Raw genomic sequence first — 57,671 nt, forward strand, 5'->3', positions numbered from 1 at the left:
TCCTTACTCTAAAAGAATATCAGCTTATGCTTCTTTATATTAGCCCCTTTCAAACATAATACCTTTGCGCTCTTTGTGGTTGATTTTTTAACCACGGAGGCCACGAAGTACACAAAGGTTTCTTTCTGTTAAGGTTTTTAGGAAGCTCTCTGTGTCCTTTGCGCTCTTTGTGGTTGATTTTTTAACCACGGAGGCCACGAAGTACACAAAGGTTTCTTTCTGTTAAGGTTTTTAGGAAGCTCTCTGTGCCCTTTGCGTTCTTTGTGGTTGATTTTTTAACCACGGAGGCCACGAAGTACACAAAGGTTTCTTTCTGTTAAGGTTTTTAGGAAGTTCTCTGCGTTCTTTGCGCGCTTTGTGGTTGATCCTTCAACGATCTGATTTAAGATATGGGGTTGTATCTCAGGTTTGAATAAAATTTGCGGTACAGGATTTATCTGTGAATTCGTGGTTCCCCTTTTCCGCTGCAGCCGGCATGACGTGTACCCGGTCGGGATGACGGCACTCCGGTAGGGTTGACGGGTCAGTTCACAAGGATACCCGCAAACGTAGCCGATAAATAAGAGGCGAGCGTTCCGCAGAGCAGTGCCCTGAAACCCAATTTTGCCAGGTCTGACCTCCTGGAGGGCGCCAGCTCGCCGATACCGCCGACTTGTATGGCGATGGAACTGAAATTTGCGAAACCGCAAAGTGCGAAGCTGGTGATCACCATCGTCTTGGGCGCCAGGGTGTCCTTGATATGGACGAGGTCCAGGTAGGCCACAAATTCATTGATCACCATTTTGGTGCCCATCAGCGCGCCGGCAGTCTGAACATCCTGCGACGGTACGCCCATCGCCCAGGCGAATACCGAGAATATTTTGCCGAGGAGATAGTTGAAGCTCAGCGACGGGAAATTGAAAACTGACCCGATACGCCCCAAAAGAAAGTCGAAGAGCGCTACCAAAGCGATAAACCCGATCAGCATAGCTACGACATTGAGCCCTACTTTCAGCCCCTCGCTTGCCCCGGCGGCAATAGCGTCGAGCAGGTTCGCATGGTTCTTTTTGATTTCCATTTTTACGATTCCCTTCGTTTCCGAATGCTCGGTTTCGGGGTAAATGATTTTGGATATGACAAGCGCTCCCGGTGCAGCCATCAGGCTGGCAGCGATGAGGTACGGCGCAGGAACGCCCAATGAAATGTAAACCGCCATGACGCCGCCGGCTATACAGGCGAAACTCCCCGACATGGAAGCCATGAGCTCGGACCGGGTCATTTTGTTCAGGTAAGGCTTGATCATGATTTGCGCTTCTACCTGGCCCACAAACGCGCTGGCCACATTGGAGAGCGCCTCGGCGCCGCTAACGCCCATCAGTTTGAAAACCAGCCGGGCAACCAGCGAAACAACGCGCTGCATGATGCCGAGATGGTAGAGCATATTCACCAGAACGGCTACAAAGATCATGGTGGGAATCACCTTGAAGAAGAAAATAAAATCATTTCCCACCCCGAACGCCTGGACCATGAGCGGCCCTTTGACAAGCGACCCGAAAACGAACTCAGCCCCCTTGTCGGCAAACGAGAGAAGTTTCTGAACTTTATCACCCAGCCATTGGAAAATGTTCTTTCCTATATCGGTCCGGAGAATAAAGACGGCAAGACCAAACTGGAGGAGCAGGCCGACGCCTACCGTTCTATAATTGATCGCTTTGCGATTATTGGAGAGTGAAAATGCAATACCCAAGATGAGAACAATACCCAGTAATCCGGTAAACCTTTCCATTCAAATAGTCCCTGTGAATTTTACAAAAGACTAAAGTAAAAAATTAAGTGAAACAGGTACCTGGTTTTGCTCCGATAACAAGAAAAAAGCTGTCATGAGCCTGGTGAGGTTTCGGATGTAATGCCCGGAACGTGTTTCCTGAAAAGGGCAGCTTTTTTGACATCTTCCATCGTAATTTTGTAGAATTCTTCATGGATATTGAAGCGCTCGGACGCGTCTGCGGGCTCTACTTTCGTATAGGAGCCGTCTTCGTTCAGTACGTAGGCATTGACATTGTCCCTCAGGTTGTATTCCAGCATGGCAATGGTTTCCCGTTTGACGTCCTCATCCACAAATGCAAACAGTGATTCGATCCGCCGGTCGAAACTCCTTACCATGACGTCAGCACTGCCGCCGTACACCACCGGCTGGTTGTTGTTATGGAAATAATACAATCGTGAATGTTCCAGCAAGTCGCCTACGATGGAGCGTACCTCGATGTTGTCGCTCAGGCCTTTGCGGCGGGGGCGTAAACAACAGATTCCGCGAACAATCAGGTCAATGGGTACTCCGGCCTGAGAGGCTTCGTACAGTTTCATAATGACCTCACGGTCTTCAAGGGAGTTGATCTTGATGCATATGCCCGACGGAAGGCCTTTCTGCGCGTTTTCAGCCTCTTTCATAATCAGCTGTATGAGACCGTCGCGCATATGCCGGGGCGCAGTGATCAGGTTGGCATACTTATTAGGCTGAGAATGCCCGGTAATAACGTTGAAAAACTCGGAGATGTCCCTGGTGTACGCTTCCCGCGAGGTAAGCAACCCGATATCCGTGTAAAGCCGGGCAGTTTCCTCGTTGTAGTTTCCGCTGGACATGTGCGCATAGCGGGTTACATTTTCGCCTTCGTTCCGGATGATAAGCAGGAGCTTGGTATGCGTTTTCAGGAGTCCGATCCCGTAAATGATAAAGCAGCCTGCTTTTTGCAGTCTCTGTGCTTCCCTGATATTATTCTCTTCGTCGAACCGGGCCTTTACCTCAAAAAGAACGGCTACGTGCTTGCCGTTTTCGGCCGCTTTCAACAGGGCGTTGGTAACCCTCGATTTTTTGGCCAGCCGGTATATCGTGAGCTTGATTGAAAGTACCTTGGGATCTTCAGCCGCCTGTTCCAGCAATTGGAGGACAGGCTCAAAATTGTTGTAAGGATGATGCAGCAGGATGTCTTTTTCTTGAATGACCTCGAAGATGCTGCTGGATCGCTCCCTGCCTATTCCGAGCGGCGGAACCGGCGGATGCGTAGGCGGAATCAGGTCTTTGAATTCCGGGAATTTAACGATTTGCCACAGGCCGGTATAATCAATCAGCCCGCGATTGAAGAAAATATTGTTTTCGTCGATTTCCCATCGTTTTCTCAATAGCTTCAGCAGCTGATGACCGGCGTTTTCTTCTACTTCTACCCGCACTACCCGTCCGAGCCGCCGGTTTTTTATTTTCTGCTTCAGTTCATCTACCAGGTCGGCCTCGATATCGTCGCTGTCTTCCAGGGAGAAGTCTTCGTTGCGCATCACCCGGAAAATCGTTGTGCTGCAAATATCTACGTTGCGGTAGAGCTTCTTGATATGCGTGCGGACGATGCTTTCGATCGGTACGAAAAGCACCTCTTCCGGCCGGTCAACCACGAAGAAGCGCGGCAGGTTGGCCGGGAGCTGCACGAACGACAGCTTTTCTTCTTCCTGCTCATTTCCTTTGTGCTCTTTGGTAGTCACGGCTAATATCAGCACCTTGGCGAGTAGCACCGGGAACGCATGCGTATAATCATACAGCATGGGGGTGAGCATGGGGTAAATGGTGCGGTCGAAAAAGCTGGTGGCTTTTTCCCTTTCTTCGCTGACCAGTTCTTCAATCTGGACGATCCTGAACTTGTGCGCTTCAAACAAAGGCAAAAGTTCATTGATATAGCAGTTGTTCTGTTCTTCCACAAACTGCTGTGCCGTTGTCATCAGCAATTTCTTGAACGGAATTTCCCGCAGTCCCGAATAGTCAATTCTTTGTTTGCCGTAGTCCAGGTAGTTGTAAAGGTTCCCGACGCGGATGGTGAAAAATTCGTCGAGGTTAGAGCTGGTAATGGCGAGGAATTTCAACCGGTCAAACAGGTTCCGCTTCGGGTTTTTTGCCTGGTCCAGTACCCGTTCGTTAAACCTGAGCCAGCTCAGGTCCCTGCTGATCAGATCGCTCTGCTCAACAGTTTGGGCAACTTTCTCCGGATTTTTCCTGAACGGGCTCTCTTCCTCCTCTCCCGCTGAAGGGTTGAGAAAGGAGAACAGGTTCGAAAAAGAAGGTTTCCTTTTGTCGTTTGGGAAAAAACCGGTGGTATCTGAAGGCATATTGTCGAACGATGAAGATGAATTTGCGTAATGTTTTGCGATTTTTCAGGCCATTGATCAAAATTACAAATATGGCGGGTTCGTTGGGAATTAAATTGAAAACAAGTGTTATGGAATTGTTAACGCGGAGCCATAAACCCGTTTTTTTAATTCTGAAAGGTGCCGGTAGGAGAGTTCCACGGCACGCCGCTGTCACGGTCCGCTTTCATTTCCCCCCTTTTTATACCCGTCATAAAACGCAGGGACAACCCGAAGTTCCAGCCCGTGCCGTTTGACCGGATATAACCCGTATCCAGTATCTTTTTGTTGTCGGCATAGGTAAGCTCTGTAGTAATGGCGGTACCATAGCCCCAATGCCTGCGTACAAAAAATGCGAGATCAGCCGATTCGGCTACTTTAAAGGTGTACTCCACCGAGGCTTCCAATCCGTAGGTCCAGTTATTGGACAAAGTAGTTTTGCTGCTGATATAAGTGGTGTCGGTATTGCCGCGTTGGTCGTAGCGGTAAATGATATAAGCCTTTTTTTCGCGTTCTCCTCCGGTGTTGGGGACCGCCCAGGCGCCCGCCCCGATCCATAACCCCGGCCGCCTAAGCCCTGTCTTCTGGAATTCGATCAGGAATTTCGTTCTTAAAAAGAAGGCGTTCCCCTCATTTTTGAATTTAAACCCGCCTTTGTTAGTCGTATTCAGGTAGGCCACGTTGTGGATCGCGCTCCGGGCGTATCCGCCCTCGACAGCAAGTTGTTCGCGGAATATCCAGCCTACCTGGCCGCTAAAAGAAAAATCAATAGTGCTGGCGGCGTTGGATTTGAAAAGATACTGATAGTTGTTTTCAAGTGCGCTTTCATCGGAACGTCCAAAAAGATCGGCGCCGATGTACCACCGGCTTTTTACTTTGGTAAGGTCTTTTTGTTTCAGGGCTTCTCTCCGCAGGATCGTTTTCCGGATGGTCGGCGTTGTGGTATCCGGTCGTTGGCGGTAGTAATCCTCCTGCTCGACAGGGGTTTCCTGTCCGGCTGCCTGCAGGAAGGCAAGCGTCAAAAAAACAAAAACAAGGGAGAAGTGCTTCATAGTTACCTGTTATGATTTCAACCAGAATTTACCGCCCGACGTTTCAGTCTGTTGCAAAAGACAAAAAAACGGATGGTCATTTTGTTGAAGACCACCCGTTTTTCCATATCGTTGCAACGCCTGTTAAATATCTATGCGCGCATATTTTGCATTTTTTTCGATGAATTCCCTGCGGGGGGCTACTTCGTCGCCCATGAGCATGGAGAACAGGTGGTCGGCTTCGGCTGCGGATTCTATGGTTACCTGCTTCAGGCTGCGCTGGTCAGGGTCCATGGTAGTGTGCCAAAGCTGCTCCGCATTCATCTCGCCCAAACCTTTGTAGCGCTGCACGTTGACGGATTCGTCTTTACCGCCGCCAATCTCCCTTATTGCGGTCTCGCGCTGCGCTTCAGTCCAGCAGTAACGCTCTTCTTTCCCTTTTTTTACGAGGTAAAGCGGCGGCTGGGCAATATAGATGTAGCCGTTTTCTATCAGGACCTTCATGTAGCGGAAGAAGAACGTCAGAATGAGGGTCCGGATGTGGCTACCGTCAACGTCAGCATCGGTCATGATGATGATTTTGTGGTAACGGAGCTTGTCGATGTTCAACGCCCTCTCATCGCCTTCACGACCGATCTGAACACCCATCGCGGTGAACATGTTCTTGATTTCGTCGTTCTCGTAAATTTTGTATTCCTGTGCTTTCTCTACGTTGAGGATTTTACCCCGCAACGGTAAAATGGCCTGGAATAAACGGTTACGGCCCTGTTTTGCGGTACCGCCCGCCGAATCTCCCTCCACCAGGTACAGTTCGCACACTTCAGGGTCTGTTTCCGAGCAGTCGGCGAGCTTGCCGGGCAGGCCAGTGCCGGTCAGGATATTTTTCCTTTGAACCATTTCCCGCGCTTTCCGGGCGGCGATACGCGCCTTGGCGGCCAACACGACCTTGTCAATGATCATGCGGGCCTCTTTCGGATGCTCTTCCAGGAAAGTTTCCAGCATATCGGAAACCACCTGGCTTACCGCCCCAGCCACGTCGCTGTTTCCCAGTTTGGTTTTGGTTTGCCCTTCAAACTGGGGTTCGGCAACTTTAACCGAAATAACAGCTGTCAATCCTTCGCGGAAATCGTCGCCGCTGATTTCTATTTTTTCCTTGGCAAGAATCCCGGATTTGTCCGCGTAGTTTTTCAGGGTGCGGGTAAGCGCCATACGGAAGCCGGACACGTGCGTACCGCCTTCAATCGTATTGATATTGTTCACATAGGAAAACACGTTTTCCGTATACGAGGTATTGTAAACCATGGCCACTTCCACGGGAACCGACGATTTGGCGTTCTCCATGTAAATAGGATCGGGAATGAGCGCCGGCCGGGTAGCGTCCAGGTAGGTCACGAATTCAACGAGCCCTCCCTGGGAGAAAAACTCTTCATAACGGGGTTGACCTGCGTCGTCCAGCTCCCGCATGTCGGTAAGTGTAAGCCTGATTCCCCGATTCAGGAACGACAATTCCCTCAGACGGGTGGCTACCGTATCATACTTGTATTCGGTAACCGTGAAAATAGTTTCATCGGGCCTGAAATGAATAGTTGTTCCGGTAGCGTCGGATTCGCCTATGATCCGGACGGGGTAAAGCGGCTTTCCCTGAGAGTATTCCTGCTCGAAAATCTGCCCTTCACGGTGAACTTCGGCTCTGAATTCAATAGAAAGCGCGTTAACGCAGGATACCCCCACGCCGTGCAACCCGCCTGATACCTTGTAAGTGTCTTTATCAAACTTTCCTCCCGCGTGCAGCACCGTCATCACCACCTCCAGCGCCGAGCGCTTTTCCTTCGGGTGCATCCCGGTCGGGATACCCCGGCCGTTGTCTCTTACCGTAATGGAATTGTCTGTTTCGATGGTAACGAAAATCGAATCGCAATAACCGGCTAGCGCCTCGTCGATCGAGTTGTCGACTACTTCCCAAATAAGGTGGTGAAGCCCCTTTGAACCAGTGTCGCCTATATACATCGAGGGTCTCTTACGTACCGCTTCCAGCCCCTCTAATACCTGAATATTTTCTGCTGAATAGTTACTGGGTGTCAATATTGTCTCGTTTGCCATATAAATGGAGTACTTTCGCTATTCTGATATGGTTGTAGAATATAAAGTGTAAAGATACGGAATTTTCCCGTCTTTTCCGAGCAATTTTCGGGAGTATCCGGAAGGTCGCCGGTGTCTCTTTTTAAACCGGTTACCGGGCGCCGGACGGATCAGGAAGCCTGGTTATTTGAACCCAGGTAACGGGAGTAAATTTTAAGAACTTCGGCGGGCGCTTTGATAAAATCGGTCCATTTAAGCCGCGACTCACCTACCTCGCACCATTCGTTCAGCGGAACTTCTATAATTTTGCGTGCATATTCAGGCTCACCGATCAGCTTTTTGGCCCTCAGGAACAGCTCCAGGTCAAAAAGCCAGCGCGAAACAAAGGGTGTAGCAAACAATTGCCCGGCAAAACCGGATGTGAAGAGCTTCAAACCACACTGGGTGTCGTAGTTATGGACCCGCAGGAGTTGGGAGTAATAGGTGGCGAATATCCGGCTGATGTAATGCCGCATGGGCGTCCGCCGGATGTTTCTCCCCGCCATTTTGACCCTTGACCCGGCTACAATGAGATGTTTGTCTTCCAGGATCAGCGCATTCAAAGGCAGCACTTCCTCGAGCGGGGCCGAAAGATCGGCGTCGATATAACCCAGGTAATCGTAGTTCTCATTCTCCAGTACCATGCCGACGCCGGCCCTGATGGCTTCCGCCTTGCCGCGATTTTCGCTTAAGCCGCGCGCAAAAATACGCCCGGGGGCACTTTCCGATAGCTGATCGATAATCCGTTGCGTACCGTCGCTGCTGCCGTCATTGACAAACCAGATATCAATGTTTTCTGTTTCAGCTAAAAATTGAAGAAAGGCCTGACCTTTCAAGCGCTGTTCTTCGTTATAGCAAGGGACAATTAGCGCAGTCCTTTTGGGCATCAGCATTCAATCTGTGTAGAGTTGGCCAAATATACAATCATTCTTTCAGAAGCTAACCCGGTCTTCCCGGTTGGCATACAGATAGTCCCGGGAACGGCACCACTTGCTGCGTCATTCACGGCGAACCTCAAGGTGCTGGTCGGACCATAGCAGCCGGTTGTTTGTGAATAAACCGAGCTGGTACCGGCCGGGCGGCAGGTTGTTCAGAATAACATTTCCTTCAAATTTCTCGCCCAAAAGCGCGCCGGAGCCAAGCATTGAGCGGTAGGCTGCCCTTTCTACATAGGCCGGTACCCAATAGGGTTTTTCTCCGTCAAGTCGAAGAACAATGAAAAAAGAGCTTCCTGGCGAGTAAACACCGGTAATACGGGCACTACGCACACTTACCGACCGGTTGGCATCTTCAAGTCGCATCGAGTCGCTGGCGACCGCCAGCTGCGGCCCTCCATAGCGTTCCTGCGTGGCTATTTTGTCCGAAATCTTGTCGGTCATCTGAATAACCCCGCTTTTCACGGCGTTGGCATATGGTTCACGTATGTTGTCGTTGAAAGAAGGGAAGTATTGCAAAAACACACCGTGAGCCAGGTAATTAGCCTCGTCAGCCACCAACTGGTCGCGCAAAAACCGGACTTTCGGAGTGAAATTCAGATAGCTCACCAGGCACAGCAGGACAGCGGCAGGCGTCGCGATCAACGGTATAAGTTTTCTTCCTTGCGGGCCTGTCAGCCTGAGAATGTCGTCCGGAGGGTCATCCTGAACGGAGCGCAGCGAAGCTGAAGGATCTCCAGTGGTTAGAAAAATGTCCTTTGAAAGGGGTTGTGTGCCGGGAGCGGGAGATCCCTCCGCTACGGTCGGGATGACCTTCCGGCGGAGTGGTCCCCCCGTTAGAGCGCCTATCCCTGTTGTTGTCAAGGATAGCAGGCACAGATAAATAACGGCACAAACAAAAGAAGTATAGTGAAGGTAGCGCGGAGCCGCAATGCTCTCAACGCCCGTCCAGCTGCGGGTAGCCACAACCAGGCTCCCGGTAATCACCAGGAAGGCTGTAATCCCCCATACCATCCGGTCGAACATCAGTGCGTTGACGGGGGCATGAAACGATTTCTTCAGGCTGATTACCGAGCGGCCAATCAAAAAACCTATGCCTGCGAGGCCTACCGCGGCCGCCAATGTATAATTGCGGGCGATGATGAGCGTGATGCCACCAAAAAATACGCCAAATGACCTAACCAGGTTAGCCGGGTCGGAGAGGCTTTTCGAGATGCTGGCATTCTGCCCGGCCCTGAAATCGATAAAATAGAAGGCAGCCACGAGGACCATGACTATGATTAGCCGGATAGCGCTTTTCCAATCTTTATCGAGTGCTGCAAATATAATGGCGATGGGGAAAGCGAAGATTCCGTTGCCGTGGGTAAAAGTGGCAACTACCGCCACGATAATTGCCGGATTATACCGCCTGCGCGCGCACAGGTAGGCGAGCAGGGTGAAAAGGAAAACTACATCCGATTGCTGCAGGATACTGATGGCCCAGTTGACGTTTTCGTAGTACTGCGGGTGCAGCAGCAGCCACGGAACCGGTAGAAAGTACCACCTGTTAAGGTTCAGGGAGGCGAATGCCTTCCAAAGCAGGAAAATAGTGCTGCACCATAGAATATTGGCGATCAGGATGAGTGTTTTCCAGTTGATATGTCCCTCGGCGAAATAGTCCAGGAGCGTCAGCAGCCGCGGAATAATAATGCGGTGCTCCTGGTGCTGTTGGTACAGCAGCCGGATTTTTTCCGTAAGGTCATCGGCTTCTTTTCCCCATTGTACCGATTTTAACAGGTGAAAGTCATCTGCATAAAACAGGGTACCCGAGAAATGCCAGGCATATGCCAGGTAAAATACTACCGGCGAAAGCGCAGCAACCGCGAAAAGCAAAGTGTGTTTGGTCGTACCGCCCATCAGTCCTCCGGGAAGGGGATATAAATAAACCCAGCGAAGTCGTTGTTAATGGCGAAGACACAACAATACTCTTCTGAATCGCGATAGTTTTCTTTAAAATATTCGATAGAATCTTCACCAATCAGGCCTCTTTCCACAAACTCCTCCAGGAAAGAAGCCTTGTAGGTCCATTCATTTTCCAGTTCTCCTGCGCCAAAGAGCAGCGTGCCGATTTCTGTCGGCGTTTTGGAGACAATGAACAAGGGATAGGCGGAAAACCCTCTCTTTTTGATCTGGTAGGCAGCCTCTTTCAGATGGTCGGCTACCTTGACAAAATCCTGCGAAATAAGCCCCAACAGTTTCCTGTTCAAATCGGGTGAGTTCGCATCATCCAAAAGGTAATTTTCGTTACTGTGATGAATCATAGTCGGTTTGTCTTTTCGCCGTTTATCAAAGCCTGGCCATCATTAAAAGCGAAAGGTCTTTGTAAGGCATATTAAATTTCTGGGCAATGTGTGCGTTGGTAAGCGAGCCTTTGTAGGTGTACACTCCTTTCATGACCCACCGGCTGGTGTAGAGCATTTCTTCCATGCCGCCTATAGTGCCCACTTCGAGCAAAAAGGGCAGGAAAACATTGCTCAGCGCAATGCTGGCCGTCCGGGCGACTCTTGACGCGATATTCGGAACGCAGTAATGGATGATGTCGTGCTTCAGAAAGACCGGGTTGTCGTGGCTGGTCATCCGCGATGTCTCAAAACAGCCGCCCTGGTCGATACTTACATCAATTACGATGGAGTTGGGGTTCATGCCGGCTACCATTTCTTCCGTAACGACGCATGGGCTCTGGCCATTTTCGCCGCGCATCGCGCCGATGACCACGTCGGCACGGCTGATCGCCTCCTTCAGGGTATCGGAATCGATAATGGAAGTGTAGACGCTCTGGCCCACTGCGTATTTCAGTCTTTGCAAGCGGTAAATATGCCGGTCGAATACCTTGATATCGACACCCAGACCTATGGCGGTACGCGCGGCATATTCGGCTACAGTGCCGGCGCCCAGGATCACTACTTTCGTCGGCGGGATGCCGGTAATGCCGCCCAGTACCAGGCCTTTGCCGTTGCCGGGGCTGCTCAGGTATTCGGCAGCGATCAGCATGGCAGTGCTTCCTGCGATTTCGCTCATGGTACGGACAATGGGTAACCCGCCCGCACGGTCTTCTATGAATTCGTAGCCGATACCGGTGATTTTCTTTTGATTCAGCTTCTCGAAATAGGATTTTTCGTGGGCGGGCAAATTGAGCGCGGAAATTACCGTAGCGCCCGGCTTTACCCACTCGAACTCGTCGGCTACGAGGGGTTCAACTTTCAGGATGAGATCGGTTTGAAAAACATCGCGCGGATTGTCTACAATCCTGGCCCCTGCCTGGCTGTACTCGTGGTCGGTAAAATGCGCTCCTGCGCCGGCGCCTTTTTCTACCCAGACCCGGTGCCCGTTCCGCGCCAGAATGGCTACACTCTCCGGTGTAAGCGCAACCCGGTTTTCCTGCAGCGACACTTCTTTCGGTACGCCGATCAAAAGTGAGCGGCCATTCTGTACCAATGGGTCGAGCGATTCCTGAGGATAAAGCGCGGTTTGCTTGGCAAGTTCACTAAAGCCTGTGGGTGAGATGGATGGGGTTGCCATTTGATTACGTGATAGTAGAACGCTCTATTTTGGCAGGCAGCAACGTGATAACCCTTTTGCCGAGGTGATCCAGGTGCAGCCGCAATCGGAAAACATCGTCAGGCCAGATGGGATCGGCAACGCCCGGCCATTCGATAAAACAAAAATGACCGGAATCCAGGTATTCCTCTATCCCGATTTCATAGGCTTCGCGGGCGCTTTTCAAACGGTACAGGTCAAAATGATACACCGTCTCGCCTTGCAGGGCGGCATATTCATTGACCAGCGAGAACGTCGGGCTCTGGACCGCTTCCTGCACGCCCAACCGGTCGCAGAGGTGTTTAATCAGTGTGGTTTTGCCAGCCCCGAGGCCGCCTTCAAATAGCCAGATTTTTCGGCCTTCACTGGCCTCAAAAAGCGTTCCCGCAAGCTCATCAAGCTTGTCGATTGGCTCCATGGATATGTCCTGACCGGCTGTTAGCATAACTGCAAAAGTACTTCTTTTTTTGAAGTGGTGCATAACGATCCGGCAGGGCAACCGATCGGAATGAAAAGACTGCGGGCGATATGCACGCATAATGTACGGATTTGGCTAATTTTGAAGACTATCTCGTAACGACTGAACCGGGTACTACACAAAGCGGCCGCTAAAATGGGAATTCAATATACGTTGGAAATCATCGGAACATTTGCCTTTGCTATTTCCGGCGCTTTAACTGTGAAAGACAGAGAATACGGAGATTGGTTTGCAGCGTGTTTTACCGCTTTTTTGTCGTCAATAGGCGGTGGTACGCTGCGTGATGTATTGCTGGGGAGTTACCCGTTGGCCTGGATCAAAGACATCAATCTTATTTATGCCATCATGGCCGGGATTGGCGCAACATTTTTGTCTTACCGCTACCTGATTCGCCTGAAGCGGACGCTCTTTTTGTTTGATACCTGCGGTATTGCCCTTTTTACAATTGTAGGAACCGAAAAAGCGCTGGGTATGGGGGTACGCCCGGAAATTGCGGCGTTAATGGGGGTTTTTACAGCCGTAATGGGAGGTGTTATCCGTGACGTGATGACCAATGAAATGCCTATTATCTACCGAAAAGAGGTATATGCCACGGCATGTTTTGCGGGAGCAGTGCTCTACCTGGTACTCGATTATGCAGGCGCCGGAAGAAACTTTTCTTTTCTGGCGGCCGCCATCCTGATTATTGCGATCCGGGTCGCCGCAGTCCGGTACCGATGGGCCGTGCCGGGTTTTTTCCGTTAATTGATTAATCAAGCCAGGTTGAAATGGGGCCGCTTCTCACGATTATCACCATAACGTACAATGCCGGCAGGTTACTGCAGAATACGCTGGAGAGCGTCGAAAAAGCGGCTTCGAAGGCGCCCGGTCTGGTGTTTGAGCACCTTATCGTGGATGGCGCCTCCGCTGACCATACGCTGGAAATAGCCGAAAGCTTTACAGGCCGGCTTCCCCTCCGGATCCGTTCCGAACCGGACAAAGGCCTCTATGATGCCATGAACAAGGGGCTGCAACAGGCATCCGGAAGTTATGTCTGGTTTTTGAATGCCGGAGACGAGGTCGGTGACGACCAGGTGTTCGCAAAACTGGGCCCGGCGCTCCGTTCCGACGCAGATATTTACTACAGCGACGCCGTGTTCTTTACTTCTGACGGGACCATATTGGGGCTGCGGAGCCAGGTTACCCCGCATGAGCTGCCTTCCGAAATCTCGTGGCGCGACATGGCAATGGGAATGAAGATCTGCCACCAGGCATTTATTGTTAAACGTTCGCTGGCGCCGGTATTCGAAACTGACAACCTCAGCGCCGATCTCGACTGGGAAATTGTTGCCATGAAAAACGCAGGAAGTATCCGTTTCCTCGACTTTGCACTATGCAGGTACCTCTTGGGCGGGGTGTCTACGCAAAAACACCGTAAATCGCTGACGGACCGATGGCGGGTCCTGCAACGCCATTTCGGTTTTTTTACCACCGTGCTGAATCATATCCGGATGACGATAAGGGGAGGAGCTTTCCTGCTTAGAAAAGGGAAATACTGGTAACGTCGTCACGTTATATTTATATTTCCCAGGCCGATTTTAAAGGCAGTTGATTAGGGAAAAAGAAGCAGCCGGTGGTTTTTTGTATGGTCATTTCCTGTTTCTGTAAAACTTTTAGCTGAAATTCGTTTTTCTGGTATTATCTTAAACCCGAATTAATTTAAACCTTTGCGGAAACGGAGTTCTTTGCCGCCTGTCCTGTATGCAAGGGGTCAACCGACCGCAACACTTTTCAGGCAGAATACGTAACAGGAAAAGAAAGCCGATTTCTGATTTCCGAAAGCCGATTTCCGTAACCGTGAACCACATGGCCCTTATACAGGAATGAATAGATACTTTACGCTTTTCCTTGGGGTACTTTCCCTGCTTCTTTTCTTTTCTTCCGGGCTGATGGCGCAAGTACGGCCTATAGCCGGAAAGGTTACGCTGGCAACCGACGGCAGTGCCGTGCCGGGGGTTACGGTAGTTGTGAAAGGCTCAACTGCCGGGACAACGACCGATGCAAACGGGAATTATACATTGAATGTTCCCCGCGGACAGCAGGTCATTGTCTATACTTTCGTGGGTTTGGAACCACAGGAGATTACTGTCGGTTCCGGCCGCTCTACCGTCAACGTGGTAATGGAAGAAAGTAAAACCGAGCTTTCGCAGGTAATTGTGACCGGTTACAGCGAGCTTCAGCGACGGGACGTGATCGGCTCGATCGCCTCGGTAAAGAATGACCGGTTCAAAGATCTTCCCATTACAGGCTTCGACCAGGCCCTGCAGGGTCAGGCGGCGGGAGTTCAGGTGAGCCAGTCGTCAGGCACGCCGGGCGGGGGGATTGCCATCCGGATCCGGGGGAACACTTCAATCTCGGCCTCCAACCGGCCGCTTTTTATTGTTGACGGCACCCCCGTATTTGACGGAAGCGTCACCTCGCGCGATTTCGGCGGACAGAATGATAATTCGCTTGCCGTGGTAAATCCCAATGACATCGCGTCGATCGAAGTGTTGAAAGACGCTTCCGCGAAAGCGATTTATGGCTCCAGGGGAGCCAATGGTGTTGTTATCATCACCACAAAAAGGGGTAGAAATAACAAAACGTCGGTGACGGCTGACATACAACGGGGAGTTGTGCAATTGATCGGGAAGCCGAAATTGCTGAATTCAACTCAATTGGTCGAGCTTCAGCGCGATGCCGCTACCGCCGCCGGCCAGAACCCGGATGAACTCGGGTTGATCCCCGGGGTAACCGACCTGGTTAATACGGACTGGGTGTCGGAGATACTCCGGCGCGGAATTTTGCAGCAGTACCAGCTGACGGCTTCCGGCGGAACCGAAAAAACAAGGTTTTATTTCAGCGGGGGCGTCAGGGATGAAGAAGGCGTGCAGCTCAACAACCGGTTTACCCGCTATACCGGAGCGCTGAACCTTGACCACATGGTCAACCACCGACTGAAATTTGCAGCCAATGTGAATGTTTCCATGACCCAGAATGACCGCATCAAAGGTGACAACTTCCTGGATGGCGTATATTCAGGCGCAATAAAAAGCCTTCCGTATTACAGCCCGTACGACGAAATGGGGCGGCTCTATGTGCCCAATGACCCCAATTACCCTGATTTTCCCAATTTTAACCCGGTGGGACAGGCCCTGCTGCCGCGCTTTCGTACTTATGGCCTTAAGATGATTGCCGGGGTGAGCATGGATGCCAATCTTACCAAAGAGCTTGTTTTCCGTTCCAAGGTAAGTATGGACTACAACAATGGCGAGGAGGATCAGTATGAGCCGTCGACTACGGCTATCGGGGGGGCATTGCCTTCGGCCGGTGGGAAAGGATACGGGGTGTACAGCACCTCCACGCAATACACACTGGTGAACTCCAACGTTTTCAGCTATAGTAAAAGCATTGATGACCGGCACAGCCTGAATGCGCTGCTGGGCAATGAAATTATCCATACTCAGGCACGCTCGTCGTCAGTATCCGGCCGGATGTTCCCCAGCAACCAGTTCACCTATATTAATTCTGCCGGGGTGGTAGACCAGGGCGGATCCTTTTATGCGCAGTCCGGGTTGGTCTCCTTTTTCGGCGAAGTCAAATACGACTTCAAGGACAAATACCTCGTGGGAGCTACGTTAAGAACCGACGGATCGTCGCGCTTCGGGCAGAATCGCCGGTTTGGGTATTTCCCGTCGGTGTCTGCCGCCTGGCGGTTGTCGGAAGAGGCATTCCTGGACAAAGTCAAGTTCCTGGATGATCTGAAGCTGCGCGCCAGCTACGGGTTCACCGGAAATGAGCGTATCGGGAATTTCCAATACCTCGGGACCTGGGCGGCTGCGGTTTATAACGGCAATACCGGAGTAGGGCCTAACCGTTTGCCCAACAACAACCTGCAATGGGAACGAACCAATGAAATTAACCTGGGCCTGGACGCGTCGATGTTTGAAAACCGGCTGCGTCTCGTAGCGGAGGTATACCGCAACCTGACCGACAAGCTTCTTTATTCGGAACCCATCCCCCTCACAACCGGCTACGGAAGCATCCAGGGGAATATCGGAACGGTAGTCAACAAGGGGATTGAATTTTCAGTCTCCAGCGATAATCTTACCGGCGAGCTGAAGTGGTCGACCGATTTTAACATTACGCGCAACCTGAATAACGTCAAAATGCTGGCGAAGGGCGACACGCTCTACCGTGGTTATACGGCGTCAGGTGTCGGGGCCACCAATGCCATCCTGGCCGGACAGCCATTAGGGACTTTCTGGGGACTCAAATTCCTCGGTGTGGACCCCGCCACTGGAAACGCCTTGTATGAGGATATCAACGGAGACGGAAAGATTTCATCCGAAGACGGCCAGGTGATCGGGAATGCCCAGCCGGATTTTTATGGCGGGTTGACCAACCGCATCTCCTATAAAGGGTTTGATCTAAGTATCCTGCTCCATTTTATGTACGGCAATAAGGTACTTAACCTGACCAAGCAGTCTTTGCTGAATGCAGGCGAAGATATTGAAACCAACCAGGAGATCGCCGCGCTAAGGCGCTGGCGGAAAGAGGGCGATGTGACCGATGTTCCCCGGTATGAGCTCGGGAATACCTACAACAACTACCAGAGCAGCCGTTTCGTGGAGGATGCTTCTTTTCTTCGGCTGAAAAACGTGGTTGTCGGCTACACGTTGCCCGCCAGGTGGGTGCAACGTGTGTGGCTGCAGAATGCCAGGGTATTTGTAACCGGGACCAACCTCTGGACACTGAAGCGCTACTCCGGGGTTGATCCGGAGGTTTCAACGCTGGACGGCAGTACATCCGCCCAGGGAATAGACTTGTATACGTTGCCGCAGGTAAAAACCATACAAGGGGGGATCACTTTGAGTTTTTGAAAATTATGTTGAACAGGAAAGTCAGCTTTTTATACAAAGTCCTGTCGTTTACGGCGGTGCTGGTTTCTTTCGGAAGTTGCCGGGAAATCCTGGAGCCTCCACCGGTAGACCTGTTAGTGGATGACCTGGTGTTGCGCGGTCCTGACGATATGGACCCGGTTCGGATCGGGTTGTACAATGCGGTGCGCAGTTTTGGGTCGGCCACTATTTTTGCCGGCGACTTTACCCCGGATTATATACAAAACAACGGCACTTTTACGGATTACAACGAACTGGGTACCAAGCAGATTACCGCCGCCAATACCCTCGCGTCAACGCTTTGGGGAAATATTTATTCGACGATTTATATCGCCAATTTCATCGATGAGAATATCGGCAAGGTATCGCGGGTATCACAGGACGAAAAGGATGCTTTGGTTGCACAGGCCAATTTCTGCAGGGCCTATGCCTATTTTATCGCGGCCTACAGTTTCGGAGATGTCCCCAAGGTAACCACTACCGATGTGCAGACCAACCGTGCCATAGCGCGTGCACCGCAGAGTGAAATTCTGGCCCTTGTCAGGGAACAGTACGAGGCGGCGCTCGAAAAATTGCCCGAGCGCTGGGACGCCGACAATGCAACACTGAACAAACAGTTTGCTACCAAAAACGCGGCGCGGGCCGGCCTGGCCCGGTATTACCTGTACCAGGGGGAGTGGGCGAATGCCGAAAAAATGGCCACGGATGTGATCAACAACAAGTTGCAGGCGCTTGATTCCAGTTATGTAGCCGTGATCAGCACCGAATTTGACGCGGAATCTATCTTTGAGGTGGCTTACGGGAATACTTCAAGTGACGATCCGGGCACTTCCTCAACCGGCCTCAACAACATCCTGGTAGGGCGCAGGGAAGTAATTCCGTCTAACAGCTACGTGGCGCAGCTTATTAATGTCCATGCGGGTACGCGTACCGCTACCATCAGTTTTAGCAGCGCCAACCAGCAGGGCCGGGACAACGGCTGGACCGTTACCAAATACGGTACGCCCGATCAGGGAAATAACAATATTACAATTTTCAGACTCGCAGAAATGTACCTGATCAGGGCCGAAGCCAGGGCGCAGCAGGGAAAAATTTCGGGCAGCAGCGGCGCCCTGGCAGACGTTAACGTGCTCAGGAAGCGGGCGAAAGCGCCCCTTGCCAGCTTTACCAACCAGGCGCTGGCGTTGAGCACAATCGAGACGGAGCGACTGTACGAGCTTTCATTTGAGGGACACAGGTGGTACGACTTGAAACGAACCGGCCGCCTTAACGCAGTTATGACCGCATTTTCCCAAAACTGGAATGAAAAATATAAGGTCTGGCCCATTCCGGTTACGGAAATGCAAACCAACCGAAACCTGAAACAAAACGATGGTTACTAGAGCTTTGAGGTATGAGGCCTGAGGTGTGGGCCGCAAATTTGGCAGACTCAAGGCTTGGAGCTCACTCCTCAAACCTGTTAAACACATGAAAAGTTATTTTTCCTATTTGGTCCTGGCGCTGTGTATGGCCCTGGTTGCCTGCGAAGAAAAGCAGGTCATTTATTCCGGGCCGGACTACGTGCGCTTTACCGACACGACATTGGTCTATAAAGAGAGCATCGGGCAAACCGTTGCGGTAAAGGTGCACCTGGTAGGCAAGCCGAATGATTCGCCGGTTACGGTCACTTATTCGGTAACCGGTACCGCCGTCGCCGGGCGGGACTACCAGATCGAAGGGACAAAAGGGGTAGTTACCATACCCGCCGGACAACATTTTGGAACGATCGATTTCAAATTGCTGAATAACGCAAATAACATTCTGCGTTCCTCCGAGATCCTGCTCACCCTGAATTCGGCAAGCCAGGGGGAGCAGCGGGTGCAGATCGGTACCGGGAAAAATTTTTCACTGGGTAATTCACTCCGGCTTACTATCGAAGATGATTGCCTTTTTGGCGGTTTTTACAATGCCAAAAGGGTCGGAAGTAACATTTTGGTGAAAGATGTCGCCATTACGAGCACCAATTGTACCGAATACCTGCTGGCTAACTGGAATGTAGGATTAATGAGCTTCAACGCCGATAAGCTGAGCCTGCGCTTTGTGGACAACGGCGACAATTCGCTTTCGGTTCCCAACCAGTATAACCTCACACTGGGAGATACCGTGCTGGGAAAAGGAGCCTGGGATCCCAGGACCAGGCAGATTGTCCTGAACCTGGTTATAAAAACTACAGGAAATTCTGGTGCAGATACGCTTATTACCATCCCCCAGTTGACTTATGTACCTCGATAGTTTCTTTCATCGACTAAGGATCGCGGTTCTTTGGGCCGCCGCCGGTTTTCTTTTTCACGGTTGTGTGGAAAAATGGGAGCCCAAGCCGCTTACGGTTACACAGCTTATCGCGGGGAAGGAGCAGAAGAAATGGAAATTTTCGTCCATTGAAGTGATTGATGAAGGTACGGTAGAAGGCCCTATTTCCGCCGGCGAGATTTATCTCCCCTGCGAGCGGGACAACGAATATATATTCAAAAACAACGAAGAAAAGACTTTTGAATTCACCAGCGGCAGTGTGAAATGTACCAACACGGAACCCGAAGTGTTACTGGAGCACAACTGGAGCTATACAACAGTCAACAGCACATTGGAATTTCCCCTTCCGTTGGCGCTGTTCGGCGGGGTTTACATTCTGCCCTGTAACGTAAAGAAGCTTACTGAAACCGAAATGGTATTGGAAATATACTTTTCGAAGGTTTTTGTAGAAGAGATAGATGCAAGTTACCGGATAACACTTAGATCGGACACTAGCCAATGAAACGACTGCTGTATGTATTGATTTTTGTATTTGCCGCCTTGAAGGGTGTGGGGCAACGCGTGGAAGAGCAGTGCGCAACCATGGCGATGGATAGCGTTTTACGGCTCAGGCATCCCGAGTTGGGCTCGCTTGAAGAGTTCGAGCTCTTTATGAAGCGAAAGATACGGGAGCGGGGTGAGCTGGCGCTTACGGGCCGCGTGATGGATGAAGTGATCAGGATTCCGGTGGTGGTTCATGTCGTGCACAACGGTGAAAACGTAGGAGCGGGTACCAATATCAGCGCTGCGCAGGTGGCATCCCAGATAGAAACCCTCAATGAAGACTTCAGAAAACGGGCCGGTACGCCGGGTTTTAATACCCATTCAAGGGGAGCCGACGTAGAGATTGAATTTGCTTTGGCCGTGCTGAATCCGCAGGGACAGATCATGGCCGAGCCGGGGATAGACCGTGTAGCAGGTGGGCGTTCTACCTGGACCCGCGACCAGATAGAAAACCTGAAAACTTATACCATATGGGACCCCACGCTCTATTATAATGTATGGGTGCTGGACATCGCAGCAACCGGGAGCACCCAGCTGCTGGGCTACGCACAATTCCCGGTGCAGTCAGGGCTTCAGGGGCTTTCAGAAGGCGGAGGAAGTACAACCGACGGCGTAGTAGTGCACGTGAGGTCGTTTGGTAACACCAAAAAAGGCAATTTTTCGAATCTCTTTCCGAACAACAACCAGGGCCGGACACTAACCCATGAAACAGGGCACTGGCTCGGTCTCCGGCATATCTGGGGAGATACAAATTGCGGAAGCGACTATTGTGACGACACCCCCACCCAGGCTTCGGCAAGCAGCGGCTGCCAGGTGGGGAGGCAGAGCTGCGGTAGCACCAATATGGTAGAAAACTATATGGACTACTCGCAGGACGCCTGTATGAATATTTTTACAATAGACCAGAAAGCCCGTATCCGCGCGGTCATCGCCAACAGCCCGAGACGAAGGGAGCTGGCTACGTCAAACGTACTTGGAAATACCCAGGGCGGTGTACCGGTAGCGCGGTTTATTTCTGACCGGCAGCAGGTGATGCTGGCCGGGGAGGTACAGTTTACGGATCGTTCGTTAAACAACCCCGCGTCCTGGGCATGGAAATTTGACGGCGGCTCCCCGGCAACCTCTACCGAGCGGAATCCGAAAGTTACCTACGCCAAAGCAGGTACCTACGCCGTGGAGCTTACGGTTACCAACTCGAAAGGGACGAATGTACTGCGTTCGCCCGGTTTCATCGAGGTGCTGAATGCCGGTCAGTGCGCGACTGTAACGAATTTTAAGGGGCCGCAGAATTTGCTCCGCGAACCGGGCGGAGGGTACGTAGCCGGACAGAATGCGGCTAAGATAACTGCGGTTTCGGAGTTTTTTGAAAATCCGCTGGGATATACCACCGTCAGCGGCGCTAAACTGAAATTCGGGAAAGTTTTTATGAAAGACGGGGCGGCTTCGGAAGGCGTAGTGAATGTTACGGTCTGGAATGCCCGCGGATTTCAGGGTGGCCCCGGATCGGTACTGGAGTATAAGTCGGTCCCCTTGCGGGAAATAGCATTGGACGTAGCGGCGAACAAGGCCACTATGGTTACTTTCAACCGGGAGGTACCCGTAGGCGGCCGGCCGTTTCATGTGGGTATGGAGCTGGTTTACGAAGGCGATACCGTAGCTTTATTTACCACGCGCGACGGTGAAGTACTCACCGGAACCTCCTGGCGGCAGAAAAGTAATGGTGACTGGGATCTCAATTTGCAGGCCAACGGTTTAAACATAGCCCACCACATCGAGGCGGTATTCGGTATGAAGCCCTCCGTCCAGATTTCAGGCTCCGATCTTTTTGTGAACCCGGGTGAGGCGGTAACGCTGCAGGCCAGCGGCGCCGGTATTTACCAGTGGGCCGCAAATGAGAACATGAATACCGGCATCGGTCCGATGGTTGTGGTAAGACCGACAAAAACTCAGACGTATGAAGTTACGGGCTCCGGAACCGATGTTTGCGTGGATTCGGCTTCCATTACGATTTATGTTCGGGAAGGAAAAATTACCGGTAATGAGCCCCTGACGGATGTGTTTGAAAAGAGTGTGAAGATCCATCCGAACCCGTCCTCCGGTAAGGTAACGGTTTCCATGAACAACGCATCAAGGGGAAAGGGCAGTGTCGGGGTTTTTGCCGTGAGCGGCGTCAGGATGAAAAGCCTGGAGATCGAAAAGAGTACGGATGAGCTGACTGTCCCGCTGGACCTGTCAAACTTTTCGGCAGGGTTGTATATAATTGAAATCCGCGTAGGGGCTGATCGGGCCGTACGACGAATTCTGAAACATTGACCGGATAAAGGCGCCGGCGGTCAAACGATTTTGTCGGCCAGCGCCTTCATTTTTTGCAGGCCGGTTTTAGCTACCTGTAAAGCATCCTGGGCGTAGTAAGTTTTATTGAACAGCTCCAGTGACAATACGACGGTTTCCCCCGGTTTTTTTATCGCTTCCAGCACCTTGGTGATCGGCGCAATGCCGTCGCCCGTAAACACGCGGTCGGCATCCACAATTTTGGCCCGCTCTGGAGATGCCGGGTAGTCGTTCATGTGGAATATTTCGATCAAAGGTTTTCCTACAAAAGAAAGGAGCTCATGCCCAGAGCCTCCCTTGTAGAGGTGGTAAACATCGAGCAACAGGCGCGCATCCGGGTCGCCGGAGGCTATTGCTACGTACATCACGTCGCTCAGCGTGGATAGATTCCTGGAAAAACCCCAGAGTTCCAGCTGAGGGTGAACGCCTGTTTTTTTGCCCATTTCCAACAGGCGGGCGTAACGTTCTGCCGCCGCTTTCAGGTCCAGCTCACCTTCTGTTGCACCTATGGGCGGGCATGCCACCCTTCTGCAGCCGACCTCCCTGAGGAGATCCATTTCCTCCTGCATTTGACTCATGCTGGCCTTGCGTTTGGCGTCGTCGTTAACCACCCATTGGGCAAAGCCGATCGCGTTTTCCACGGTGAGCCCCAGGTCGGCGATCATCCGTGCGGTTTGCTGCGCCGTATTTCCGGCTTTGAGGTAAGTCTGAAGGCTGCTGATCCAGATTTCAACAGCGGAAAACCCGGCCTTGGCTGCTATTTCGAGCTCTTTCCGAAAACCCAGCTTCTGGCCCGCAATCGTGCTCATGTTAAGGGAGTAGCGAAACAGTGGCTTTTTAGACTGATCTTTCATATCGGTACGGATAATGGAGCTGCTTCCTAATCCCGCTGCAAGAGCGGTGATTGCGTTTCGACGGTTCATTCTTTTGGAAAGCTTAGTTCTAAAGGTAGTAAAGCAATGAGAGGAAAGAAACTAATCGTGTGGATGGGACAGCGGGAAACCAGGATATTAAAAAAAAACCGAACGCACTGCATCCGGCCTTTTCGTTCTGACACCAATTACAGGGTTGTTAAGCCCCATTTGTTATCTTAAAGCGCTTAGGGAATCCTCCAGGAAATTTCCTGCCCACATACGCCGGTTTTTATCATATTTTATCTGCCCGTCAGGGAATTCGATAAACTCCTCTTCGGAATTTGCCGTTTCGTAGGGCGAAAGATCTTCATGGTTCAAAAAGCTGTCGAACAGCTTTTTTGTTCTCCTGGCGAGCGTTTCCTCATCCATTTTCCAGGTGCGGTACACCTCCTCGTAGGCGTGTATTTTCCCGTTTTTATCACGTTTCAGCCGTCCTGCTGTGGCTACCCTCTTCACCTGGAAGCTGGGCGCCATCCGGCTGACTTCAAAATAAATGTAACCGTCGGCAGAGGGGTAGTATTTGTCCAGCCGGAAAAGCCCGGTCTGCTTTTGATAATGTTGGTCAAAGACCGGTTCAAATTTTGTTGAGTGATTCCCTTTCTTCGGCAGGGGCGCTATATACCTGATAATGCTTGCTTTAAATTCATTTTGTTCCGATGCCGAAAGATGAGCTGACGGCTGATAGTTGTTGTCGGTGCAGGCAGCCAGAGAAAAGAGCCAGCACAGGAGCAACAGATTTCTGAAGTTCATGTCTTATGTCAATGGTGTCAGTTGGTGCCGGTTTCACACACCGCCCGCCCCGAGGGCAGACGATGTGTGGTCCGGTCTTATGAAATCTTAATATTCGATCTTGATCGGATCGAAGTTGGTCCATCCTTTGGTCCAGTCGGTAGCACCGAAAGCTCCGCGGAACTTCACAGTTTTGTCGAATTGATTCGCACGGTTTTCTTCACTGAAACGAGCATAGTCAAATTTTGCTCCGGCTGCCAGCGTACCGGTTGTCAGAGAAAAATCAGGGTGAGCCGGGTAGTCGGTATTCAGGCGTTTGCCGAAGAACTGATCGGTTTTAAGCCCCAATGCCTGGTAAGCAGCAGCAGTCTGGAAATCGGTGGAAGCCTCGACCACATTGTCGTTGTCTTTCAGGTACTTCGCTATTTCTTCGGCAGTTACGTTTGATCCGGAAGCGATTGTGGCCGTTTTTGCGTAGTAAACGTTGTTGGCGAACTGACCGGTACCCGCTTTGTAGTTCGGGAAAACCGAGCTCTGGTTGAGACGGATAGCAGTCGGGAAACCTACTACTACCGAATTGTAAAGCGAGGCTGCTACGTTTCTTCTCAGGTCGGTACCGTATTTGAAGTTGCCGGAGAAAGAATTCCCGTCAAGTGAAGGCCCGAGAATCGTAAAGTTCGAAACCGTAACCGTTGTCTTGGCGCGCTCAAGGTTGTTCTGGCCGTCTGTATCCCACTCAAAGCCGTTGGAGTCCGACTGGTCGGCGTAGCTCGGATAGCTGATGCCGAGACCGAACTGCAGGTTCCCGGAGAAGCCGTTGTCTATGTCAAAGCAGTCGTCCCACGTGCCGAAAACCACCAGGTATTTTCCATTTACGCTGCCACCGAACCATTCGATTCCGTCGTCACCGCCATAGCTTACCTGTATGTTCTCGAATTTTGTGCCGCGGCCTACACCGCCCAGTGTAATCCCGTTGGTTTCGTTGTTGGGCGTCAGCTCAATCCCTGCGAATTCAACGCGCACAAACTGCAGCTCGCCTGATGAATCGTTGTCGTCGTTACCGCCGTAAGTTACGTTGCTGGAGAGACCTTCTATAGTAGGAGATTCGATGTTGACTTTTGCGTTTCCAAGAAGTATCAATCCACCCCAGTCGCCACGATCGCGATCACCGACTGCCTGGTTGGAAGTAAACACGATAGGCTTATCGCTTGTACCTTTTGCGACGATTTTTCCGCCGCGGTCAACTACGAGCGTGCCTTTGGATTTTTTCTCGCCGGCAATGACCGTGCCCGGTTGAATGGTCAGCGTCTGACCGGTCCGTACGTAAACAATTCCTTCGAGCAAGTATTTCTTGTCAGCGCTGAGTGTCTGCGACGAAAGGTCTCCTTTCAGTACAACATAAGAACTGCCGGGTTCCGGAGTAGGTTCCGGATCGTCCTTTTTACAGCCGGAGAAAAATACCAAGCCAGCTAACATCCAGGCACTCAATAGATTCGTCTTCATAAGAAGTGGTCTTGATTAACTAAATGAATTATGTTTATTTGATGGTATACGTAAGAGAGATATTGACAAGCGATCCCCGCCGGTAATTGAAAATCGGGTGATCACGGCCGCTTTCAATTTTGGCGTTGCGGTCGGTGTCCTGGTAAAATTTGTATCGCATGTTCAGCAAATCCTGGATCCCTGCTTTCAGGCTCAGGTTGTTGCGGAAATTTTTGGAGACGGTGAGGTCGACTGAATGCCGGGGCAATTCGTAGATCGTCGGGAACATGCTGCTTCCTACAGCAAAGATTCTTTTCCCGAATATGTTGTAGGACGCACCGATTTGCCAGCCGGTGTCTTCATCAAGGTAGTTGACAATTGCATTTACAATGTAGGGTGATTGTCCCTGAAGCGCCCTTTTTTGCTCCTGGCCCGCACTCGCATTTTTTCCGTAGTCAACCCTCGAATAGATCAGCGACGCATTGAGGTTTGCACTCAGCCTGTTCAGAAATGCGCTTCCGGTTATTCCTTCCAGGGATTTTCTTACTTCGAGCTCTGCTCCGTAGTTGTAGGCTTTACCAGCGTTTTGGTAAGAGAACCCGGGAGATTCTGACCTGATCAGGATCAGGGTTTCGATAGGGTTGGTAAAGTGTTTGTAAAATCCTCCCAGGCTGATGACTTCGCCTTCCCGCGGGTAGAATTCATACCTCAGGTCAAAATTGTCAATGCTGGCAACTTTCAGGTTGGGATTCCCGATGCGCTCCGAATCAAATTCGTAGTCGTAGAAAAGGAACGGCGCAATTTCACGGAACTCCGGCCGGTTGAGCGTGCGGTTGTAGGCAAACCGTACCTTGTGGCTTTTATTGAGCTCATAGTCGGCATTGAGGAAGCCGAGCGGGGAAAATTTCGTATTGTCCACATTGACCGGGCTTCCGGTTTCGCTGGATGATTTTAGCTGCAATGCGTTGTATTCGCCACGCACACCAGCCGAGAGATTGAGCGCATTGAGGGGCAATGTGATGCCGGCATAGGCTGCGCCCATGAAGTTGGAGGCGGTATAGCTGTCGCTCGCGCGGGTACCTTCCTCAATCCGGAACCCATTCTGGTCGGTAACATTCGCGTTTGAGAAAATCTGGTTCAACGGGAGGTTTACCAATTTTTCCTGTTGCTCAACGGGAACAGTCCCCGGAATAAGGTAGCTGAAGTAGCGGGTGCTGAAATCGCGTGAACGGTAATCAACCAGGTAGCCGGCTTTCAGCTTAATTGCTTTTGCTTCGGTTCCGCCGATTTTTTTCTCGTAGTTCAGGCCGTGGCTTCCGCCGATCTCGCTTAGTTTTCCGAAATAGCGGCCGGTATCATAAAGATTGGAGCTGGGCGGCGTCACCATGCGGTACTCGTTGCCGTCTACCTCCATACCTGCCGGGGCATTCCTGATGGTACGGAACCGGCGCAGATCGGGCTGGTTTTCGGCGAGGTAGTTCAGGCCCAATACCCAGTTAATACTGCTGGAACCGGCCGGGAAAAGGTGCGTACCTTCGAGCTGACCGCTATAGATAGACCTGCTGCGGTATTCGTAAAGGTAATTCTTACGTGGAAGACCGGCCTGCTGAATAAAATCTTCTCCTGCCCTGATGATGGTGAGGTTTTCGCCGATCTGGTTGAACAGGTTTTTGAAAGCTATTTTGTTATAGGCGTTCAGGTTGAGGTTCCAGTTGCTCAGAATGCCTAATTTGTTCTCTTTCTCATAGTAGCTGTCGATGTAGGCAAACCGTTTTTCCACCGGGACCGAGAGGTCGCTTTGTTCCAGGTAGCGGTAAAACTCTCTTTGAGAAGTCTGGAAGGACTGCGACAGGTTAACAGAAGTAAGCGTGCTCAGGCGGGCACTGCCGAGCTGCCAGAAACGGCCAAATGAAAGTCCTACGCCAAGGTCGGGACTCGCGTTGGTTTGGTTGGCAACGAAGTTGTTCCGGAGCGAATGCGCCGCCTGCGTTCTGACAGGCGAGCTGTTCGGCAGATCGCGGAGGTTGGTGGAGGGGAATGCAGACGGCAGTTTGCGGAAGCCGTTGTCAAAGCCCAGGAAATCTGTTTTTGACCCTTTCGATTGAAGGAAGGGGTGCATGGTGGTTCCCGCGCGGTATCCGCCGGAAACGGTTACCGAGAGGAAGTTGTCTTCGGCGGCATTATTGGTAAATACCTTGATCAGTCCGCCTGCAAAGTCACCCGGGTTTTCCGCGGCTCCTGATTTGTAAACCAGCATCCTGTCCAGGACGCTGCTCGGGATCAGGTCGAAAGAAAACGTGCGCCGGTCGATTTCGGTGCTCGGCGCGATGGCATTGTTCAGCATTACCTGGTTGTAACGCTCCGGAATTCCCCGGACCATCACAAAACGGCCGTCAACTACCGTTACTCCCGGGATCCGGCTCATGACCTGGGCGGCATCCCGGTCCTGGGAGATTTTTATTTGTTGCTGCGATACCCCGCTGACTACCTGTGCGGCGTTGCGGATTTCGGAAACAACGGCATTCTGGGTGTTGGTGGTACGGGCTGCCCTTACCACAACGGCCTCCATCATTTCAACGGTTTCCTTCAGCTTGATTTCAAGTGTAACCGCCTGGTCGCTCTGAACCTTTACGTCGAGGACCTTTTGAGACTGGTAGCCTACCGACGAAACGATCAGCGTATAATTACCCGGCAAAACATTTGCCAATTGAAAACCGCCCTCCAGATCGGTGGCGATACCGTGACTCGTTCCTTCGATTAAAACACTCGCGCCGATGACGCCCTCGGACGAACCTTCGTCAAGGACTTTTCCTCTGATGGCACTGTATTGGGCAGAAACAGCGCCTGCGGACAGCAGAATTGCCAGGAGTAAAAATAATGGGAATCTCATGTTTTGGTGTCAGTATTATTATTGCTGACACAAAACTAGAGTTCGAATATTACCTGTTTGTTAAGTGAAAATTACGTTTGTATGCGTAAAAGACCCCAGTGTTACCGGAGTATGTTCAGGCTGATTTCTCGAGGGCGCGCGGGTTTTTCCGGAATAGTCCCTCCAGGACTTCCACCGCATATTCTACCTCTTCGGTGGTAGAATATTTGCCAAAAGAGAAGCGCACGCTCGGCCTTTCCGAAGTGGCTTGTATTGCCTGCAGCACGTGCGAGCCAATGTCTGTTCCGCTGGCGCAGGCGCTGCCGCCGGAGGCGCATATACCGGCAATGTCCAGGTTGAACAGCAGCATATCGCTTATTTCCGACATAGGTAGCGAAACGTTCAACACAGTGTACAGGCTTCTGTCGGGGTCGGCCGACCGCCCGTTGAAAAGCACGCCTTCTATCCGTTCTTCCAGCATGGATTTCATGTGCATTTTCAGGGAGCGTATGGCATGTTCATGGGTGGCCATATCGCGATAGGCGATTTCAAGCGCTTTGGCAAGCCCGACAATACCGTAAACGTTTTCCGTTCCCCCGCGCATGTTGCGCTCCTGGGCCCCGCCGTGGATAAAGGGCTGGATCCTGGTACCCGCTTTCTGGTAAAAGAAGCCGATTCCCTTGGGGCCGTGAAATTTATGGGCGGCGCCTACCATGAAATTGACGTCCAGGTTTTGAACATTGTGCCGGAAGTGGCCCATGGTCTGAACGGTGTCGGAATGGAAGAGGGCACCATGTGCAGCGCAAAGACTGCCGATAGCCTGGATATCGTTCAGATTCCCGATTTCGTTGTTGCCGTGCATGAGTGAAACCAGGGTACGATCATTACCGGCCAGAAGGGCTTCCAGCTCATCTTGCGAAATGTCTCCGGATTCGTTTACCGTCAGGTAAGAAAGACGGATTTTGCCGTTATTTCGGAGGTTTTCGAGGGTGTGGAGCACCGCATGGTGTTCCAGTGGCGAGGTGATTACGTGCCTGAGATTATAGGACTCGATGGCGCCGCAGAGAATGGTGTTATTGGATTCCGTTCCGCCCGAGGTAAAGAAAATTTCTGCGGGTGAGGCGCCGAGCAGCTCGGCTACTGTTTTTCTCGCGCGTTCTACGAGCGATCGGGCCTGCCGGCCACTGGCGTGTATGGAAGACGGGTTTCCGTAAACATCACGCAATACGGGCAGCATCGCCTCCAGCACTTCAGGGTCGAGTGGAGTCGTCGCTGCATTGTCCAGGTAAGCTTTCATGATGAAGTTATTCTTTTGGGGCGGACAAAATTTCTTTTATGTCCATAATTAGTTTGTTGGCAAGATTATTAGCTGTTGATATTAAGTCAGATTCGGAATAAATGCGGATGATCGGCTCGGTATTGGATTTGCGGAGGTGCACCCAATCTTTGTCAAAGTCAATCCTGACGCCGTCGACAGTATTGACCGGCTGTTTGGCGTACTTTCGCACGATGGCCGCGAGCACCAGGTCTACGTCGATATCAGGCGTAAGCTCTATTTTATTTTTGGAAATATAGTAGTTAGGATAAGTACTGCGGAGCGCGTTGACCGACTTGCCGAACCTGGCAAGGTGGGTAAGAAACAGCGCGATTCCGGCCAGCGCATCCCGCCCGTAATGAAGCGCAGGATAGATGACGCCGCCATTTCCTTCGCCGCCGATTACGGCATGATGGGCCTTCATGGCTTCCACCACATTTACTTCGCCAACCGCAGAAGCATGATAGGTATGTCCGGCCTTTTGGGTGATATCGCGAAGCGCGCCGGTTGACGACAGGTTGGATACCGTGTTGCCGGGCGTATGTTTCAGTACGTAGTCGGCTACGGCCACGAGGGTGTATTCTTCTCCGAAAGGTGTGCCATCTTCACCGATAAGCGCCAGTCGGTCCACATCAGGGTCTACTACAATCCCGAGATGGAAATTCCCCTGTTCTATGGTTTTCGAAATTTCATGCAGATGTTCCGGAAGCGGTTCCGGGTTGTGGGCGAAATAGCCGGTAGGCTCGCAATTGATTTTAGTGATGTTTTCAGGTGCGACCCCAAGCGCTTCGAGCAGTTTAGGCACGGCTATCCCTCCGGTAGAATTGACGGCATCTACGGCTATTCTGAAATCGGCCCCGCGGATGGCCTCCGCGTCTACCAGTTCAAGAGCCAGTATTGCTTCAATATGCTGATCAAGGAAAGTATCATCGAGGCGGTAAGTGCCGATTTTCTTTACGTCGGCAAAAACGAAGTTTTCCTGGTCGGCAAATTCAAGTACTTGTTCGCCGGCTTCGGCCGACAAGAACTCTCCACGGCTATTGAGCAATTTCAGCGCGTTCCATTGAATAGGGTTATGACTGGCGGTCAGGATGATCCCTCCGGCCGCTTCGAAATGAGTGACGGCCATTTCCACGGTAGGTGTCGTGGAAAGCCCGAGATCTATAACGTTGATCCCAAGCCCCTGAAGCGTACCGGCCACTATGCTGGTCAACATGGAACCCGAAAGGCGGGCGTCACGCCCGATCACGACAGTAGGCGCTTCGGAGGTTCCTTTCAACACCCACATCCCGTAGGCGGCGGTATATTTAACGATATCTACTGGGGTCAAAGCATTGCCCGGAGGGCCACCTATGGTACCTCTGATTCCGGATATTGACTTAATTAAAGACACTTTTAGAAAATTAGTATTTAAAAATGGTACGGAATAACGTTGTTAGTTCTGTAGCGGCGCTTCATTGATCGCCTCAAGTTTTTCAAATGCAGGGATCATCCAGTCTACCGGCAATTTCTGAACGGCGTTCTTTAATAACGCGCCCCATTGTTTGCCAATATAATCAACGTCCTCTTTTTCAAACCGATGCTCTACCATTTGATAAGTGTTTTTCTTGTAGAGAACGGTATCGATCGGGTAATCCACATCGTTGCAGGAAACCCGGGTCGAGTCAAACGAAAGCAGCCCGATTTTCAGCGCTTCGCTCATCGGCGTGTCATAGACCAGGCTGCGGTAAAGAAGCGGCTTCCCATAGCCGGAGTTCCCGATAATAATAAAGGGTGAGCCCTGGCCCACTTCAACCCAATTGCCTTCCGGGTACAGGAGGAAAAGCTTGTGCTCATCGTCTTTTTCCAGCTGGCCGCCGATGATGGCGTGAAGGTTGAAGCTGAGCCCCGATTGCTGAAGCGACCGGAGATCTTCCTCGGCCACGCGGCGCACCTGGCGCCCCAGCGCGTTGACTGCCTTGTACATTTTATCAAAGGTAGCGTCGCTCTCTTCGATCGCTTCCCTGAAATAGGCAATGGCCTTGTCGCGCACTGAACGCAGTCCCGATGTCATGATAAACATAGAGTGGTGTTCCAGCTGGTGGACAGACAGTTTCTTGTTTGAAGAAACTTCCGTGCCCGAGGTCAGCCGGGTATCTGCAATAGCCACAAGCCCCGATTCGAGCTTAATGCCAAGACAATAGGTCATACACAAGTGAGTTAACAAGGCAGCACTCAGTGTGCGAATTTAGTAAATTCTTTGGTGTGCCAGTTATGCCTGCCGCGATTGTGCCTGGTCTCCGGGTAGCTGTTCCGCCGCAGGTTTAAGGTCAAAATAGGTGTTAAAGATCGCATTGTCAACTTCGTTGTTCCGGGTTTGGAACCAGTCTAAATAGTGATGGAGGTTATTTTTGAAGATTTCCTCCTGGGTCGAATGTTCGACATCGCTGCGTAGTTGGGTGAGCAGGTTTTCCGCGGTGTTGGCGGCGTCGGGAACAGGCCGGTTGCCGCCCACGGCATAGAGCGAGTTTTCGGCCTGTAACAGCGAATACACGATGGTTCTCGGAAAGAGCCTGTCCAGGATCAGGAAAGTGGCTATGTTGGCGCGGTTCAGCGCTTTGTGGGTCTGACGGAACATGGTATAGGCGCCCACTGACTTCAGTACGGCCGTGCTTACAATGAGTTCGAGCAGGTAGTTGGTCTGTTCTTGTCCGTGGATCAGTGTAAAGTACTTGGCGTCCAGGAACCTGGAGCTTTTATCGGCGCGTTCAAGAAACCTGCCGATCTGCCCGAAGTGCCAGGCCTCGTTACGGGTAAAGGTGGCGTCTGCGATACCCTGGAAGAGGAGGCAGCCGTTCCTGATGTCATCGAAAAAAAGCCTCGCATTGCCGGTCACATCCGGCGACGGTAGTTTGGCAAATTCAATCAGCCTCAGATGCAGGGAATTGACGCTTTCCCACATCTCATTGTTGATGGTCTCCCGGATGGTACGGGCGTTTTCCCTGGCAGCCTGCAGGCAACTGGCGATCGAGTTGGGGTTTTGCTTGTCGAAGGTCAGGAAGTATACGACGTTATCGCGTGTCGGATGGTCGTAATACCGGTAAAACAAACTGTGATCGGCGGTGGCTACCAGCAGCGGGTCCCAGCGCTCCTCCACGTCGGGAGGGAGGTCCAGCCGCATATTCAGGTTGACCGAAATAAAACGCGCATAGTTCTCCGCCCGCTCCATGTAGCGGTTTGTCCAGTAAATTGAATTTGCTACTCGGCTTAACATGGCGCAAAATAGTGATTTTTTGGGTGTGGGGTGTGAGGGGTGAGGGATGAGGTGTGAAGGGTGAGAGGTGAGGGATGGAAATCGGAAATCGGGCCTGGCTCACACCTCACCCCTCACACCTCACACCTGATTTCAACTAGTACAAAACAAAAGTAGGGGCCCAAGCCCCTACTTTTGTTTTGTACTAGTTGAAATTATACCTTATTCCGATTTGCATGGTCCAGGTGGTTCCGAACGAGCGGTAGTCCTGGTACATTTGGGTAGGCAGCACTGTTTGGCCGTCTATGTTGGCGGTATTCATTTTGAAAGTCGGGTTCTCGCCGCGGGTCACTACCGACAAAGGCGTTGACGCGTTGTTGACCAGCTGCTTCATTACTCCCCATTTGGAATTGAGGAAATTACCGAAGTTCATGATATCGAAACTCAGCTGAAGCGAGTTTTTGCTCTTGCCAATATTGGTCATGAGGTCTTGTAGCAAGCGGAAATCGAACCGATGGTACCAGGGCATAAGCGCTCCGTTACGGTCTGCTATTTTGCCGCGGTTTTTATCCAGGTAGTCTGAGTTCTTCATCAGTTGGTTGAAGGCCGTAATCTGGTCCTGAACGCTGAAGTTGCCGTTGGCTACGAAATTGATTTCGGAAGCATCCTGTGGGATATACATCAGGTCATTTCCTATCTGATCGCCGTTGACATCGCCCGCATAAACAAAGGAGTACCTGCCTTGCGCGATATTACCGATACGTCCTTGTACGGTCCCGTTATAGAAGAGCGAGAGCGTGGTCGCAAGGTGTTTGAGGTACTCTTTCCTGATGGAGAAGCTTCCGACGATGCGGTGCGGAAGGGCTTCCAGCCCTGAGGCCAGGAAGAGGTCGTTCGGGTTGTTGCGCTGCGGCGTGGCGCCCCAGGCGGAAGAAGCATTGGAACCGGAATTATCGGTAGTGGTGAGCGCTTTGGTGTAGCTGTAAAACAATGATCCGAAGATCCCGTTCCTTGGGGCCATATTGACACCGGCGCTCAGGTTAAATGAATTCCCCAGCGTTGTATTGGCCAATACCATCCCCGAATTGCCGCCGATTTTGGAATTGTAGGTGTAGGCGTCGGTGTTGGCATAGTATTCCCGGCCGTCATACATTTTTGCTGCGCTTGATTTGCGGTTCGGGCCGAACTGGTAAACGGCCTGGAGATCCTTGGTATACAAGGCGTCTGCAACCAACGTGAAGGGCGAGCTGCCGAGTTTCTTGTCAACACCAATGCTGACGCGGAGAATTTGCGGCATCTTGAAATTGTTGTCCACCATTGCCAGCGTGCCGGGAATACCGCCCGCGGAGTTTTTGATAAACACATTCTGAGCACCTGCCGGCGCATTTTTGAACCAATGCAGCTTGTCGGGGTTGAAACGGATATCGTTGATCCAGCCGGCTACCTCACCGTAACCGCCGGGTTCAATCTGGTTTTGAATCATCCCGGTGTTGGTAGGCATGTTGGTGAGCCAGACAAACGGTACGCGACCGGCAAAAATTCCGCCGCCCCCGCGAAGCAGCAGGGAACGGTCACCAAGAACATCGTAGCGGAACCCAACCCTCGGCGATAGCATCACGCGGGTTTGCGGCCACTCGCCGGTACGGTATTGCTTGACGGCGCCGTTTGTCCCGAGCAATTCCAGGGCATCTACATTCTGGTTGGCTACCAGGTCATTGACGAACATGGGAACTTCGGCACGGAGACCAAGCGTAAGGCTCAGTTTGTCGGTTACATTAAAATTGTCCTGGACATACAGAGCGGGAAGTGCGTAGTTTACTTTGGCCCAGGGTTCCTGTCCCTCGTAAGGGTAGGTCAATGCGAACTGGATAGGCGCGACTTCTTCCGGTGTACCCGTCGTCAGAAAGTCGGCGACCGTTGCGTAACGATAATAGGAAGTACCGTTGCGCATGTAGTTGTTGGCGAATTTCTGCAATTCAAAGCTGGCACCGATCAACAGGTTGTGCTTGCCGAGCGAAATGCTGGTATTGTTGAAGAAGCTGTAGTTGTCATTCAGGACCTTGTTGTTATAGGTAAACAATTCATATCCTGCTGAAATATAGTTGAAATAAGACCCCTTCTCGACCGAGCCGATGCCGTCGCCGATGTCAATGAAAGGAAATTCTTCACTCGGCGAGGTCCTACCGCTTTCGATCTTGCTATAGGTAGCCAGGAACTGGTTGGAGATACGGTTTCCGAACGAGCTGTTCAACTCGGCGGCAAATGACCTTACCTTGCTGGCATTGTTATACATGGTTTTGGAAAATGCCATGGAGTTTTCGCTTACGCGGCTGAAAGTCCCTTCCGGGCTGCGCGGCCGCGCCCCGGAAGCTGCATTCACGAGGTAGGGCCTTTCGTTTTCGGTATTGTTGAACCGGACAGCGAGTTTGTGGTTCTTGCTGATATTCCAGTCAATGCGGGCGAGGATTGATTTCGTCGACGATTTGCCGTTGGCATAACCTTCGTATGAGCCCGGGTCGTAGCCCCACTGTTTGATCAGGTGGTTCCGGACTGCTTCGATGTCGCTTCTCATGACCCGCGTGATATTCGCTGCCGGGTCGGAAATGCCGTCTTCAGAGGCTTTCCAAAGGTTGACAGAGCCGGCTTCAGGACCGGCCGCGTTGATTTGCTCGGCGTTGACGAAGAAAAAGAGCTTGTTTTTGATCAGTGGCCCGCCCAGTCTGAAGCCATAGGTTTTGGTAGAGCTTTCCTGGAGATTGCTGATGGTTTCTCCGTTTATCTTCCTGCCGATAAGGCCTTCGCTTCTGAAAAAGTGGTAGGCGGAGCCGACAAACTGGTTGGTACCGCTGCGGGTGACGGCATTGATCCCGGCTCCCGTGAAACCGCCCTGGCGTACGTCAAATGGTGCGATATTTACCTGGATTTCCTCAATGGCGTCAATGGAGAGACCACCGCCCCCCGGAAGCGGGTCGTCATTCAGGCCGAACCCGTTGTTGAAATTCGCACCGTCAATCTGTACGTTGTTGTAGCGGCCGTCCCGGCCACCGAATGAATTGCCGTTGGACTGCGGTGTGAGGCGCGTGAAATCGGTAATGCTCCTGGAAATGGTCGGCAGCGCCTGTATCTGGTTTTTGCCGATATTGGTAGTGGCGCCGGTTTTATCGGCGTCAACCCCTGCTGCGGCGGTAACAACGATTTCGGAAAGCGCGGTTTGGCCCGACTCCATCACAGCGTGAAGTACATAGGCTTCGCCCAGCTTCAGAACAATGTCTGTGTATACTTTCGGACTGTATCCTACAAAACTGACGGTGACTTTGTAGGGACCGCCTACCCGCATGTTATTGAGTGAAAAGCTGCCGTCGTTGGTTACTGTTGTTCCGTACTGTGTGCCGGACGGTTCATGAACCGCCAGAACGGTGGCGCCGATGAGCGCCTCTTTGTCATCGCGGACAGACCCTGTCAGTGACGATGTGGTTACTTGCGCATAAAGATCCGGATTAACGAAGCAAAGCCCGAAAATCAAAAGCGAAAGCAACTTCACCCTTGTGAGTAAAATTTTGCTGTTCATTTGAGAAACATTTTGGTTTGACTATTGTGAAGTGGGGTGTTGGTTGTTTTGGACAAAAGTAAGAAATGGCGCGGGGTCTTTCCAAGACAGTTGTCTCAGCAAAGTTATACGAAGAAGTGCGTATGGGCTTCATATTATTGGAAATATGCAAACAATTGGTCATTTTTACAAGAAAAAGACGTAGAATTATCTTTTTGTTAAATTTCTGTCGCCTGCATATGCGGCTATAAACCCGGTCATTAAGAATGTCGCTTTATTTTCGGAAAATAGAGGGTGGCCCCATCCCGGTTCTGATACTACATGGTGTCTTCGGTTCGTCCGACAACTGGCTTACGGTCAGCAAGCAAATCGCAAATGAAAAATATACGGTTTATCTAGTAGACCAGAGAAATCACGGAAGGTCACCACATTTCGATAAATTGGATTATCCGTCGATGGCCGGTGACCTGCGCGAGTTCGTCCGGGAGCACCGCCTGGAAAATCCCGTTTTGATCGGGCACTCGATGGGTGGAAAAACAGTAATGGAATATGCCGCCGAATGGGGGGATGAAATCCGGAGGCTGGTAGTGGTTGATATTGGCCCAAAGGCCTATCCCGTCCACCACACCAGGCTGCTGGAAGGCCTCAGTGCCATCCCGCTCGCCGATTTGCAGTCGCGGCAGCAGGCCGACGATATTCTTTCCGCTTTCGAGCCTTCCCTGTTTGTGCGGCAATTCCTGTTGAAAAATCTTTTCAAAGCGGAAGACGGTTCGTTTGCCTGGCGTCTGAACCTGCCGGTTGTAAAAAGGGATATGCCGCTGGTAGGCGACGAAATTAAGGTGAAGGCGCCCTTGCGTTTCCCCGCTTTGTTTATTCGCGGCGCCAAGTCGGATTATATTCTTGATACCGATTGGGAGGCCATAGTCGCCATGTTCCCGGAGGCGCGTCTTGTGACCATCCCCGGAGCGGGTCATTGGGTGCAGGCAGAGCAACCCGCCCTGTTTCTGGAAGCGCTGAACGGATTTCTCAATGAGCCGTAAGTCAGGGGCAGCGAGTGGCCTGGCCCGGTGGCGGCGAGCTTGCCGGCGGTCAGCCGCTACTGCAGCTGGCGAAGGTACATCGGGATAACGTTTTCGAGACCGTAGTACAAGGCATCGCTGATGAGGGCGTGCCCGATAGAGACTTCATCGAGCCACGGGATGTTATTTTTGAGAAAGGCGAGGTTGTCCAGGTCCAGGTCGTGCCCCGCATTGAGGCCCAGCCCGGTGTCTCTGGCGGTTTTTGCGGCTTCCACAAACGGAGCGACGGCCTTTCCGCGGTCGGCATGGTAGCCGGCGGCATAGGGTTCCGTGTAAAGCTCGACCCGGTCGGCTCCGGCCAGCTTCGCCCCTTCTACCATCCCGGGATCGGGATTGACAAAAACAGATACCCGGATACCGGCGCTCCTGAAGCTTTCAATCCACCTGGAAAGCCGGTCCCTGTTGCCGACAGTATCCCAGCCGGCGTTGGAAGTGATGGCGCCCAGGGCATCAGGAACCAGGGTGACCTGTTCGGGGCGCACGTCGAGTACCAGTTTTACAAACTTTTCTTCTGAAGGGTTACCCTCTATGTTGAACTCTGTGGATACCACTTCTTTCAGTTCGTAAACATCACGGTACCTGATGTGGCGTTCATCGGGCCGCGGGTGAACGGTAATTCCTTGTGCGCCAAATCTTTCGCAGTCTTGTGCTACTTTGATGAGGTCGGGGTTGTTACCTCCGCGCGCATTGCGGAGCGTTGCAATTTTGTTTATGTTTACACTTAGTCTCGTCATAAAAATAGCAGCAACAGACCCTTCATGATCTGAAAGAAATTAATGGAGCATTTTGTACCTTTGCGTCCTTAACCACAAAGGTAACGGGTTGTTTGACCCACCGTACAACATTGCTTTAATTTTATCCAATATGTCACTGAAGAGCCAAGTCGAGTCAGGTATTAAAGACGCCATGCGTGCCAAAGATCAGGATACGCTCCGGGCGCTGCGGGCCATCAAGTCACTCATTTTGCTTGAAGAAACCAAGGGCGGGCAAACCGGGGAGCTTTCCGCCGAGGACGAACTGAAGCTATTGACCAAAGCCGCCAAACAAAGAAGAGAATCCATGGAGGTCTTTGTAGCGCAGGGGCGGAACGACCTGGCGGAAAAGGAAGAGGCCGAGCTGGTAGTGGTGGAGCGTTTTCTGCCGAAACAATTGACGGAAGACGAAGTGAAGGAAAAACTGAAGGAAATTATAGCGAGGGTGGGAGCCTCTTCCCCGGCGGAGATAGGCAAAGTAATGGGCGTGGCAACGAAAGAGTTGGCAGGACAGGCAGAAGGTAAGGTTATTTCTGCGCTTGCGAAGTCGCTTTTGGCTTAAAAATGGATTGAGTACGATGAAGCTCCTGGATATCCTGATCGCTGTTCCGTTGCTTTGGGGCGCGGTAAGCGGCTATAAAAAGGGGCTTCTGATCGAAGTTATCGGTATTGCCGCGTTTGTGACCGCCATTGTATTGGGATTCAAGTTCCTGGGACTGGGAATGGAAATACTGGAACCCTATACTTCGGAACAACTGGTCAGGCGGGCGCTTCCGTTTCTTGGTTTTGCCGTTATTTTTTTCCCGACTATTTTTTTGATTAACCAGTTTGGGTACTGGATGCGGCGGACGATCAAAATGACCCTTCTGGGCACGATGGATAGCCTTTCTGGCGCAGTAGTAGGCGTGTTTACCTGGGTTTTCGGAGTGAGCGTTTTTTTCTGGCTGCTGACCTCGGTTGGGGTTAAGATTCCGGTCCACCGTACCGAGGATACGTATCTCTACCCGCTGATGGTGCCGGTGGCGCCGGTGGTAGTCGCGAAGGCCGTGGAACTCCTGCCGGCAAGCCACCGTTTAATAATGGAATGGAAAAAGCAATACCTGGACGACCCGGCCGGCGGTTTCTCCTGATCAGGCGCCCGGCAAATTGTTTTCCGAATTGTATATGATAGCAGCAAAACGCGACATAAGAAAGCTCCAGGCAGAGCAGCTGAAAACCTGGCTCACCGATAACGGGGAGCAGGGCTTCCGGGCGAAGCAGGTAGAGGAGTGGCTCTGGAAGAAGTCTGCCCGCAGTTTTTCCGAAATGACCAATCTTTCGGTCAAGACGAGAAACCTGCTGGAGGAACATTATGCCATTTATGCCGTTGAAACGGCAAGCACGCAGAAAAGCAACGACGGTACGGTTAAGTCGGCCTTCCGGCTGGCAGACGGGAACCTGGTGGAAGGAGTGCTGATCCCTGCGTCCAACCGGATGACCGCCTGCGTAAGCAGCCAGGTGGGGTGCTCGCTTTCCTGCAAATTTTGTGCAACCGGGTATATGGAACGGATGCGCAACCTCGACCCGGCGGAAATTTATGACCAGGTGGTGGAAATCTCCAGGCAGGCGGAAGCTAATTTCCAGGCGCCGTTGAGCAATATTGTTTACATGGGAATGGGCGAGCCCTTGCTGAATTACGCCAACGTCATGAAGTCGATTGACCTGGTGACTTCACCGAACGGGCTGGGAATGTCGCCGAAGCGGATCACGGTCTCGACTGCCGGCATTGCCAAAATGATCAAAAAGCTGGCGGATGACGAAGTCCGCTTTCGCCTGGCTTTGTCGCTGCATGCGGCAAACGACGAAAAGCGTAGCCGGATTATGCCCATCAATGAAACCAATACACTCGAGAACCTTGCGGAAGCGCTGTGTTATTTCCATGAAAAAACCGGTAACCGGATTACGCTCGAGTATATTATTTTCGACAAGTTCAATGATACGATCGCGGATGCAAGGGAGCTGCTGGAATTTACGCGGAAAGTGCCCGCACGCGTCAATATCATAGAGTATAACCCGATCAAAGAGGCGGATTTCCTGAATGCCAAAGAGGATCGCATATCGGCTTTCGCCAATTACCTGGAAACCAGGGGCGTGGTGGTGAATGTACGGCGCAGCCGCGGAAAGGATATAGACGCCGCCTGCGGACAGTTGGCCAATAAGTCGTAGCTCCGCCGTTAAACGCGGGATATGAACTTCTTAACAATTTGGTAACATAGCAGACCCCGACAATATGTACCTTTGCCGCAAAATATCGACACGCCGATGCTCTTTGGTCTAGAAACTGATATCTTCATTCTCCTCGCGTTTTGTCTTCTCGCAGCCTGCGCCTTCGAATTTGTAAACGGCTTCCATGATACCGCGAACGCAGTTGCGACAGTTATTTATACGAATTCGCTAAAGCCCAATGTCGCGGTGGTCTGGTCGGGTATCTGCAACTTCCTCGGCGTTCTTTTCGGGGGAATTGCCGTTGCCATGGGGATTGTCAACCTCCTTCCCGTAGAATTGCTCATTGACCAGAATGTGTACCATAGTGTCGCCATGGTATTTGCGCTGCTTTTCAGCGCAATTATCTGGAACCTGGGAACCTGGTATTTCGGGCTTCCCAGCTCGAGTTCCCACACCCTGATCGGGTCTATTCTCGGGGTTGGGCTGGCATTTACGTTTATGCCCGAGAACACCCGCGGTGTGGGCGTTAACTGGACCAAAGCTACCGAAGTATTTTCTTCTCTCCTGATATCACCGCTGTTCGGGTTTTCGATGGCCATCATCATTATGTTTCTCCTGCGTCGTTTTTTAAGCCGAGCTTTGAGAAAGGTAGTGTTCAGTGAGCCGAAGAAAAACCAGCCGCCGCCCGCATGGATACGCGGTATCCTGATTGTTACCTGTACGCTGGTCAGTTTTTTCCATGGTTCCAACGATGGACAGAAAGGGGTAGGGTTGGTAATGCTTATCCTGATCGGGATTGTGCCCGCGCGGTTTGCACTGGATAACTCCAAAGATCCGCAGCATCTGAATGCCAACCTGACCTCTATAGAAAGGATCATAAGCCAACTGGATACCAATCATTTATCAATAGACGACCGGGTGATCTTCAACGAGGCGAGACATGAAATTGCATCGCTCCGCAGCCAGATCGATCATCCCCTGGAGGGACATCATTTGCCGGAAGGCGAGCGTTTGAAAGCCCGCCGGTCACTGATGCTGATTTCGCGCGATCTGACCAAGATTGTAGACGGCGGAAGCACAAACCTCACAAAGGGCCAGATTGCTACGCTTAAAAAAGAGATGAATAATACCGACGGTATCCGCCGGTACACAGACTATGCCCCCGATTGGGTCATTCTCATGATATCGCTTTCGCTCGGTCTCGGCACCATGGTGGGTTGGAAGCGGATTGTGGTGACAATCGGCGAAAAGATCGGGAAACAGCACCTTACCTATGCACAGGGGGCTTCCGCCGAGATCGTAGCTGCCGGGACCATCGCGGCCTCGTCGGGCCTTGGTTTACCGGTAAGTACTACCCACGTGCTTTCTTCGGGAATTGCCGGAACGATGGTAGCCAATAAAGGAATTAAAAACCTTCAGGCCGACACCGTCCGGAATATTCTCCTGGCCTGGCTGTTGACGTTGCCTGTGTCCATGACACTCTCCGCCACGCTGTATATGTTGTTCCGCTGGATTTTCTAAGAAACCGGAATGGTACGGGGGCGACTAAAGATTCGCCCCGTAGTCATAGCCCGGCGGAAGCATCTCCGCGGTAATGTTTCTGAATGCATTGACCTGGTTGAGCGGAAGCGGCTTGATGAAATGTTCCTTTTTGACATAGTCGCGCCACCTCAAAATGTTGTCTTTGGCTTCCTCCGCACTTTTGGGATTGTTTTTCCTGATCCGGTCTACCAGTGCCCGTGTTCTTTTCAAAAGAAAGAATGAATTGAATTCCATTCCTACTTCACGTTCGTATTCATCCAGGATAAAGTCCAGGTTGACGCCCTTTTTCTTGTAAACATCGGCATCGGCAAGCTTGCTGAAAGACCGCGCCCAAACCGGTTCGAGGGCTTCATAAACCGCCTGGTCGCCCAAGCCGAGTTTCCAGTTACATTCGGCTACAATCAGGTGCATTTCCGCCAGCCGGAGCACAATGGCATTGGCATTGCCTGCTTCCTGCTTGCCCATCTCCGTTCGGGAGCGGTCAAAGAATTTTTTGAGGCTGTAGTAGCGGCTCCGGTGTTTCAACGGCCCGCCGTAGTGTTCGGAAGCCGGGTCGGTCATGTCGAATACCTCGTTCATCCCATCCAGGTAGTAGGCTTTCGGGTCTTTGGAGGCAACCCAGTCGTCGTGCTGTTTATCTTCTGCCGGGGTGATGGCCCGCAACGGCATATAGCACACGGTGTCGCCCATATTCTTCGGCGCGGCCTTGTCGTCGTCGATGCGCAGGTAAACCGTTTCGAAGTTGGCGAGTTTTCGTTTGTCGAGGTCGGAGTACATTGTAATCCAGTGGAAATTGGGCATGACATGGCGGTATTCCCGGCCGTAGTACATGGAGTGAGCAGGCATGACGTAGTTAAAAAGCGCTCCGGCATCGTTCATGCGCGAAACCACCAGCGATTTGGTCGAGGCCGTAACGCCGCCGCCGGCCGCCGCCTGCATTTTGAGCGTTTCGCTGGTTCTCCCGACTCCAACCCTGTGGAAATATTGCGGCGTGGTGTTGAACATTTTTTCGGAGGTCCACTGAACGCTCCAGATCACTTCGTTGCTCAGTTTGTTGAACGCGTCAAATACCCGCGCGTATTCAGGCTCAAGGGTATAACCGTGTTTCGATATGACGTCTTGCGCAAGTGTCTTCGCCTCTTCATAGACCTGGTTGAGCGATGAATACCCCAGTTTGCCGTGCAGGTTGAATTCGGGTTCCGAAGCATAGTCCTGGTGCGCATATCCGGCCACTGCCAGCAGGAACCGGGACTTGAAAGCCTTTGCGGCACCCTGCGTAAGCCGCCCGAATTCGGTGACCTCGCCCTTCACAGGCAGCTTCTCAATCGCGTAGTTAATGTCCCGGAAAATCTGCTGGTAGAAAAATTCAACGGATTTCTGGTTGATTTCGAGCATCGAGCTTTCAAATGCAGTGTATACCTTTTTCTGGTAATGGCCGTATTTTCCCCAAAGTTCCACCTGGATCTGGTAGTAGTGGGCGCGCATTCCGCGGATCTCGGCCAGGTAGATTTCTTTTTTCCTGTCGGTGGGCTGGTCGCCGATGAACTGTTCGAGACGGTTCATAATCATGATCCCTTTGTGCAGATCGCGGAACAATTCGTTCAGTGGACCATACGAAACATCGGAGGATTCGGCGTATGAGTTGTTTTGTGACGATGCATTTTCTGCAATGTCGCTATAGAAGTTGACCCGGAACATGTTCCATTGATACAGGAGCCGCGTATTGGCGTAGATTGCCGTCACGCCTTCATAAAGCCCTTGTTCCGTCAGGTAATAATCTTCTGTCATCTGGCTCCGGGAGTCTTCCTCCAGGAAATCGCTGCATCCGCCGAGCAGCGCCAGTAAACCCAGTGATATGAATATTTTTTTCATGTGAATAAGAGTTTTGAGCGGTGAGGTGTGAGGTGTGAGTTTTGAGGTGTGAGGTGTGAGGGGGGCGTAGCATGGGCCGCTAAACCCTCATAGCTCACCCCTCATACCTCATCCCTCATCCCTCACACCTACAGATTAAGATTTAAGCCCAGGACATAGGATGCCGGAATGGTATACATGGTATTGGGCTGCTCGGGGTTGACCGCAGACGGCGCTTTCTGGAACAGGTAGAAGGCGTTGCTCGCCTGGAGGTAAATACGCGCGCGGTTCATTTGGTGGCCGAACAGGCTGACCGTAGGGTTAAAGCCTACAGAAATGTTCTGAATCTTGATAAAGTCACCCCTGAATATGCTCAGGGTGCTGGAAAAGCGATGCGACTGCGCGGTATGCGCCCTGGGCCAGTCGTTGGTGGGGTTAAGGGGAGTCCACCAGTTGACGGCGTCGATGATGTATTTGTCGGCGTTCCATTCCGCAGTGTAGTTCGAAGCCGTGATATAGTGCCCGAACTGCCCGACCAGGTTGACGCCCAGGTCAAACTGCCGGTAACGCAGAGAGCTCTGGATTGATGCTAGGACCTTGGGTTCAACCTGGCCAAGAATAAACCTGTCTTCGTCGGTAAAAGCGAAGTCGCCGTCACGGTCTACAATCTTGATTTCACCCGGCTGCATGTTGTACTTTTTGGCTTCTTCCTGCTCGGCAACCTGCCAGATGCCGGTTTTCTTATGGTCCCACACCACTTTCACCGGGTGGCCGATGAACCATTTATTGGCGCGGTCGTCCTGGCCTTCGGTCAGCCTCGTAATTTCGCTTTTGTTATAGGAAGCCATCCCGGTAACCGACCAGTCGAGGTCTTTTTTATTGATGAGGTTCCCGGTCAAGGTCAGTTCAATTCCTTTGTTGAGCGTTTCGCCTATATTCTGCCAGATATTGCTGAACCCGGTTCCTTCAGGAAGTACCCGTTGGGTAAGGAGCCCTTCATTGCGGGTCTGGTACAGTTCGAGGGAACCGGAAACCCGGTTGTTGGCCAGGCCGAAATCAATACCGGCGTTCCAGGTTTTAGATACTTCCCAGCCCAGGCTTTTGTTGGCGATTCCGGCCGGCTGCCAGGAAAATACGCCCTGACTGCCCCAGTTATAGGTTGATTGGGAGAGCGTGGTGAGGGTCTGGTAGGGCCTGATGGCCTGGTTGCCCACTTCTCCGTAGCTTGCCCTTACTTTCAGCGTGGTGACCAGGCTTTGGTCTTTCAGGAAATTTTCCTCGCTTATTACCCATGCGGCTGAAAACGACGGGAAGGTGCGCCACCGGTTCTGAGGAGCAAGCCGCGAAGAGCCGTCGGCCCGGACTGCAAAATTCAGCAGGTACCGCCCCATGTATTCGTATTGGCCCCGGAACATGTACGACAGGAGAGTTGATTTGCTGTACGCCGACCTGATATCGCGGTTGACAATCCCGGTCTGGAGAAAATGGTACCCCATGTACTTGGCCGGTATATTCTGGGAGGAGGCGCCGACCATCGTGGAATCGCTTTTGATGGCTTCTACCACCCCCGTAAGGTTGACCTGGTGTACGTTTTTAAAGTTTTTGTCAATGTTCAGAATCCCGTTCCAGGTATAGTTGCTATTGGAGGCGTTTTCGTAGCTGGCGTAATTCAACCCGAGATTCTGGTAGCTCGTCCGTGAGTCACGGTAAAGCCCGTTGGTTTGGTTGTAAACATCGTACTTGAAATTTGTAGTCAGTTTCATCCAGCTAAAGGGCTTGATGTCGGCCTTCAGAAGGATATCAGCCATCTGGCCTTTCCGGTCGTCGAGGAGATTGCCGTCCTGGTAATTCCAGAGGGCATTTACATACTTTTCTTTTCCGACGGCATCTTTGAGGCCGTTGGCCGGGTCTTCATCTATATAAGGTGTTTCAAACGGGGTCATCCGGCGCATGTTGTCCCACATGTTGTCGGGCCAGCCCGTATTCATTCGCGTGCTTAGCCGCGTAATGGTCCCGATGTTGAGCCATTTGGTGAGATGGAGCTCGGCGTTTGCATTCAATACATGACGCTTGTAGTTAACGGTCTTGTAGTACGAGTTGTCATTTTGAAAATTGTAGGAGAGACGGTAGTTCAGTTTGTCCGTCCGGTTCCCGATACTGACATTATATCCCTGGGTAACCGAGCCGCGATTGAAAAGCGCCTTTTGCCAATCGTAGTTGATGCCTTTGTCGTAGTAGTTCGAAGCCCAGGTGCTGTTGAACATTTCGAGGCCCCTCCTGGTATCGATGGTCGAGTTTTGCCAGGCTTCGGTGTTGACGGCGCCGTGTGTCTGGTACCGCATGACGTCGCGTATCAGCTCCGCATATTTCTCCGCCGACTGCATCGGGATAAAATTGTAGCGATTCACCCCGGCATAACCGCCCACTTCTATACTCATGCGGTTAGCTCCTTTTGCCGCCGATTTGGTGGTGACCAGCACCACCCCGTTTGCCGCCCTGGAACCGTAAATGGCCGTTGCCGCCGCGTCTTTCAGAACTTCCATTGATTCCACGTCGGTGCTGACCAGGTTGTCCCAGTTTCCGGGCATGCCGTCAATGATCAATAGCGGAGAGTTGCTGGCGGAAAGTGACCGGCTGCCCCTGATGCGGATTGACGGCGCCTCGCCGGGCTGCCTGGAAGGACCGACCAGTACGCCTGACGCCTGGCCTTGCATGGCGTTCAGTACATTCACTGCCGGGAAAGTCGCGATCTGCTTGCTTTCGATGGTGGAGATCGAACCGGTCAGGCTGCTCCTTTTCATGGTTCCGTAGCCGACCACTACCACTTCTTCCAGGGCTTTCTGGTCGGTTTTCATCCGGATAGACAATTGGGTCTGGTTCCCCACCGGTACTTCCTCCGTAAGGTAACCGACAAACGAAATAATCAGTACCGCATCCTGTTCGGAAAGGTCTATGCTGAATTTTCCGGCGACGTCGCTGATGGTCCCCTTTTGGGTGCCTTTGACGAGAATGTTTACGCCGGGAAGGCCTTCTCCCTTTTCATCCGTGATGGTTCCCGAGATCGTTCGGGCGATATGCGCCCGGACCGGTGCTCCAACGGGTTGCAAGCCCTTTCGGGCAACATTTGCCGGCGCGCCGTGCGCAAAGGCGCCTAAAGGAGCAGCCAGGAGAAATGCCGAAACCGTTAAGGTTCCGAAGTTTTTCTTTTGGTTGGAAAATAGCAGCATTCTTAAGCAGTTTGCGTGAAAAAAATAAACTACTGGTACTAACAGCTAAGATGGTGGTGAAAACGCGTAGCGTCGCAGCGCCTGGCCAGGTGGTTGTATAGTTAAAATAGGAATGGTTGTCCGGTAGTCAACAATATCACTGACGAGGGTATCCGCAATTATCCCTGAATGGAATTGCGGAATTATTAAAAAAAATAGTAAAATAATTTAATTAGAAGATGAGCGACCGGCGCCGATCGGGCCGGATTTCGGAAAGGCGGCTCATCCGGAGAGGAGGTATTGCTCCAGGGAAAATGGAGTGTCAAAGAATCGAGGTGGGAGGGAGAGCCGGTCAGGTTGTAAATGACCGGCCGGCAAGAGAAGCTTTCAATCAGGAATAGCCGGGCAGCCTGTACGAGAGCAAAGGCATGTTGACCCGGAGCAAAAGTTTCTGAGAAATGCTCGGATCGACCAGCAGCTCTTCGATAAAGCCGCGTTCTCTTGAAGACACCACCAGGATATCGGCGCCCAGTTTGTGGGCTTCCGCTTCAATTTCGGGAACAATAGCGCTGCGGCCGATATTGATGGCGTGGAAATCCCGGTCGGTGAAGCCGAATTTTGATTTCAGCGGCCCGATAAATTGCTCGTCGGGTTGTATGTCCGGCTGTATATCGGAATTCAGTTTCAAAAAATCCAGTTTTGCGCCAACTGCGCGGCAGAAGTTAAAAACCTTTGTGATGGCCTCGTCTTCTTCTATCTCGAACCGGGTTGCGAAGACCATCTTTTCGATTTTATCCAGCTCTGCGTCCGGCGGAATGGTCAGCACAGGCGTACCCTCCAGCTCTTTGACAATACTCGTGGCGGTGCTGCCGAAAAGTTTATCGAGGAAACCGCCTTTACCGGTTCTGCCTATGATGACGAGATCGGCGCCTACCTCTGCAGCCTGTTCTGCTACGGCGTCGGCGACAGGACCGTTGCTCCAGATTGCCGACGCATCGAAGCCGCTGGCCAGAAGTTCTTGCAGCGTTTCGTCGAGGCTGTTTTTAAGCGACTGCTCAATGTCCGTGTAAACATCCATATTGATCGGGATGTTTATTTCGGTCGGCACAAACGGGATGTAGGAATGGAGCAGGTGAATTTTGGCCCCGGTGCGGCGCGCAATCGCTTTGGCGGCGCGAAGGGCGAACTTCGCATTCCGGGAAAAATCAACGGGCACAAGTAAGTTTTTCATTACGGAAAAGTGGTTTGGAAAAAGGGGCAGTCCGGCCGCCCTGAAGGTAAAGTTACATTTTTTTTAAACCTTTTTCCAGGGGCGGGGTCTACCGGAACGCGTAGGGAGCTTTAAAAAAAATCGGTTTTTAGTTGCATATACGCGGAGTATTTCATTATTTTTGAATCCCGGTACAATAAATATGATGTCCGGAAACACCACATTATTTCCTTCAACAATAAACCAGCAGACAATATCGACACACGGCTCTACGTTAACTAAATCGAGATAGATCAAATGGAGAAGATCCAAGTTAGCGACAGTGAACTAGTTTCTCTGTATATCCGTGGTAACGAAAAAGCCTTCGAAAAGCTGGTAAATCGCCATAAATCAAGGGTTTACACCACCATTTATCTGATTGTTAAGGATCAATATATTGCTGAAGACCTCACCCAGGATTCATTTATAAAGGCAATCGATACGATCAAGTCAGGCAGGTACAATGAGGAAGGTAAATTCTTGCCGTGGATCATCAGGATAGCACACAACCTAGCAATTGATTATTTCAGGCGCGACAAGCGGTATCCGAATGTAGTGTTCGAAGACGGGAGCAGTGTATTTAACACCCTGGATTTTTCCGAAGATTCAGTGGAGTCATTGCAGATCCGCCAGGAGACTCATGAACAGTTGAGAGAGATGATTCAACGTCTACCTGATGTCCAGAAGCAAGTCCTGATCATGCGTCATTATAATGACATGAGCTTCCAGGAAATTGCAGATGCGACCGGGGTGAGTATCAACACGGCATTGGGGAGAATGCGTTACGCGCTGATTAATTTACGCAAGCAATTCAGCCAACGTACCCCATATTATGATAAAAACCTTTACTTATGATGACGTTGTCCGCTATGTTTATTCTGAGACAACCCTTGAAGAAAACGAACAAATTGCCGTTGCGCTAACGTGTGACGATGACCTGATGTCCTTCTACCTGGATACATTAGAGCTTCGAACGCAGCTGAACCGGATTTCCTATCAGCCGTCGCAGAGTTTTAACCAGCGTATTATGGCTTATTCCGCACTGCTGCCGGGGGGAATGAACCCCGTTTCCACGGTGTAATCAAACACATCCTGTTTTTCAATATCTTTGCCCCGGTTTCAAAAGGACCGGGGTATTTTAATTGGCGGCAATAACCCCGCCACCCCAATCCCATTTCCGAGTTTCTGATTTCTGATTTCCGAATTCCGATTTCCAAGTTTCCGATTTCCTTATTTTTACTTTCTTTACAACTCAATTACCCATTACTAAATAACATCTGTTTTGAAAAAAGCTTACGTTTTCCCAGGCCAGGGTTCCCAATTTCCGGGGATGGGCGCTGAATTGTATCAATCGTCGTCGAAGGCGAAGGAACTGTTTGACGAAGCCAACGGCATTTTAGGATTTGAGATTACAAAAATAATGTTTGAGGGGACCGACGAGGAACTAAGGCAAACCCGGGTCACCCAACCTGCCATCTTCCTGCATTCGGTTATCCGGGCGCGTGTTACCGAAGATTTTGCCCCCGATATGGTGGCGGGACATTCGCTCGGTGAGTTTTCGGCGCTGGTAGCGGCAGGAGCTTTGTCTTTCGTGAGTGGCCTGCGCCTGGTGGCGCAGCGGGCCGCAGCTATGCAGCGGGCCTGCGAGCTTACCGATTCTACCATGGCGGCAATTCTCGGACTGCCTGATGAAGTTATTATCGAGGTTTGTGCGGGTATCACCGACGAGGTCGTTGTGCCTGCCAATTTCAATTGTCCCGGACAGGTAGTTATTTCCGGCTCAATCAGAGGCGTGGAAAAGGCGTGCGAGCTGCTCAAAGCCGCCGGCGCGAAGCGGGCGCTTATTCTTCCCGTAAGCGGCGCCTTTCACTCTCCGCTCATGGAACCCGCACGCGAAGAGCTCAAAGCGGCTATTGAGGGTACCTCCTTTACGGCGCCAAGATGTGCTGTTTACCAGAATGTAACGGCCGCTCCGGCTACCGATGTGGCGGTTATCAAGGAAAACCTGATTGACCAGCTGACGGGAGCAGTAAAATGGACGCAATCGGTCAACCGGATGGTTGAAGACGGCGCCACCGATTTTATCGAGTGCGGGCCGGGAAAGGTTCTCCAGGGACTTGTCAAAAAGATCAATAATGGTGTAACTGTTTCCGGACTTTGATTTAACCTATTGACCTGGATGCTGCTCGCGGTAGATATCGGAAATACAGATGTGGTCTTTGGGGTATTCCAAAGCGAGCGACCTGTGAGCGTATGGCGAACGCCTACGCTTTCCAGGCAGCCTGCCTACCACTACGAAACTTATCTGAAGTTCCAGATGCTGGAATCGGGGATTTCCGCTTCCGGGTTCGATAAAATTGTGGTCAGCAGCGTAGTGCCGGTTCTTACCCCCGCGATCCTGGATCTCCTGAAAAACCTGACCGGGGTCTCTCCGATCCTGGTGGGGGCCGACAGCAATACGGGGCTTTCACTGGAAATCGATCATCCCTATCAGTTGGGGAGCGATCTGATTGCCAATGCCGTCGCCGCGCATGCCCGGTTCCGCCAGAATTGCATTGTCGTCGATTTCGGGACCGCGCTAACCTTTACGGCGGTAACCGCCGATGGCCGCGTGCTGGGCGTCGCCATAGTACCGGGTTTGAAAACAGCTGTCAAAGCTTTGTTTGCCAATACTGCGCAGCTTCCGGAGGTGCCGCTCACTTTCCCGGAAACTGCCATTGGTAAAAACACAACACATTCTATCCAGGCGGGTATTCTGATGGGCTACGAGGGTCTGGTTCGCAGTCTTCTGGCGCGTTTTCGCGAGGAGATGGGCGCCCCCTGCGTTGCCATCGCCACCGGCGGGCTTTCTTCTATCATCGGCCCGCTTCAACCGGAGTTTGCCGCCATTGACCAGGGGCTGACGCTGGACGGCCTCCGGATCATCGGCGGGTATCCGCAGCCCTGAACTTCCCTGTCTCTCCCCTGCTTTTTCCTACGGTTTCGATGAAAGCCGCACCGGTTGTCGGTAACGTTACCGTAGATTATCTTCGGACGTTCATTAAATGCAGCGGTAATTTTCAATAGGTTTGGTTTTGGATTATTTGAGTATTTATTAATACTAATGGCGCGTTGGCCCGGGGTGTACGCCCTCGCCAGGGTTCCCTCTTATTGAATTAGACTCGAAATTTTCAACTAAACCCTTATGCTCCATTCTACACGTATAGCCGCCGTGGCTATGATATGTTTTTGTATCTGCCCGGCTGCAAAAGAAGCACATGCGGCACGCACAGCGCGGGCGCCCCTTCACCGGGCAGCCTGGGCCGATCCGATCGATTATGGCGGTCCTGTTGCGAAAATCACCATTACCGGCGAGGTTACCGACCAGAAGGGGGAGACCCTTCCCGGAGTCAGTATCTATGTCGCCGAAGGAGTAGGTGCATCCACCGATCTCGATGGCCGGTTCACCATCCAGGGCGTCGATGAAGACGCGGTACTGACGGTTTCTAGCGTAGGATTTATCACCCAGCGTATTCCCCTGAACGGTCAGAAGACCCTCCGGATTGTTATGGTAGCCGATCTGAAGGAGCTGGAAGAAGTAGTAGTGGTGGGATACGGCACCCAGAAGAAGCAGAGTGTGGTAGGCGCCATAGCCCAGGTGAACAACGAAACCCTCATAAAGTCGGGGTATAATAACGTAACTTCTTCGCTTACCGGCAAAATGTCCGGCGTAACCGTGCTTCAGCAGAGCGGCGAACCGGGGGCCAATGCCGCTAACATTACCATAAGGGGTATTTCGAGCTGGAACAAGTCGAACCCACTGGTATTGGTCGATGGCGTGGAGCGTGATTTCTCCAATATGGACCCCAATGAAATTCAAACGATCTCTGTGCTGAAAGATGCTTCGGCTACCGCGGTTTTTGGAGCGAGGGGGGCAAATGGCGTAATTATCGTCACCACCCGGCGGGGTCTGGTCGGGAAGCCGCAGTTTGATGTTACAGCTTCTGTCGGGATGAACAAAGCCACGGGTATTCCCAAGCACATTGACTCCTATACAACCATGTCCATGTTAAATGTGGCACGGATGAATGAGCAGCAGTTTACCCAGATGCTCGCTCCGGAGGTGCTTGAAGAGTACCGGAACCCGTCTTCTCCGCTGAAAGCGCTTCAATACCCCAACGTCAACTGGTTCAAGGAAATTGCAAATCCGTTTGCGATGATTGCCAATGCGAATATCAATATCAGGGGCGGTACGAATTTTGTAAAATACTTCACTTCGTTCGGTTACCAGAAAGAAGGAAGCTTTTTTAAGGGCTACCACAACGGCAAGCACGACACGCGGTACAAAAATGACCGTTTCAATTATCGTGCGAACCTCGATTTTACCGTTACGCCCAAGACGCAGTTTTCTCTTAACCTGGGCGGCGACGTGAACATCAAGAACGAGCCGATCACCCCGACGGCGGTTTGGGAGACGCTTTATACGACTGGCCCGGCCCGTTTCCCGGCCTATTTCCCGGACTGGGTTCTGCAGCAGGTGCCGGACCGCGACTACCCCGGCGCTTCCGGGTCACGCCTGGTGCTGCCTTTCGGGGAGCGATTCGGAAATCCTTATACCAATTTCAACGACGGTACTTTCCGGAAATACCTGGGGTCCAAGGTGTTTTCGGACCTGATTCTCAATCAAAAACTGGACTTTATTACGCAGGGACTTTCAGTGAAGGGACAGGTTTCGCTGAGCACCTACTATCGTACCCTGGCGCTGACTACCGACTACCGGTTTCCTAAATACCGGCTGATCTACGACCGCATAGGGGTAGACGGCGCGAATCCCTGGGAAAGGGAAGGGGAGGGGCCGGAGGCCTTTTTCCCGCTGCCGGTCAACATTACAACAGGTGGCCTGCAGAGCGATTATTACACCGATCTGTACTATGAAGCGTCGCTTAACTACGCACGGGAGTTTGCCGGAAAGCATAGTGTAACCGGTTTGCTTTTGTGGAACAGGCAACAAAAAAACAAAGGCACCGAGTTTCCTTATTACAATGAGGGCTTTGTTGGACGGGCTACCTACGACTTCGGGAACCGGTTCCTGGCGGAGGTCAACATTGGCTATACCGGGTCGGAACGTTTTGCTCCTTCGAACCGCTACGGCTTTTTCCCTTCCGGGGCAATCGGCTGGGTAATTTCAAATGAGCGCTTCATGAAAAAGCTGCCCTGGGTAAGCAACCTGAAAATCAGGTATTCCGATGGATTGGTCGGAAGTGACTACGCCGAAAACCGGTGGCTGTATATCAGCAACTATACCAAAGCCGGAGGGACGATCAGCGAAGACCTCGGCGCGAATACCAACGTGCAGTGGGAGCAGGCAAGGAAACGTGACCTTGGGCTCGAAATTGGTGTGTTCCAGAATAAACTGACTTTCGGAATTGATTTCTATGATGAGTTCAGGGACAAAATGCTGTTGTCCCCCCGAAGCGTAACCGTGCTGGTCGGGAACTCGTTTAAGGAGCTCAATATCGGGAGTATCAAGAAGCACGGGATTGACTTCGAAGCCGAATTCAATGAAACCACGAAAGGAGGTCTGAACTATTTCATCCATGCTAATGTCGGGATCAACGAGAACCGGATTATTTTCAAAGACGACCTGCCGTATGCACCCGAGCATGTGAAAGACGCCGGCAAGCCCATGGGCGCCATGATGTCCGGGGTTCTGCTCGCCAATTCCGGTTATTTTACCTCTGTTGACGACCTTCATACCAAGTCGGCGCCCATTGCCCTCACCCAGTTGTCGATGGGAGACTACCAGTTCCTGGACTACAACGGTGACGGGAAAATTACCGCATTGGACAAATACCCGATCAGGGGGCTTGAATATCCGCCGGTCATCTGGGGGCTTTCAAGTGGTTTTAACTACAGGGGCTTTGACCTGAAAATACTGCTACAGGGTAACGTAGGGAAGTATGTGAACTTCAACCAGAACTTCGAAAACGAGTTTTTGCTGGGCAGCTACAGCGTTCACAAGGCACAGCTCGACTACTGGACGCCCGAGAATCCGAATGCGATGCATTCCACGCTGCATTATTTTGACGGCGGCGGCGGTATCCCGCAGCTGGCCTGGGGCGGTGGCGCGTCGCTGGAAGGCTACAATGCCGGTATCGAGAACCGTTTCTGGCGGAACGCCGATTTCGTCCGGCTGAAAGATGTTTATCTCGGGTATACTTTCAAGCCCGAATTCATCCGAAGAGTATTGGGTATCTCGAGCCTGAACGTCTATGCGACAGCCAACAACCTCCTCACATTTACCAAGCTGATTGAGGGGGATCCGGAAAGGACCACAGAGATCACCGGCCCGAGCAAGAAGTATACGTTTGGTTACTACCCCATCATGGTGACCGGGAGGGTAGGATTAAAAGTGTCATTTTAAACAGCAGCCGAACATGAAAAAAATTTCAATTTCTGCACTCCTGACCAGCATTCTCTGGATCTCAACCTCCTGCTCCGACTACCTGGACAAGGTCCCGAAGTCGGATTTGAACGAAGCTGCGGTTTTTACCCAATATGAAAACGTAAGGAGCTTCTTTGATGTGGTGTATACCGCTAACGGCGTTTTCAAAGCCAGTATCCTGGGAACCAGCAGCTTCGGAAGCCTCCACCTGGACAATATGTGTGATTTCGCCGACGGCGGCCGGGTTATGTGGAATTCCTATCACAAATGGGGACCGCTGGGCGATAACGTAGGCCCGCACTTTTACAACGGAATCCTCGTGCCGTTTTTCAAATACATTCGGATCAGCAACATGGTGCTGAAAAATGTCAGCCGTATCCAGGATGCGCGCAGTGAGGATGACCTCAATGACCTGATCGGACAAGCTCATTTTATCCGTGCTTTTTGCCATTTCGAGCTTTTCAGGTATTGGGGCGCGATGCCTTATATCGTCAAGGTTATCGGTGGGGACGATGCCTGGGACATTCCGAGGCTGTCCAAGAATGCGACACTGCGAAGCGTTGCAGCCGATATGGACACCGCTTTCACTTATCTGGAAAAAGCAAAAAAAATCAGGCGTGACGGCAGGCCGGGAGAATCGGGCCACCTTAACCATCCCGACCAGGAACGCCCGAACGGTGTGACGGCAAAGGCTATGAAAGCCCGCGCGCTGCTATATGCCGCCAGCCCGCTGAACAACGAGAACGGGCAAAAGGACTGGCAGGATGCGGCAGTGGCCAATTGGGAGGCGATTAAGATCGCGAAAGAATATGGCTACGAGCTTCTGACGGCCGATCGCTACACTGAAAATTATGTGGGCGCCAAGTATAGCAACGAACAGCTATGGGCGAATCATTATGGAGCGATTGCCCGGACCAATGGCCTGAACAAGCAGTTGACCAACGCTGTATTTACCAACTCGCCTACGAACGATTCCGGGCTTTGTCCTTCTCAGGGTGCGGTCGATATGTTTGAAACCAGGTGGGGAGACCCGCTGAATACCGAAGCCGACCGGGCTGCCGCCACCGCGTTGGGGCATTACAAGGAGCAGGATCCGTTTGTTAACCGTGACCCGCGGTTTTACCTGAACATCATTTACAACGGCGCGCCTATTCCCGGCTACGGCACCGCGAAAATTTACACGGAAAACATCAACGGGGTATCGCAAGGGTCGGAGCTGATCCCGAATTCAGGTTACCAGGGAATCACCCGAACCGGTTACTACATGCGCAAGTACTGGGGCGGACAGAGCATCAAAAACCCCATCAGTCCGCTGTACACCAGCCCTATGATCCGTTTGGGAGAACTGTACCTGAATTATGCCGAAGCTGCAAATGAGGCTTACGGGCCCAATGCCCCGGCGCCCGGCGCTGAAATGTCGGCGGTTGATGTCATCAATATGATGCGGGCGCGCTGGTCGTCGGGTGAGCTGGCCCCGGTCCAGTCCAGGTTTACTACCGGCGCCGAGGTGTTCAGGCCACGGGTAAAGAACGAGCGAAATGTGGAGCTGGCCTTTGAAGGTCATTACTACCACGACATCAGGAGGTGGAAGGATGCACCGATTACGATGTCGGCGACGCAGATGGGCATAATCCCTGAAAAAGTAGCTGTAAGCGCAGAGTACCCGACCGGTTTCAAATACGTCAGGCGGCCACTCTCCGATGACAGGCAGTCGCGCTGGTTTGACGCAAAATACTATTTGCCGTTTATGTCCACCGACTATTTCAAGTTTAAGGCTTTTGAGCCCGGCCAGGTTTGGTGACCCCCTAAAGCAACAGAACTAAATGGAAAAAATATATTCGTATCTGAAATGCCTTTTTACACTGGCTGTGCTCTTCGCGTGCCAGGAGCGTAGTTTTTCCCAGAATGTCCCAGCCGTTGCGGGGGCGAACCAGCGTGTGCCGGCGCCCGATACTACTGAACGGGAACTTGTACCGCTTCCTTTTGGAAACATGACGACCAAACGGTATCAATCTACCGGGAGCGCGTTTACGATCACCGGTGAGCAGCTGGAAAGGTACCCCACAGCAGACCTTAGAAATGCTTTGAAAAGCCTGATCCCGGGGCTGAATGTCCAGGAAATACACGGTGCACCGGGTCATACGGCAGAAGAGGAGCAGGGCCGCTACGGGATTGCCGAGAAGGTAGAAATAACCGGCCGCGGGCTGCGCGTACGGTATCTCATTGACGATGTGCCGGTCGATATTACCGAGATGATGCTGGACCCGCGTGAAATTGAAACCGTTACGTTTATCAAGGACATTACACAAAAGGCAATGTTCGGGCCGTATGCCGCCAATGGAGTGGTGCTGATCAGGACGAAGCGCGGCAGGGAGGAAGGCCATAAGATCCGGGCCAACCTGGAAAGCGGCGTAAATTTCGTAGGACGGATGCCCGGTTTTGTCCCGGCAGATACCTACGCCGAGATGAACAACCAGGCGCGGCAGAACAGCGGTATGGCGCCGCTTTACACGCCCGCGGACATTGAGGCTTACCGGAACGGGAACCCCTATGACCTCTACCATCCGAATGTCAATTTCAAGGAAATGATGTTCAGGAACTCGCGGTCTTTCAACCGGGTAAACGTGTCGGCGTCGGGAGGGAATTCCACCGTCAGGTATTTTTCCTATCTGGGCTATACCGGCGAGGGAGACCTTTATAAGCTGGGTGGAAAGGCTGATTTCAACCGTTTGAATGTTCGTTCCAACCTGGATATCAGGATTAATGACCGCCTGAAAGTGGACCTGAACGTGGTGGCGGGGATAAGCCTCAGGCGCTCGCCTAATTTCGGGTATGCTACTTCTGAAGGCAGCGGCAACACGCGCCTGGTTGAAATGGACCTGGCATTGCCAATGGTGAATACAGTGCCGGCG

41 protein-coding genes (1 of these 41 running past the window's edge) are annotated in these 57,671 nt (G+C 51.9%); 19 read left to right on the top strand and 22 right to left on the bottom strand.

What is annotated here, in order from left to right; genetic code table 11:
* Positions 1 to 523 precede the first annotated feature (523 nt).
* The 9 genes from ABD852_RS06840 to tsaE form a co-directional block, all read right to left on the bottom strand.
* Positions 524 to 1,765, bottom strand: coding sequence for a NupC/NupG family nucleoside CNT transporter (locus ABD852_RS06840; RefSeq protein WP_345027482.1), 1,242 nt, complete (start codon positions 1,763 to 1,765; stop codon positions 524 to 526).
* Between the two features lie 92 nt (positions 1,766 to 1,857).
* A complete protein-coding gene (gene ppk1 / locus ABD852_RS06845) occupies positions 1,858 to 4,125 on the bottom strand; it encodes a polyphosphate kinase 1 (protein WP_345027483.1) in 2,268 nt (755 codons plus the stop codon).
* Between the two features lie 146 nt (positions 4,126 to 4,271).
* Positions 4,272 to 5,195: a hypothetical protein gene (locus ABD852_RS06850; RefSeq protein ID WP_345027484.1), complete on the bottom strand. Its 924-nt coding sequence runs from the start codon at positions 5,193 to 5,195 to the stop codon at positions 4,272 to 4,274.
* A gap of 123 nt (positions 5,196 to 5,318) precedes the next feature.
* Positions 5,319 to 7,274, bottom strand: a complete 1,956-nt coding sequence (gyrB, locus tag ABD852_RS06855) for a DNA topoisomerase (ATP-hydrolyzing) subunit B (RefSeq protein WP_345027485.1) — start codon at positions 7,272 to 7,274, stop codon at positions 5,319 to 5,321.
* Between the two features lie 149 nt (positions 7,275 to 7,423).
* A complete protein-coding gene (locus tag ABD852_RS06860) occupies positions 7,424 to 8,179 on the bottom strand; it encodes a glycosyltransferase (RefSeq protein ID WP_345027486.1) in 756 nt (251 codons plus the stop codon).
* A gap of 111 nt (positions 8,180 to 8,290) precedes the next feature.
* A complete protein-coding gene (locus ABD852_RS06865; protein ID WP_345027487.1) occupies positions 8,291 to 10,123 on the bottom strand; it encodes a hypothetical protein in 1,833 nt (610 codons plus the stop codon).
* Positions 10,123 to 10,527, bottom strand: coding sequence for a hypothetical protein (locus ABD852_RS06870; RefSeq protein WP_345027488.1), 405 nt, complete (start codon positions 10,525 to 10,527; stop codon positions 10,123 to 10,125). Before ABD852_RS06870 ends, ABD852_RS06865 begins: the two co-directional genes overlap by 1 nt.
* Before the next feature lie 25 nt (positions 10,528 to 10,552).
* A complete protein-coding gene (locus ABD852_RS06875) occupies positions 10,553 to 11,785 on the bottom strand; it encodes an alanine dehydrogenase (protein WP_345027489.1) in 1,233 nt (410 codons plus the stop codon).
* Between the two features lie 4 nt (positions 11,786 to 11,789).
* Entirely contained in the window at positions 11,790 to 12,341 is a 552-nt protein-coding gene (gene tsaE, locus ABD852_RS06880) for a tRNA (adenosine(37)-N6)-threonylcarbamoyltransferase complex ATPase subunit type 1 TsaE (RefSeq protein ID WP_345027490.1), read from the bottom strand.
* Between the two features lie 75 nt (positions 12,342 to 12,416).
* Between tsaE and ABD852_RS06885 the strand changes: the two genes are divergently transcribed.
* From ABD852_RS06885 to ABD852_RS06915, 7 genes are all read left to right on the top strand, one after another.
* A complete protein-coding gene (locus ABD852_RS06885; RefSeq protein WP_345027491.1) occupies positions 12,417 to 13,025 on the top strand; it encodes a trimeric intracellular cation channel family protein in 609 nt (202 codons plus the stop codon).
* 23 nt (positions 13,026 to 13,048) lie between these two features.
* Positions 13,049 to 13,822, top strand: coding sequence for a glycosyltransferase (locus ABD852_RS06890; protein ID WP_345027492.1), 774 nt, complete (start codon positions 13,049 to 13,051; stop codon positions 13,820 to 13,822).
* A 321-nt stretch (positions 13,823 to 14,143) separates the two neighbouring features.
* A complete protein-coding gene (locus tag ABD852_RS06895) occupies positions 14,144 to 17,182 on the top strand; it encodes a SusC/RagA family TonB-linked outer membrane protein (RefSeq protein ID WP_345027493.1) in 3,039 nt (1,012 codons plus the stop codon).
* A gap of 5 nt (positions 17,183 to 17,187) precedes the next feature.
* Positions 17,188 to 18,582: a RagB/SusD family nutrient uptake outer membrane protein gene (locus tag ABD852_RS06900; RefSeq protein ID WP_345027494.1), complete on the top strand. Its 1,395-nt coding sequence runs from the start codon at positions 17,188 to 17,190 to the stop codon at positions 18,580 to 18,582.
* Positions 18,583 to 18,667: 85 nt separating this feature from the next.
* Positions 18,668 to 19,471 carry a Calx-beta domain-containing protein gene (locus ABD852_RS06905; RefSeq protein ID WP_345027496.1) on the top strand — a complete coding sequence of 268 codons (804 nt, stop codon included), beginning with the start codon at positions 18,668 to 18,670 and terminating at the stop codon, positions 19,469 to 19,471.
* Complete coding sequence (locus ABD852_RS06910) at positions 19,458 to 19,991, top strand: hypothetical protein (RefSeq protein ID WP_345027497.1); 534 nt, start codon at positions 19,458 to 19,460, stop codon at positions 19,989 to 19,991. The genes ABD852_RS06905 and ABD852_RS06910 overlap by 14 nt, the downstream gene beginning before the upstream one ends.
* Positions 19,988 to 22,345 carry a M43 family zinc metalloprotease gene (locus tag ABD852_RS06915; RefSeq protein WP_345027498.1) on the top strand — a complete coding sequence of 786 codons (2,358 nt, stop codon included), beginning with the start codon at positions 19,988 to 19,990 and terminating at the stop codon, positions 22,343 to 22,345. Before ABD852_RS06910 ends, ABD852_RS06915 begins: the two co-directional genes overlap by 4 nt.
* A 20-nt stretch (positions 22,346 to 22,365) precedes the next feature.
* Here ABD852_RS06915 and ABD852_RS06920 read toward each other — a convergent pair whose 3' ends face one another.
* The 9 genes from ABD852_RS06920 to ABD852_RS06960 all read right to left on the bottom strand — a co-directional run bounded on the left by ABD852_RS06920 (position 22,366) and on the right by ABD852_RS06960 (position 36,472).
* Positions 22,366 to 23,286, bottom strand: a complete 921-nt coding sequence (locus ABD852_RS06920) for a sugar phosphate isomerase/epimerase family protein (RefSeq protein ID WP_345027499.1) — start codon at positions 23,284 to 23,286, stop codon at positions 22,366 to 22,368.
* Positions 23,287 to 23,448: 162 nt separating this feature from the next.
* A complete protein-coding gene (locus tag ABD852_RS06925; RefSeq protein ID WP_345027500.1) occupies positions 23,449 to 24,027 on the bottom strand; it encodes a hypothetical protein in 579 nt (192 codons plus the stop codon).
* 87 nt (positions 24,028 to 24,114) lie between these two features.
* Positions 24,115 to 25,509, bottom strand: a complete 1,395-nt coding sequence (locus ABD852_RS06930) for a hypothetical protein (RefSeq protein WP_345027501.1) — start codon at positions 25,507 to 25,509, stop codon at positions 24,115 to 24,117.
* 34 nt (positions 25,510 to 25,543) lie between these two features.
* Positions 25,544 to 28,378, bottom strand: a complete 2,835-nt coding sequence (locus ABD852_RS06935) for a TonB-dependent receptor (RefSeq protein ID WP_345027502.1) — start codon at positions 28,376 to 28,378, stop codon at positions 25,544 to 25,546.
* Positions 28,379 to 28,493: 115 nt separating this feature from the next.
* Entirely contained in the window at positions 28,494 to 29,654 is a 1,161-nt protein-coding gene (locus ABD852_RS06940; RefSeq protein WP_345027503.1) for a cysteine desulfurase family protein, read from the bottom strand.
* 7 nt (positions 29,655 to 29,661) lie between these two features.
* The gene (gene glmM, locus ABD852_RS06945; protein ID WP_345027504.1) at positions 29,662 to 31,065 is read right to left on the bottom strand and encodes a phosphoglucosamine mutase; all 1,404 of its coding nucleotides are present in this window, start codon (positions 31,063 to 31,065) and stop codon (positions 29,662 to 29,664) included.
* A 42-nt stretch (positions 31,066 to 31,107) separates the two neighbouring features.
* Positions 31,108 to 31,860 carry a proteasome-type protease gene (locus ABD852_RS06950; protein ID WP_345027505.1) on the bottom strand — a complete coding sequence of 251 codons (753 nt, stop codon included), beginning with the start codon at positions 31,858 to 31,860 and terminating at the stop codon, positions 31,108 to 31,110.
* A 63-nt stretch (positions 31,861 to 31,923) separates the two neighbouring features.
* Positions 31,924 to 32,925: an alpha-E domain-containing protein gene (locus ABD852_RS06955; RefSeq protein WP_345027506.1), complete on the bottom strand. Its 1,002-nt coding sequence runs from the start codon at positions 32,923 to 32,925 to the stop codon at positions 31,924 to 31,926.
* Positions 32,926 to 33,109: 184 nt separating this feature from the next.
* A complete protein-coding gene (locus tag ABD852_RS06960; RefSeq protein ID WP_345027507.1) occupies positions 33,110 to 36,472 on the bottom strand; it encodes a TonB-dependent receptor in 3,363 nt (1,120 codons plus the stop codon).
* 245 nt (positions 36,473 to 36,717) lie between these two features.
* On the opposite strand from ABD852_RS06960, the gene ABD852_RS06965 reads away from it, so the two are divergent.
* On the top strand, positions 36,718 to 37,491 hold the full coding sequence (locus ABD852_RS06965) for an alpha/beta fold hydrolase (RefSeq protein WP_345027508.1): 774 nt from the start codon (positions 36,718 to 36,720) through the stop codon (positions 37,489 to 37,491).
* Positions 37,492 to 37,547: 56 nt separating this feature from the next.
* On the opposite strand, the gene ABD852_RS06970 is transcribed toward ABD852_RS06965, so the two are convergent.
* On the bottom strand, positions 37,548 to 38,264 hold the full coding sequence (locus tag ABD852_RS06970) for a pyridoxine 5'-phosphate synthase (RefSeq protein WP_345027509.1): 717 nt from the start codon (positions 38,262 to 38,264) through the stop codon (positions 37,548 to 37,550).
* A 130-nt stretch (positions 38,265 to 38,394) separates the two neighbouring features.
* Here ABD852_RS06970 and ABD852_RS06975 point away from each other — a divergent pair, with 130 nt between their 5' ends.
* From ABD852_RS06975 to ABD852_RS06990, 4 genes are all read left to right on the top strand, one after another.
* Entirely contained in the window at positions 38,395 to 38,844 is a 450-nt protein-coding gene (locus ABD852_RS06975) for a GatB/YqeY domain-containing protein (protein ID WP_345027510.1), read from the top strand.
* Positions 38,845 to 38,860: 16 nt separating this feature from the next.
* Positions 38,861 to 39,412 (top strand): CvpA family protein, encoded by a 552-nt coding sequence (locus ABD852_RS06980; RefSeq protein ID WP_345027511.1) that lies wholly within the window; start codon positions 38,861 to 38,863, stop codon positions 39,410 to 39,412.
* Between the two features lie 34 nt (positions 39,413 to 39,446).
* The gene (gene rlmN, locus ABD852_RS06985; RefSeq protein WP_345027512.1) at positions 39,447 to 40,487 is read left to right on the top strand and encodes a dual-specificity RNA methyltransferase RlmN; all 1,041 of its coding nucleotides are present in this window, start codon (positions 39,447 to 39,449) and stop codon (positions 40,485 to 40,487) included.
* Between the two features lie 96 nt (positions 40,488 to 40,583).
* Entirely contained in the window at positions 40,584 to 42,008 is a 1,425-nt protein-coding gene (locus ABD852_RS06990; protein WP_345027513.1) for an inorganic phosphate transporter, read from the top strand.
* A 24-nt stretch (positions 42,009 to 42,032) separates the two neighbouring features.
* Here the strand turns inward: ABD852_RS06990 and ABD852_RS06995 are convergent, their stop codons facing one another.
* From ABD852_RS06995 to ABD852_RS07005, 3 genes are all read right to left on the bottom strand, one after another.
* Entirely contained in the window at positions 42,033 to 43,901 is a 1,869-nt protein-coding gene (locus ABD852_RS06995) for a RagB/SusD family nutrient uptake outer membrane protein (protein WP_345027514.1), read from the bottom strand.
* Positions 43,902 to 44,029: 128 nt separating this feature from the next.
* Positions 44,030 to 47,107 (bottom strand): SusC/RagA family TonB-linked outer membrane protein, encoded by a 3,078-nt coding sequence (locus tag ABD852_RS07000; RefSeq protein ID WP_345027515.1) that lies wholly within the window; start codon positions 47,105 to 47,107, stop codon positions 44,030 to 44,032.
* 370 nt (positions 47,108 to 47,477) lie between these two features.
* A complete protein-coding gene (locus ABD852_RS07005; RefSeq protein ID WP_345027516.1) occupies positions 47,478 to 48,317 on the bottom strand; it encodes a universal stress protein in 840 nt (279 codons plus the stop codon).
* Positions 48,318 to 48,593: 276 nt separating this feature from the next.
* Between ABD852_RS07005 and ABD852_RS07010 the strand changes: the two genes are divergently transcribed.
* The 7 genes from ABD852_RS07010 to ABD852_RS07040 all read left to right on the top strand — a co-directional run.
* Positions 48,594 to 49,190: an RNA polymerase sigma factor gene (locus ABD852_RS07010; RefSeq protein ID WP_345027517.1), complete on the top strand. Its 597-nt coding sequence runs from the start codon at positions 48,594 to 48,596 to the stop codon at positions 49,188 to 49,190.
* On the top strand, positions 49,168 to 49,416 hold the full coding sequence (locus tag ABD852_RS07015) for a hypothetical protein (protein WP_345027518.1): 249 nt from the start codon (positions 49,168 to 49,170) through the stop codon (positions 49,414 to 49,416). The genes ABD852_RS07010 and ABD852_RS07015 overlap by 23 nt, the downstream gene beginning before the upstream one ends.
* A gap of 201 nt (positions 49,417 to 49,617) precedes the next feature.
* Entirely contained in the window at positions 49,618 to 50,496 is an 879-nt protein-coding gene (gene fabD / locus ABD852_RS07020) for an ACP S-malonyltransferase (RefSeq protein WP_345027519.1), read from the top strand.
* 18 nt (positions 50,497 to 50,514) lie between these two features.
* Positions 50,515 to 51,282, top strand: a complete 768-nt coding sequence (locus tag ABD852_RS07025; RefSeq protein ID WP_345027520.1) for a type III pantothenate kinase — start codon at positions 50,515 to 50,517, stop codon at positions 51,280 to 51,282.
* A 237-nt stretch (positions 51,283 to 51,519) separates the two neighbouring features.
* Positions 51,520 to 54,738, top strand: coding sequence for a SusC/RagA family TonB-linked outer membrane protein (locus ABD852_RS07030; RefSeq protein WP_345027521.1), 3,219 nt, complete (start codon positions 51,520 to 51,522; stop codon positions 54,736 to 54,738).
* A 13-nt stretch (positions 54,739 to 54,751) separates the two neighbouring features.
* Positions 54,752 to 56,560, top strand: coding sequence for a RagB/SusD family nutrient uptake outer membrane protein (locus ABD852_RS07035; RefSeq protein ID WP_345027522.1), 1,809 nt, complete (start codon positions 54,752 to 54,754; stop codon positions 56,558 to 56,560).
* Positions 56,561 to 56,582: 22 nt separating this feature from the next.
* Positions 56,583 to 57,671 carry the beginning of a SusC/RagA family TonB-linked outer membrane protein gene (locus tag ABD852_RS07040; protein WP_345027524.1) on the top strand. It continues 1,836 nt past the right edge of the window, so 1,089 of the gene's 2,925 nt are visible here — the first part of the coding sequence; its start codon is at positions 56,583 to 56,585; its stop codon lies beyond the right edge, outside the window.

It is taken from the genome of Ravibacter arvi (assembly GCF_039540405.1).
GTDB lineage: Bacteria > Bacteroidota > Bacteroidia > Cytophagales > Spirosomataceae > Ravibacter > Ravibacter arvi.

Bases quoted from the DNA above. Each gene is read 5' to 3' on its own strand.
- ABD852_RS06840 (WP_345027482.1), bottom strand. From the start codon at position 1,765: ATGGAAAGGTTTACCGGATTACTGGGTATTGTTCTCATCTTGGGTATT.
- ppk1 (WP_345027483.1), bottom strand. From the start codon at position 4,125: ATGCCTTCAGATACCACCGGTTTTTTCCCAAACGACAAAAGGAAACCT.
- ABD852_RS06850 (WP_345027484.1), bottom strand. From the start codon at position 5,195: ATGAAGCACTTCTCCCTTGTTTTTGTTTTTTTGACGCTTGCCTTCCTG.
- gyrB (WP_345027485.1), bottom strand. From the start codon at position 7,274: ATGGCAAACGAGACAATATTGACACCCAGTAACTATTCAGCAGAAAAT.
- ABD852_RS06860 (WP_345027486.1), bottom strand. From the start codon at position 8,179: ATGCCCAAAAGGACTGCGCTAATTGTCCCTTGCTATAACGAAGAACAG.
- ABD852_RS06865 (WP_345027487.1), bottom strand. From the start codon at position 10,123: ATGGGCGGTACGACCAAACACACTTTGCTTTTCGCGGTTGCTGCGCTT.
- ABD852_RS06870 (WP_345027488.1), bottom strand. From the start codon at position 10,527: ATGATTCATCACAGTAACGAAAATTACCTTTTGGATGATGCGAACTCA.
- ABD852_RS06875 (WP_345027489.1), bottom strand. From the start codon at position 11,785: ATGGCAACCCCATCCATCTCACCCACAGGCTTTAGTGAACTTGCCAAG.
- tsaE (WP_345027490.1), bottom strand. From the start codon at position 12,341: ATGCGTGCATATCGCCCGCAGTCTTTTCATTCCGATCGGTTGCCCTGC.
- ABD852_RS06885 (WP_345027491.1), top strand. From the start codon at position 12,417: ATGGGAATTCAATATACGTTGGAAATCATCGGAACATTTGCCTTTGCT.
- ABD852_RS06890 (WP_345027492.1), top strand. From the start codon at position 13,049: ATGGGGCCGCTTCTCACGATTATCACCATAACGTACAATGCCGGCAGG.
- ABD852_RS06895 (WP_345027493.1), top strand. From the start codon at position 14,144: ATGAATAGATACTTTACGCTTTTCCTTGGGGTACTTTCCCTGCTTCTT.
- ABD852_RS06900 (WP_345027494.1), top strand. From the start codon at position 17,188: ATGTTGAACAGGAAAGTCAGCTTTTTATACAAAGTCCTGTCGTTTACG.
- ABD852_RS06905 (WP_345027496.1), top strand. From the start codon at position 18,668: ATGAAAAGTTATTTTTCCTATTTGGTCCTGGCGCTGTGTATGGCCCTG.
- ABD852_RS06910 (WP_345027497.1), top strand. From the start codon at position 19,458: ATGTACCTCGATAGTTTCTTTCATCGACTAAGGATCGCGGTTCTTTGG.
- ABD852_RS06915 (WP_345027498.1), top strand. From the start codon at position 19,988: ATGAAACGACTGCTGTATGTATTGATTTTTGTATTTGCCGCCTTGAAG.
- ABD852_RS06920 (WP_345027499.1), bottom strand. From the start codon at position 23,286: ATGAACCGTCGAAACGCAATCACCGCTCTTGCAGCGGGATTAGGAAGC.
- ABD852_RS06925 (WP_345027500.1), bottom strand. From the start codon at position 24,027: ATGAACTTCAGAAATCTGTTGCTCCTGTGCTGGCTCTTTTCTCTGGCT.
- ABD852_RS06930 (WP_345027501.1), bottom strand. From the start codon at position 25,509: ATGAAGACGAATCTATTGAGTGCCTGGATGTTAGCTGGCTTGGTATTT.
- ABD852_RS06935 (WP_345027502.1), bottom strand. From the start codon at position 28,378: ATGAGATTCCCATTATTTTTACTCCTGGCAATTCTGCTGTCCGCAGGC.
- ABD852_RS06940 (WP_345027503.1), bottom strand. From the start codon at position 29,654: ATGAAAGCTTACCTGGACAATGCAGCGACGACTCCACTCGACCCTGAA.
- ABD852_RS06950 (WP_345027505.1), bottom strand. From the start codon at position 31,860: ATGACCTATTGTCTTGGCATTAAGCTCGAATCGGGGCTTGTGGCTATT.
- ABD852_RS06955 (WP_345027506.1), bottom strand. From the start codon at position 32,925: ATGTTAAGCCGAGTAGCAAATTCAATTTACTGGACAAACCGCTACATG.
- ABD852_RS06960 (WP_345027507.1), bottom strand. From the start codon at position 36,472: ATGAACAGCAAAATTTTACTCACAAGGGTGAAGTTGCTTTCGCTTTTG.
- ABD852_RS06965 (WP_345027508.1), top strand. From the start codon at position 36,718: ATGTCGCTTTATTTTCGGAAAATAGAGGGTGGCCCCATCCCGGTTCTG.
- ABD852_RS06970 (WP_345027509.1), bottom strand. From the start codon at position 38,264: ATGACGAGACTAAGTGTAAACATAAACAAAATTGCAACGCTCCGCAAT.
- ABD852_RS06975 (WP_345027510.1), top strand. From the start codon at position 38,395: ATGTCACTGAAGAGCCAAGTCGAGTCAGGTATTAAAGACGCCATGCGT.
- ABD852_RS06980 (WP_345027511.1), top strand. From the start codon at position 38,861: ATGAAGCTCCTGGATATCCTGATCGCTGTTCCGTTGCTTTGGGGCGCG.
- rlmN (WP_345027512.1), top strand. From the start codon at position 39,447: ATGATAGCAGCAAAACGCGACATAAGAAAGCTCCAGGCAGAGCAGCTG.
- ABD852_RS06990 (WP_345027513.1), top strand. From the start codon at position 40,584: ATGCTCTTTGGTCTAGAAACTGATATCTTCATTCTCCTCGCGTTTTGT.
- ABD852_RS06995 (WP_345027514.1), bottom strand. From the start codon at position 43,901: ATGAAAAAAATATTCATATCACTGGGTTTACTGGCGCTGCTCGGCGGA.
- ABD852_RS07000 (WP_345027515.1), bottom strand. From the start codon at position 47,107: ATGCTGCTATTTTCCAACCAAAAGAAAAACTTCGGAACCTTAACGGTT.
- ABD852_RS07005 (WP_345027516.1), bottom strand. From the start codon at position 48,317: ATGAAAAACTTACTTGTGCCCGTTGATTTTTCCCGGAATGCGAAGTTC.
- ABD852_RS07010 (WP_345027517.1), top strand. From the start codon at position 48,594: ATGGAGAAGATCCAAGTTAGCGACAGTGAACTAGTTTCTCTGTATATC.
- ABD852_RS07015 (WP_345027518.1), top strand. From the start codon at position 49,168: ATGATAAAAACCTTTACTTATGATGACGTTGTCCGCTATGTTTATTCT.
- ABD852_RS07025 (WP_345027520.1), top strand. From the start codon at position 50,515: ATGCTGCTCGCGGTAGATATCGGAAATACAGATGTGGTCTTTGGGGTA.
- ABD852_RS07030 (WP_345027521.1), top strand. From the start codon at position 51,520: ATGCTCCATTCTACACGTATAGCCGCCGTGGCTATGATATGTTTTTGT.
- ABD852_RS07035 (WP_345027522.1), top strand. From the start codon at position 54,752: ATGAAAAAAATTTCAATTTCTGCACTCCTGACCAGCATTCTCTGGATC.